At 64.5% G+C, this 53,712-nt stretch carries 62 protein-coding genes and 3 pseudogenes (1 of these 65 cut by a window edge); 35 read left to right on the top strand and 30 right to left on the bottom strand.

All coding sequences use genetic code 11. The features are described from left to right. The 3 genes and pseudogenes from EJ069_RS29200 to EJ069_RS29190 form a co-directional block, all read left to right on the top strand. A protein-coding gene (locus EJ069_RS29200) for a class I fructose-bisphosphate aldolase (RefSeq protein ID WP_126064084.1) crosses the window boundary here: on the top strand, positions 1–181 show its end. It extends 845 nt beyond the left edge of the window; the window shows 181 of its 1,026 coding nt (coding positions 846–1,026); the start codon falls outside the window, past its left edge; its stop codon occupies positions 179–181. Between the two features lie 153 nt (positions 182–334). Next, positions 335–1,075, top strand: coding sequence for a thioredoxin family protein (locus EJ069_RS29195; RefSeq protein ID WP_126064083.1), 741 nt, complete (start codon positions 335–337; stop codon positions 1,073–1,075). Positions 1,076–1,140: 65 nt separating this feature from the next. Continuing rightward, positions 1,141–1,864: pseudogene (locus EJ069_RS29190) on the top strand (SGNH/GDSL hydrolase family protein). Between the two features lie 15 nt (positions 1,865–1,879). Here the strand turns inward: EJ069_RS29190 and EJ069_RS33845 are convergent. Beyond that, positions 1,880–2,014: a hypothetical protein gene (locus EJ069_RS33845; protein WP_126064082.1), complete on the bottom strand. Its 135-nt coding sequence runs from the start codon at positions 2,012–2,014 to the stop codon at positions 1,880–1,882. 203 nt (positions 2,015–2,217) lie between these two features. Between EJ069_RS33845 and EJ069_RS29180 the strand changes: the two genes are divergently transcribed. The 3 genes from EJ069_RS29180 to EJ069_RS29175 all read left to right on the top strand — a co-directional run bounded on the left by EJ069_RS29180 (position 2,218) and on the right by EJ069_RS29175 (position 3,467). Continuing rightward, positions 2,218–2,382, top strand: coding sequence for a hypothetical protein (locus EJ069_RS29180; protein ID WP_126064081.1), 165 nt, complete (start codon positions 2,218–2,220; stop codon positions 2,380–2,382). A gap of 206 nt (positions 2,383–2,588) precedes the next feature. Next, positions 2,589–2,729 (top strand): hypothetical protein, encoded by a 141-nt coding sequence (locus EJ069_RS32935; RefSeq protein WP_189476580.1) that lies wholly within the window; start codon positions 2,589–2,591, stop codon positions 2,727–2,729. A gap of 18 nt (positions 2,730–2,747) precedes the next feature. Next, positions 2,748–3,467 (top strand): YafY family protein, encoded by a 720-nt coding sequence (locus EJ069_RS29175; RefSeq protein ID WP_042641559.1) that lies wholly within the window; start codon positions 2,748–2,750, stop codon positions 3,465–3,467. Positions 3,468–3,633: 166 nt separating this feature from the next. Here the strand turns inward: EJ069_RS29175 and EJ069_RS29170 are convergent, their stop codons facing one another. From EJ069_RS29170 to EJ069_RS29160, 3 genes are all read right to left on the bottom strand, one after another. Continuing rightward, positions 3,634–4,326 (bottom strand): DUF1013 domain-containing protein, encoded by a 693-nt coding sequence (locus EJ069_RS29170; protein WP_095816752.1) that lies wholly within the window; start codon positions 4,324–4,326, stop codon positions 3,634–3,636. A 253-nt stretch (positions 4,327–4,579) separates the two neighbouring features. Beyond that, positions 4,580–4,720 (bottom strand): DUF1127 domain-containing protein, encoded by a 141-nt coding sequence (locus EJ069_RS29165; protein WP_071074868.1) that lies wholly within the window; start codon positions 4,718–4,720, stop codon positions 4,580–4,582. 355 nt (positions 4,721–5,075) lie between these two features. Beyond that, complete coding sequence (locus EJ069_RS29160; protein WP_126064080.1) at positions 5,076–6,083, bottom strand: NAD(P)H-quinone oxidoreductase; 1,008 nt, start codon at positions 6,081–6,083, stop codon at positions 5,076–5,078. A gap of 110 nt (positions 6,084–6,193) precedes the next feature. Here EJ069_RS29160 and EJ069_RS29155 point away from each other — a divergent pair, with 110 nt between their 5' ends. From EJ069_RS29155 to EJ069_RS29145, 3 genes and pseudogenes are all read left to right on the top strand, one after another. Next, entirely contained in the window at positions 6,194–6,388 is a 195-nt protein-coding gene (locus tag EJ069_RS29155) for a DUF1192 domain-containing protein (RefSeq protein ID WP_042641554.1), read from the top strand. 24 nt (positions 6,389–6,412) lie between these two features. Then, positions 6,413–7,717, top strand: a pseudogene (locus EJ069_RS29150) (MFS transporter); the annotation flags it as partial. 32 nt (positions 7,718–7,749) lie between these two features. Further along, positions 7,750–8,025 carry a metalloregulator ArsR/SmtB family transcription factor gene (locus EJ069_RS29145; RefSeq protein WP_040998815.1) on the top strand — a complete coding sequence of 92 codons (276 nt, stop codon included), beginning with the start codon at positions 7,750–7,752 and terminating at the stop codon, positions 8,023–8,025. Positions 8,026–8,105: 80 nt separating this feature from the next. Here the strand turns inward: EJ069_RS29145 and EJ069_RS29140 are convergent, their stop codons facing one another. Further along, entirely contained in the window at positions 8,106–9,035 is a 930-nt protein-coding gene (locus tag EJ069_RS29140; RefSeq protein WP_189476019.1) for an AraC family transcriptional regulator, read from the bottom strand. A 112-nt stretch (positions 9,036–9,147) separates the two neighbouring features. Here EJ069_RS29140 and EJ069_RS29135 point away from each other — a divergent pair, with 112 nt between their 5' ends. The 3 genes from EJ069_RS29135 (at position 9,148) to EJ069_RS29125 (ending at position 11,427) form a co-directional block, all read left to right on the top strand. After that, positions 9,148–10,128, top strand: coding sequence for an SDR family NAD(P)-dependent oxidoreductase (locus EJ069_RS29135; RefSeq protein WP_126064077.1), 981 nt, complete (start codon positions 9,148–9,150; stop codon positions 10,126–10,128). Positions 10,129–10,269: 141 nt separating this feature from the next. Continuing rightward, complete coding sequence (locus EJ069_RS29130; protein WP_126064076.1) at positions 10,270–11,118, top strand: helix-turn-helix domain-containing protein; 849 nt, start codon at positions 10,270–10,272, stop codon at positions 11,116–11,118. A gap of 12 nt (positions 11,119–11,130) precedes the next feature. Further along, on the top strand, positions 11,131–11,427 hold the full coding sequence (locus EJ069_RS29125; protein ID WP_126064075.1) for a putative quinol monooxygenase: 297 nt from the start codon (positions 11,131–11,133) through the stop codon (positions 11,425–11,427). A 106-nt stretch (positions 11,428–11,533) separates the two neighbouring features. Here the strand turns inward: EJ069_RS29125 and EJ069_RS29120 are convergent, their stop codons facing one another. The 4 genes from EJ069_RS29120 to EJ069_RS29105 all read right to left on the bottom strand — a co-directional run bounded on the left by EJ069_RS29120 (position 11,534) and on the right by EJ069_RS29105 (position 13,928). Further along, entirely contained in the window at positions 11,534–11,998 is a 465-nt protein-coding gene (locus tag EJ069_RS29120; RefSeq protein WP_126064074.1) for an SRPBCC family protein, read from the bottom strand. Positions 11,999–12,008: 10 nt separating this feature from the next. Further along, on the bottom strand, positions 12,009–12,344 hold the full coding sequence (locus tag EJ069_RS29115) for a metalloregulator ArsR/SmtB family transcription factor (protein ID WP_126064073.1): 336 nt from the start codon (positions 12,342–12,344) through the stop codon (positions 12,009–12,011). Between the two features lie 6 nt (positions 12,345–12,350). Further along, the gene (locus tag EJ069_RS29110) at positions 12,351–13,007 is read right to left on the bottom strand and encodes a glutathione S-transferase family protein (RefSeq protein WP_126064072.1); all 657 of its coding nucleotides are present in this window, start codon (positions 13,005–13,007) and stop codon (positions 12,351–12,353) included. Between the two features lie 93 nt (positions 13,008–13,100). Then, a complete protein-coding gene (locus EJ069_RS29105; protein WP_126064071.1) occupies positions 13,101–13,928 on the bottom strand; it encodes an alpha/beta hydrolase in 828 nt (275 codons plus the stop codon). A gap of 88 nt (positions 13,929–14,016) precedes the next feature. Between EJ069_RS29105 and EJ069_RS29100 the strand changes: the two genes are divergently transcribed. Then, entirely contained in the window at positions 14,017–14,550 is a 534-nt protein-coding gene (locus tag EJ069_RS29100; RefSeq protein ID WP_126064070.1) for a helix-turn-helix domain-containing protein, read from the top strand. A 164-nt stretch (positions 14,551–14,714) separates the two neighbouring features. Here the strand turns inward: EJ069_RS29100 and EJ069_RS29095 are convergent, their stop codons facing one another. After that, positions 14,715–15,335, bottom strand: coding sequence for a hypothetical protein (locus tag EJ069_RS29095; RefSeq protein ID WP_126064069.1), 621 nt, complete (start codon positions 15,333–15,335; stop codon positions 14,715–14,717). A 144-nt stretch (positions 15,336–15,479) separates the two neighbouring features. Continuing rightward, positions 15,480–15,605, bottom strand: coding sequence for a type B 50S ribosomal protein L36 (gene ykgO / locus EJ069_RS29090; protein WP_040974291.1), 126 nt, complete (start codon positions 15,603–15,605; stop codon positions 15,480–15,482). A gap of 241 nt (positions 15,606–15,846) precedes the next feature. Between ykgO and EJ069_RS29085 the strand changes: the two genes are divergently transcribed. Then, positions 15,847–16,272, top strand: coding sequence for a lysozyme inhibitor LprI family protein (locus EJ069_RS29085; protein ID WP_126064068.1), 426 nt, complete (start codon positions 15,847–15,849; stop codon positions 16,270–16,272). 4 nt (positions 16,273–16,276) lie between these two features. Here EJ069_RS29085 and EJ069_RS29080 read toward each other — a convergent pair whose 3' ends face one another. The 8 genes from EJ069_RS29080 to EJ069_RS29045 form a co-directional block, all read right to left on the bottom strand. After that, entirely contained in the window at positions 16,277–17,353 is a 1,077-nt protein-coding gene (locus EJ069_RS29080; protein ID WP_126064067.1) for a 5-(carboxyamino)imidazole ribonucleotide synthase, read from the bottom strand. After that, entirely contained in the window at positions 17,350–17,847 is a 498-nt protein-coding gene (gene purE / locus EJ069_RS29075) for a 5-(carboxyamino)imidazole ribonucleotide mutase (protein WP_126064066.1), read from the bottom strand. The genes EJ069_RS29080 and purE overlap by 4 nt, the downstream gene beginning before the upstream one ends. A 77-nt stretch (positions 17,848–17,924) precedes the next feature. Then, positions 17,925–19,130, bottom strand: a complete 1,206-nt coding sequence (locus EJ069_RS29070; protein ID WP_126064065.1) for an aminotransferase class V-fold PLP-dependent enzyme — start codon at positions 19,128–19,130, stop codon at positions 17,925–17,927. A gap of 17 nt (positions 19,131–19,147) precedes the next feature. After that, positions 19,148–19,609, bottom strand: a complete 462-nt coding sequence (locus EJ069_RS29065; RefSeq protein ID WP_042641524.1) for a RidA family protein — start codon at positions 19,607–19,609, stop codon at positions 19,148–19,150. Positions 19,610–19,646: 37 nt separating this feature from the next. After that, complete coding sequence (locus tag EJ069_RS29060) at positions 19,647–20,441, bottom strand: amino acid ABC transporter ATP-binding protein (protein ID WP_042641522.1); 795 nt, start codon at positions 20,439–20,441, stop codon at positions 19,647–19,649. 2 nt (positions 20,442–20,443) lie between these two features. Continuing rightward, positions 20,444–21,094, bottom strand: a complete 651-nt coding sequence (locus tag EJ069_RS29055) for an amino acid ABC transporter permease (RefSeq protein ID WP_042641519.1) — start codon at positions 21,092–21,094, stop codon at positions 20,444–20,446. Between the two features lies 1 nt (position 21,095). Continuing rightward, complete coding sequence (locus EJ069_RS29050; protein WP_126064064.1) at positions 21,096–21,761, bottom strand: amino acid ABC transporter permease; 666 nt, start codon at positions 21,759–21,761, stop codon at positions 21,096–21,098. A gap of 175 nt (positions 21,762–21,936) precedes the next feature. After that, positions 21,937–22,767 carry a transporter substrate-binding domain-containing protein gene (locus EJ069_RS29045; RefSeq protein ID WP_210211351.1) on the bottom strand — a complete coding sequence of 277 codons (831 nt, stop codon included), beginning with the start codon at positions 22,765–22,767 and terminating at the stop codon, positions 21,937–21,939. Between the two features lie 164 nt (positions 22,768–22,931). Between EJ069_RS29045 and EJ069_RS29040 the strand changes: the two genes are divergently transcribed. Continuing rightward, a complete protein-coding gene (locus EJ069_RS29040; RefSeq protein WP_245456353.1) occupies positions 22,932–23,732 on the top strand; it encodes an IclR family transcriptional regulator in 801 nt (266 codons plus the stop codon). Between the two features lie 166 nt (positions 23,733–23,898). Here the strand turns inward: EJ069_RS29040 and EJ069_RS29035 are convergent, their stop codons facing one another. Beyond that, positions 23,899–24,102 carry a DUF465 domain-containing protein gene (locus tag EJ069_RS29035; RefSeq protein WP_040985243.1) on the bottom strand — a complete coding sequence of 68 codons (204 nt, stop codon included), beginning with the start codon at positions 24,100–24,102 and terminating at the stop codon, positions 23,899–23,901. A 248-nt stretch (positions 24,103–24,350) separates the two neighbouring features. Between EJ069_RS29035 and EJ069_RS29030 the strand changes: the two genes are divergently transcribed. From EJ069_RS29030 to EJ069_RS29015, 4 genes are all read left to right on the top strand, one after another. Beyond that, positions 24,351–24,530: a YdcH family protein gene (locus EJ069_RS29030; RefSeq protein ID WP_126064062.1), complete on the top strand. Its 180-nt coding sequence runs from the start codon at positions 24,351–24,353 to the stop codon at positions 24,528–24,530. A gap of 244 nt (positions 24,531–24,774) precedes the next feature. Beyond that, entirely contained in the window at positions 24,775–26,025 is a 1,251-nt protein-coding gene (gene ispG / locus EJ069_RS29025; RefSeq protein WP_126064061.1) for a flavodoxin-dependent (E)-4-hydroxy-3-methylbut-2-enyl-diphosphate synthase, read from the top strand. A gap of 4 nt (positions 26,026–26,029) precedes the next feature. Beyond that, positions 26,030–26,890 carry a lytic transglycosylase domain-containing protein gene (locus EJ069_RS29020; RefSeq protein ID WP_126064060.1) on the top strand — a complete coding sequence of 287 codons (861 nt, stop codon included), beginning with the start codon at positions 26,030–26,032 and terminating at the stop codon, positions 26,888–26,890. A gap of 19 nt (positions 26,891–26,909) precedes the next feature. Continuing rightward, a complete protein-coding gene (locus EJ069_RS29015) occupies positions 26,910–27,413 on the top strand; it encodes an AAA family ATPase (RefSeq protein WP_245456352.1) in 504 nt (167 codons plus the stop codon). A gap of 315 nt (positions 27,414–27,728) precedes the next feature. Here EJ069_RS29015 and EJ069_RS29005 read toward each other — a convergent pair whose 3' ends face one another. Both EJ069_RS29005 and EJ069_RS33960 read right to left on the bottom strand, forming a co-directional pair. Then, complete coding sequence (locus EJ069_RS29005; RefSeq protein WP_126064059.1) at positions 27,729–30,062, bottom strand: response regulator; 2,334 nt, start codon at positions 30,060–30,062, stop codon at positions 27,729–27,731. 220 nt (positions 30,063–30,282) lie between these two features. Next, positions 30,283–30,624 (bottom strand): HXXEE domain-containing protein, encoded by a 342-nt coding sequence (locus tag EJ069_RS33960; protein WP_348639348.1) that lies wholly within the window; start codon positions 30,622–30,624, stop codon positions 30,283–30,285. 437 nt (positions 30,625–31,061) lie between these two features. Here EJ069_RS33960 and EJ069_RS28995 point away from each other — a divergent pair, with 437 nt between their 5' ends. Next, a complete protein-coding gene (locus tag EJ069_RS28995) occupies positions 31,062–32,036 on the top strand; it encodes an alpha/beta hydrolase (protein ID WP_126064058.1) in 975 nt (324 codons plus the stop codon). 75 nt (positions 32,037–32,111) lie between these two features. On the opposite strand, the gene EJ069_RS28990 is transcribed toward EJ069_RS28995, so the two are convergent. The 3 genes from EJ069_RS28990 to EJ069_RS28980 are packed head-to-tail and all read right to left on the bottom strand — an operon-like array spanning position 32,112 to position 33,998. Beyond that, positions 32,112–32,330, bottom strand: a complete 219-nt coding sequence (locus EJ069_RS28990; RefSeq protein WP_126064057.1) for a 4-oxalocrotonate tautomerase family protein — start codon at positions 32,328–32,330, stop codon at positions 32,112–32,114. Positions 32,331–32,355: 25 nt separating this feature from the next. Continuing rightward, a complete protein-coding gene (locus EJ069_RS28985; protein ID WP_126064056.1) occupies positions 32,356–33,249 on the bottom strand; it encodes an SDR family oxidoreductase in 894 nt (297 codons plus the stop codon). A gap of 14 nt (positions 33,250–33,263) precedes the next feature. Further along, the gene (locus EJ069_RS28980; protein ID WP_189476016.1) at positions 33,264–33,998 is read right to left on the bottom strand and encodes an SDR family oxidoreductase; all 735 of its coding nucleotides are present in this window, start codon (positions 33,996–33,998) and stop codon (positions 33,264–33,266) included. A 109-nt stretch (positions 33,999–34,107) separates the two neighbouring features. Here EJ069_RS28980 and EJ069_RS28975 point away from each other — a divergent pair, with 109 nt between their 5' ends. The 8 genes and pseudogenes from EJ069_RS28975 (at position 34,108) to EJ069_RS28940 (ending at position 43,156) form a co-directional block, all read left to right on the top strand. After that, the gene (locus EJ069_RS28975) at positions 34,108–35,001 is read left to right on the top strand and encodes a LysR family transcriptional regulator (RefSeq protein WP_126064055.1); all 894 of its coding nucleotides are present in this window, start codon (positions 34,108–34,110) and stop codon (positions 34,999–35,001) included. Between the two features lie 255 nt (positions 35,002–35,256). Continuing rightward, on the top strand, positions 35,257–36,396 hold the full coding sequence (locus EJ069_RS28970; protein WP_126064054.1) for a transporter substrate-binding domain-containing protein: 1,140 nt from the start codon (positions 35,257–35,259) through the stop codon (positions 36,394–36,396). Further along, positions 36,393–36,977, top strand: a complete 585-nt coding sequence (locus tag EJ069_RS28965) for an ANTAR domain-containing protein (protein ID WP_126064053.1) — start codon at positions 36,393–36,395, stop codon at positions 36,975–36,977. The genes EJ069_RS28970 and EJ069_RS28965 overlap by 4 nt, the downstream gene beginning before the upstream one ends. Before the next feature lie 9 nt (positions 36,978–36,986). Further along, complete coding sequence (locus EJ069_RS28960; RefSeq protein ID WP_126064052.1) at positions 36,987–37,835, top strand: ABC transporter permease; 849 nt, start codon at positions 36,987–36,989, stop codon at positions 37,833–37,835. A 2-nt stretch (positions 37,836–37,837) separates the two neighbouring features. Beyond that, a complete protein-coding gene (locus EJ069_RS28955) occupies positions 37,838–38,758 on the top strand; it encodes an ABC transporter permease (protein ID WP_126064051.1) in 921 nt (306 codons plus the stop codon). 29 nt (positions 38,759–38,787) lie between these two features. Further along, positions 38,788–40,416, top strand: coding sequence for an ABC transporter substrate-binding protein (locus tag EJ069_RS28950; RefSeq protein WP_126064050.1), 1,629 nt, complete (start codon positions 38,788–38,790; stop codon positions 40,414–40,416). A 108-nt stretch (positions 40,417–40,524) separates the two neighbouring features. Beyond that, positions 40,525–41,469, top strand: coding sequence for an acetamidase/formamidase family protein (locus tag EJ069_RS28945; protein ID WP_126064049.1), 945 nt, complete (start codon positions 40,525–40,527; stop codon positions 41,467–41,469). Beyond that, positions 41,469–43,156 (top strand): annotated as a pseudogene (locus EJ069_RS28940) (ABC transporter ATP-binding protein). The gene EJ069_RS28945 and the pseudogene EJ069_RS28940 overlap by 1 nt, the downstream one beginning before the upstream one ends. A 24-nt stretch (positions 43,157–43,180) precedes the next feature. Here EJ069_RS28940 and EJ069_RS28935 read toward each other — a convergent pair. Both EJ069_RS28935 and EJ069_RS28930 read right to left on the bottom strand, forming a co-directional pair. Beyond that, positions 43,181–44,215 carry an aldo/keto reductase gene (locus tag EJ069_RS28935; RefSeq protein WP_126064048.1) on the bottom strand — a complete coding sequence of 345 codons (1,035 nt, stop codon included), beginning with the start codon at positions 44,213–44,215 and terminating at the stop codon, positions 43,181–43,183. Between the two features lie 79 nt (positions 44,216–44,294). Continuing rightward, positions 44,295–45,053: an SDR family NAD(P)-dependent oxidoreductase gene (locus EJ069_RS28930; RefSeq protein ID WP_126064047.1), complete on the bottom strand. Its 759-nt coding sequence runs from the start codon at positions 45,051–45,053 to the stop codon at positions 44,295–44,297. Positions 45,054–45,173: 120 nt separating this feature from the next. Here EJ069_RS28930 and EJ069_RS28925 point away from each other — a divergent pair, with 120 nt between their 5' ends. After that, complete coding sequence (locus EJ069_RS28925) at positions 45,174–45,776, top strand: TetR/AcrR family transcriptional regulator (RefSeq protein WP_126064046.1); 603 nt, start codon at positions 45,174–45,176, stop codon at positions 45,774–45,776. A gap of 7 nt (positions 45,777–45,783) precedes the next feature. Here EJ069_RS28925 and EJ069_RS28920 read toward each other — a convergent pair whose 3' ends face one another. Beyond that, entirely contained in the window at positions 45,784–46,701 is a 918-nt protein-coding gene (locus tag EJ069_RS28920; protein ID WP_126064045.1) for a polyprenyl synthetase family protein, read from the bottom strand. A 128-nt stretch (positions 46,702–46,829) separates the two neighbouring features. Between EJ069_RS28920 and EJ069_RS28915 the strand changes: the two genes are divergently transcribed. The 4 genes from EJ069_RS28915 (at position 46,830) to EJ069_RS28900 (ending at position 49,851) form a co-directional block, all read left to right on the top strand. Then, entirely contained in the window at positions 46,830–47,537 is a 708-nt protein-coding gene (locus EJ069_RS28915) for a transglycosylase domain-containing protein (protein WP_176480066.1), read from the top strand. 254 nt (positions 47,538–47,791) lie between these two features. Next, positions 47,792–47,974 (top strand): 50S ribosomal protein L32, encoded by a 183-nt coding sequence (gene rpmF / locus EJ069_RS28910; protein ID WP_006203806.1) that lies wholly within the window; start codon positions 47,792–47,794, stop codon positions 47,972–47,974. 230 nt (positions 47,975–48,204) lie between these two features. Next, on the top strand, positions 48,205–48,606 hold the full coding sequence (locus tag EJ069_RS28905) for a hypothetical protein (RefSeq protein ID WP_095804621.1): 402 nt from the start codon (positions 48,205–48,207) through the stop codon (positions 48,604–48,606). 183 nt (positions 48,607–48,789) lie between these two features. Further along, a complete protein-coding gene (locus tag EJ069_RS28900; RefSeq protein ID WP_126064043.1) occupies positions 48,790–49,851 on the top strand; it encodes an alpha/beta hydrolase in 1,062 nt (353 codons plus the stop codon). Between the two features lie 286 nt (positions 49,852–50,137). Here the strand turns inward: EJ069_RS28900 and pyk are convergent, their stop codons facing one another. Together pyk and EJ069_RS28885 are read right to left on the bottom strand one after the other, a co-directional pair. Further along, a complete protein-coding gene (gene pyk / locus EJ069_RS28890) occupies positions 50,138–51,565 on the bottom strand; it encodes a pyruvate kinase (RefSeq protein ID WP_126064042.1) in 1,428 nt (475 codons plus the stop codon). Next, on the bottom strand, positions 51,562–52,119 hold the full coding sequence (locus EJ069_RS28885; RefSeq protein ID WP_189476013.1) for a DUF1036 domain-containing protein: 558 nt from the start codon (positions 52,117–52,119) through the stop codon (positions 51,562–51,564). Before EJ069_RS28885 ends, pyk begins: the two co-directional genes overlap by 4 nt. Positions 52,120–52,289: 170 nt before the next feature. Between EJ069_RS28885 and EJ069_RS28880 the strand changes: the two genes are divergently transcribed. Both EJ069_RS28880 and EJ069_RS28875 read left to right on the top strand, forming a co-directional pair. Continuing rightward, complete coding sequence (locus EJ069_RS28880; protein ID WP_126064040.1) at positions 52,290–53,087, top strand: N-formylglutamate amidohydrolase; 798 nt, start codon at positions 52,290–52,292, stop codon at positions 53,085–53,087. A gap of 29 nt (positions 53,088–53,116) precedes the next feature. Further along, entirely contained in the window at positions 53,117–53,425 is a 309-nt protein-coding gene (locus EJ069_RS28875; RefSeq protein ID WP_040985259.1) for a DUF1244 domain-containing protein, read from the top strand. Positions 53,426–53,712: the final 287 nt, after the last annotated feature.

The following is a 53,712-nucleotide window of genomic DNA, read 5'->3' as shown; positions in this document are numbered from 1 at the left end:
CCCGCATCCGTGGAAACTGACCTTCTCCTATGGGCGCGCGCTGCAGGCCGCGCCGCAGAAGGCATGGAGCGGCAAGGCCTCGAACGTCGCCGCCGGCCAGGCCGCCTTCACCCACCGGGCCCATATGAACCATCTGGCGGCGCTCGGGAAATGGCAGCCGGCCCTTGAGAAAGCCGCCTGAAGCCATCCCTTCCAATTCCAACAGAAGCCCGGGCCCACGACCCGGGCTTTGTTTTTTGCGGGCCGCATTCCTACCTGAGCAGCGAAACAACGGCGACTATGTCGGATTGAGCCGATGTCGAACGTCCTTGGCAGGAGAGGACAGGAGATGGTCATGCAACGCAATGCCGTGGTTTCACGCGAGGACTGGTTCGAAGCGCATCGAAAGCATCTTGAACGCGAGAAGGAACTGACAAGGTTCCGCGATCTTATTGCCGCCGAGCGGCGGCAGCTGCCCTGGTTCAAGCTGCGCAAGGATTATGTCTTCGAGAGCGAAGCGGGACCGAAGCGTCTTGGCGATCTGTTCGCCGGCAAGAGCCAGCTCATTGTCTATCATTTCATGATGACGCCGGGTTGCGATCACCGTTGCCAGGGCTGCTCGTTCCTCGCTGACCATATCGACGGCGCCAACCAGCATCTCAAGCACCACGACCTATCCCTGGTCGTCGTCTCGCGCGCGCCGCTGGCCGAGATCCTGCCTTACAAACGGCGCATGGGCTGGAAGTTCGACTGGGTGTCGTCCTATGCGTCGGACTTCAACTTCGACTTGCAGGTCTCCTTCACCGACAAGCAGATCGAGGCCGGCGACACCACCTACAATTTTGAGAAACGACCGCTACGGTCGAAAGACCTGCCCGGCACCAGCGTCTTCTACCGCGATGGCAATGGCGACATCTTCCTCACCTTCCTGTCGCGCGCCCGCGGCGGCGACGCGCTGATCGGCGCCTATCATTATCTCGACATGACGCCGAAAGGCCGCGGCGAGACCGGCCCCTATCACAACCTGATGGACTGGGTGCGCCTCCACGACGAATACCAGGACAAGGACGAGGACCGGCCGGACTGCTGCGCGTGACGCCGCTCGTTCACCTCGGCGCAAACATGCGCTAATGGCTTGCGGGTCACGCCAATGGAACCGCCATGCAGCGCCTGCTTGCCCTCCTCACCTGGCTCGCTTTCCCGGTCTATGTCTGGCAGGGCCTCGGCGTGCGCCGCCGGACTTCGCGCATGCTGCCCGCGCGAGGTCCGGTCCTGCACGAAATACCAGGCAAGGCGCCGCCGGTCGCGCTGCTGGTCCTGGGTGATTCCTCGGCCGCATCGGTCGGCGTCGAGCAATCCGAACACGGGCTTGCGGCGCAGTGCGGGTCTGATCGCCGAGCGGACAGGCCGAGCCGCGCGCTGGCGCGCCGCCGGCTTCAATTCGGCGACATCCGGCCAGATCCGCGACCATGTTCTGCCCAATCTGTCGGCCGACCCATGGACGCATATCGTGCTCGCCATCGGTACCAACGACACCAAGAACTTCCATTCCGTGCCGCGCTTCAAGAAGGAGTTCGGCGGCCTGCTCTACGCGTTGCGCGCCAAATGGCCGGAAGCGCGCGTGGTTTGGTCGCCGGTGCTGGAGTTCACCCGCGCGCCGGCAATGCCGCCTTTGCTGGGCCGGATCCTCGAGATCCGCGCCACGGAAATGAACCGCATGGGCGTGCGCCTCTGCAACGAACGCGGCGCCGTGCCCGCCTCGCGCCTGCCGATCACCAACCCCGAGGCCGGCTTCGCGTCCGACGGTTTCCACGCCTCCGAGGCAGGTTATCGCGCCTGGGCCGAGCATCTGCTGGATTTCGTGCTGGGCGACGAGGCGGCTTGAACGAGTCGGCCGCGTTTAAGCCCAATGACCCAAGACAGCGGCAAGCGAGATGGCCGCCATCGCAAGCAGCGCCAGCCCCGGCCAGCCCAGCGGCTTGATGACCTGGATCAGCATGATGCCGCAGATGACTAGGGCGAGCAGTTTCGTCATGCCGCCTTTGACCAGCAACGGTGGCGGCTGTCAAAGCTGTTCTTGCGGCATTTCGGGCCGAGCACTCCTGACAGGGATCGGCTTCATTCAGGCCCTGCGAGGCGCACCGTGCCGCCTTCTTCCGCACCCTGCCAACCTCCTGACAGACTGCTGTCAGGAGGGGTGTGAGATACTCTTCTCATCGAAAAGAGAGGAGTGAGGTCATGAACGGTTTAACCATCCTGCGCAGCGTGCAGCACTATGTCGGCCGGATCCGCACCGTGCGCAACGAGATCCGCACCCAGCGTTTCCTGAACACCTTGCCGGCGGACATCCGCAAGGACATTGGCTGGCCGGACCTTTACACGGGCCGCGTGCGCGAAAACTGAAATTTTGCCGCCGCGACTTGGATTGTGGCGACACCGCGCCCAGATGTATTGGCGGCCAGTGATGTTGAGTACAGGGAAGAAGCCCTTGTTTGCCGGTAGCTTGCCGCAGCCTCCTGACAGTATGTTGTCAGGAGGAATGGGGTATTTGAGGCGGCTTCGATCCTGACAACAACGAACATGATCCGACGATCCGGAGTAATCCGCGTATGGTGAAAAGCTGGAACGACAGGCTGAACACGCCAGGCATCAACGGCATCAAACCGTCGCCGCGCACGGTCGGCGATGTCGTCGAAGGCCAGTCGGTGCTGGTGCCGACCGCGCGCAAGCGCGAAGGGCTGAAGCCATAAACCCCGGGGGAGAAACCGATGCGCCGCGCCGACAGGCTTTTCCAGATCGTGCAGCATTTGCGGGGTGGCCGGCTGGTCACCGCGCAGAAGCTCGGCACCTGGCTCGAGGTTTCCGAGCGCACCATTTACCGCGACATAGCCGACCTGCAGTCGACCGGCGTGCCGATCGACGGCGAAGCGGGCGTCGGCTACATGATGAGGGAAGGTTTCGACCTTCCGCCGCTGATGTTCACGCGTGACGAGATCGTGGCGCTGGTTGCCGGCGCCCGCATGGTTCGCGCCTTTGGCGGCGCGGCGATGGCGAGGGCCGCCGACGAGGCGCTGGTCAAGATCGGCGCGGTGCTTCCCGACACCGAGAAGGACCGCATCGCCCGCACCGAGATCCACACGCCGATGTGGGTGGTGAGCGACGCCGCGCGCGAGGCGATCGACCTGATCGAGCGCGCCGTCGAGAAACGCCAGGTGCTGACCATCGACTATTCCGACGAGGCCGGGCGCGGCACCGCGCGCGACATCAGGCCGCTCGGCCTCTGGTTCTGGGGCAAGGTCTGGACCCTGGTCGCCTGGTGCGAGATGCGCGACGATTTCCGCGCCTTCCGCATCGACCGCATCGCCTCTGTCGTCATTGCCGGCCGCACCTTCAAGCCGGAGCGCGGCAAGCAGCTCGCCGATTTCTACCGCGCCGTCGAGCGCTCGGAGGATTACGGCATGGCGCCCGACCGCGCCGCGCGGACGTGACTTGCGCCTTTCTCCTTCTCCCCTTGTGGGAGAAGGTGGATCGGCGCGTAGCGCCGAGACGGATGAGGGGTGTTCCAGCGGAGTGAGACGCTGGCTTTCCCTGGAGCACCCCTCATCCGTCGCTTTCGGCGACACCTTCTCCCACAAGGGGAGAAGGTAAGAGCGCTCACTCCTCGCCTTCGTCCTTGTCCTTCGACTTCAACGCCGAGAGCTTGGCGAACACGGCGTTGGCGTCGAGCTCCTGGTCCTCGTCCTTCGGCTTCTCCGGCGCCGGCACCAGCCGTTCGGTGAGGGCGGCGGGCAGCAGCGTGTCGCCGACGGGCTGCGGCTGCTCGCGGCCGCGCGAGGCGCGGTTGACCTCGAGGTCAAGGTCGATCTGCGAGGTGAGGCCGAGCGTCACCGGATCCATTGGCTGCAGATTGGCCGAGTTCCAGTGCTTGCGCTCGCGGATCTGCTCGATGGTCGACTTGGTGGTGCCTACGAGACGGGCAATCTGCGCATCCTTGAGCTCGGGATGGTTGCGCACCAGCCACAGGATGGCGTTCGGCCGATCCTGGCGCTTCGACAGCGGCGTGTAGCGCGGGCCCTTGCGCTTCGATTCCGGCACCCGCACCTTCGGCTCCGACAGCTTCAGCCGGTAGTTGACGTCCTTCTCGCCGCGCGCGATCTCGTCGCGCGTCAACTGGCCGGTGATGATCGGGTCCATGCCCTTGATGCCCTGCGCCGACTCGCCGTCCGCGATCGCCTTGACCTCGAGCGGATGCAACCCGCAGAACTGCGCGATCTGCTCGAAGGAGAGCGCGGTGTTGTCGACCAGCCAGACGGCGGTCGCCTTGGGCATCAGCAGCGTATTGGCCATGTCAAAAATCCTTCTCGTTCGCCCGCGTTCCCGCGCGGGCGGTGGTTTTAGAGCCACCAAAATGGGAAATTCGCGGCCTGTATAAACGCTCCCTCGAATTTTCGCAATGTTTTTGGAAAAGGGCTGATTCACAGCCCTGAAAAGACAAACCCGCTGGACGAGGTCCAGCGGGCTTGGAACCGGAAACGAAGCAAGCGTCTCGACGGCTCTGGCTTGCCTGTCCAGCCCGGCCTTGCGGCCAGGCGGTTACTGATTACACCGCCTGACGGGCGATGCGCTCGATGTCGGCACGGTTGATGCCGAGGTCGCTGAGCTGGCGGGCATTGAGCTTGTTCAGCTCGCGCACGGTCTCGTTGTACATGCGCCACTTACGGAAAGCACGGATCGGGTTCATTTCAGTTTCTCCAGTCGTTTGATGAAATCGTTTGATGCCGCGTAAATAGGCATGCCTGCCCAAGAAATGAACGGACGCTTTTGCATGGCCGCAATGCGTTTTGTGCATTGCACCATTAACGATGCGTTCAGCTTGGAACAGGAGACAAGCGCGGACCCAGGACGGGTGGAGATTCAGGTCAGGCCGAGACGAAAATGGCAGGTTCCGAGAACCGGAGCGGAGCGTACTTCCGCATGTCCCGGAAAGTGGTCCTCCGGTTTTCCGATAAGGACATGCGGCAGCTGGAACTACGTGAGCACCGGAAGCGCAGGAAGCCGCCGTTCGCAGGCCGGCCTCACCTGAATATCGGCCTATCCTACCCGACGTCGAGGACGATCTTGCCGATATGCTCGCCTTCTTCCATCCGCTCATGCGCCCGCCAGGCTTCGGTCAGGGGCAAGATCATGTCCATGACCGGGGCCACCTTGCGCGTGCCGAGCAGCGGCCACACCTGCGCCTCCAGCGCGGCGGCGATCGCCGCCTTGAACTCGACGGTGCGCGGACGAAGCGTCGAGCCAGTATGGGTCAGGCGCTTGACCATCAGCGTCGCGAAATTGGTGCTTGCGACAGCGCCGGCCTGCACGGCGATCTGGACGATCCGCCCCTCGACGGCCGCGGCCTCGTAGTTGCGCGCGACATAGTCGCCCCCGACCATGTCGAGGATGACGTCGGCGCCCTTGTCGTCGGTCGCATCCTTGACCGCGGCGACGAAATCCTCCTCGCGATAATTGATCGCCCGGTCGGCGCCGAGCTTGAGGCAGGCGTCGCATTTGTCCTTGCTGCCGGCGGTGGTGAAAACAGTGGCGCCGAAGGCCGAAGCAAGTTGGATGGCGGTGGTGCCGATGCCGGAGGAGCCGCCATGGACAAGCAGCGTCTCGCCCTTCTTCAGCCCGCCGCGCTCGAACACATTGTGCCAGACGGTGAAGTAATTTTCCGGCACGGCGGCGGCTTCCGAATAGGTGAAGCCGGCCGGGATCGGCAGCACGCTGCCGGCATGGACCTTGACATATTCGGCATAGCCGCCGCCCGGCGTGAGCGCGCAGACCCGGTCGCCGATGCGCCAGCGCGATATCTCATCGCCGAGCGCCGCGATTTCACCGGCCACCTCGAGGCCGGGCAGGTCCGAGGCGCCGGGCGGCGGCGGATAGGCTCCCTTGCGCTGCTGCACGTCCGGTCGGTTGACGCCGGCCGCATGCACGCGGATCAGCACTTCGCCGGGGCCGGGGACAGGCACGTCGCGGGTTTCCGGCTTGAGCACCCGGGGGCCGCCGGGCTGCGAGATCGCGATGGCTGTCATCTTTGCCGGAATCTTCTGACTTGCCATGGCTCGCGGTCTCCTTATCTCGATCTGTTGTCGGCCGTTTGCATCAATACCCCTGCCCTATGTATGCTCAATGCCAAATCAGGCAAATGGCCAAAACGGGAGGAGCGACGATGGCGATCTTCGACGACGAACCCAGGAAAAAGCAGCGCCCGCACGAGATCGGCCAGGACCTGTCGCTGCTCTCCGTCGATGAATTGTCGGAGCGCATCGCCCTGCTGCGCGACGAGATCGCCAGGCTTGAGGCAGAGCGGGCCGCCAAGGGCGCCACCAAATCCGCCGCCGACGCGTTGTTCCGACGCGGATAATTTTGCCGGCGCGAGCGACCGCCGCCGAAAAGCCCCAATACGTCTGTCTTCAGACCCCTGCGCCCGAAACCGGACCAAGCGATGTTTGCAACCTACAGACCGATCCTTTCGCTGCTGCGCGGCACGGCGTTCCTGCTCGCCGCATCCGGCCTGCACGGGCTGCTCCTGCCGCTGCGCGGCCAGGTGGAGGGCTTTTCGACCGCATCGCTCGGCCTGATGGGCACGGCCTGGGCCGGCGGCTTCGTCACCGGCTGTTTCTTTGCGCCGCGCCTTGTGCGCCGCGCCGGCCATGTCAGGGCCTTCGGCGCCTTCGCCGCTTCCGGTGCGATCATCGCGCTGCTCACCGGCCTCATCATCGACGAGTATTTCTGGATCCTCCTGCGCGCCTTCACCGGCTTCACCATGGCCGGCGCCTTCATGGTGATCGAGAGCTGGCTGAACGAGAAAGCCACCAACGAAAACCGCGGCACCGTCTTCGGTCTCTACATGATGGTCACCTATGCCTCGATCATGGGCGGCCAGATGATCGTCGCCGGCGGCGATGTGCGCTCGGCTTCGCTGTTCATGATCACCGGCATCCTGTTTTGCCTGTCGCTCATTCCGACGGCGGTTTCTACCCAATCGACCCCGAAACCGCTGCAGGACGTCAAGCTCGACGTCAAAAGCCTCTACGCCAATTCCCCGGTGTCGGCGGTGGCCTGCCTTCTCATCGGCATCGCCAATGGCGCCTGGGGCACGCTCGGCGCCGTCTATGGCGCGCGCATCGGCATCTCCACCGCCGAGATCGCGCTGATGATGAGCCTTGTCGTCGTTTCCGGCGCCGCCATGCAGCTTCCGGCCGGGCGCCTCTCCGATACAACCGACCGCCGTTTCGTGCTGGCGGGTGCTGCCTTCGGCGCGGCCCTGGTCGCGGTGCTGATCTTCCTGTTCGCGCCGCGATCGGGCGTCTTCGTCATCGTGCTGACCGCTGCCTACGGCGCTTTCGCTTATACGCTCTATTCGATCGCCGTCGCGCATGCCAACGACCATGCCCGTGCCGAAGACTTCGTCAAAGTTTCAGGCGGCCTGTTGCTGCTCTATGGCTTCGGCACGATGATCGGGCCGCTGCTGGCGGCTGCCCTGATGGGTTCGGTGCGTCCGGAAGGGCTGTTTCTTGCAACCGCGCTCGCCCATCTCAGCCTCGCCGGCTACACGCTGCTGCGTATCCGCGCCCGCGCGCCGGTGCCGATCGAGAACCGCGATGCGTTCAAGACGCAGCCCGCGGACCGTGCCGTCACGCCCGAGGCAACCCGGCTCGATCCGCGCAGAAAGATTGAAACCAATAGTTGAGATTCCGAAAACTTTGCCCCACAAATAAAGGCATGATGTTTTCTGACGCCTTTGTGGCGATAGCCGACCCCAATCGGCGCTATCTCTTGGAAGAACTCCGGCGCGGCCCGAAGACGGTGAACGAATTGGCCGCCGGATTGCCCGTCTCGCGCCCGGCTGTTTCACAGCATCTGAAGGTTCTGCTCGATGCCGGCCTGGTCAATGCCAAGGCCGAAGGCACCAGGCGCGTCTATACTGTCAGCAGCGCCGGCTTCCTCAGGCTGAACATCTGGCTCGACCAGTTCTGGGAAACAGCGCCGGGGGAGTAGGCCCGCTCATCAATGCATGTCGCTCAGAAATGCGCAGCGTTTCTGAGACGACGGCATGCGTCAAAGTCGATTCCGTCACGCTAAGCTTTGTCCGAGCGTTCCGTAAAAACGTCGCGTCCGGTTTTTCGTTGCGCCGTGCCGGGAGAGATATTGTTCAATCGCCGGAAGGCCGTGCTGAAGGCACTTTCCGATTCATAGCCGACGGATTGGGCAATCTCGCCGACCCGCTTCTGCGTCGTTTTCAGTCCGTTGAATGCCTGCAGCATGCGCCACGATCGCAGATATCCAAGCGGCGGAATGCCGACCACATCGCGAAAACGTCGTGCGAAATGCGACCGCGACATTCCCGCCGCATGAGAAAGCGCCGACAAGGTCCACTTTCGTTCCGGCGCGGCATGGATGGCCGAAAGCGCGCGCGAAATCCGGGCGTCGGCCAATCCCCTCAGCCAGCCGGGTGCCGGGCGATTCGACGACAGGAGATGAGAACGCACGATCTCGACCAGCATGATCTGGGCCAGCCGTTCGCGGATAAGCCGACCGCCGGGGCGATCGCAACGGGCCTCATCGACAAACTGTTCCAGGGCCCGGCGGAAAACCGGGGCTGAGGGTTCATCGCCGCGAACGTGGACAACCACCGGAAAGCCCTCGAACAGGTGCTCGGCTTGCTCGCTACGGAAGGCGAAGCGGCCGCCCACAAGGGAAAATGCGCCGCCTGCGTTGACCCTTGCCGGGTACTGATCCGCCGAGAACACTTCCTGCGCGGAAAGGGGAGGCAGGGAAAGATCGGTGCCGAGCGTGAAACCTCGGCATCTGGTCAACAGGAAGCAATCTCCCTCGGCAACGAAAATCGGCGCCGGTTCGCCCTCGACCCGCAGCCAGCATGTTCCCTTGGTGACGACGTTGAACTTGATGCCGTTTGGCGCCTCGAATGCGATGCACCACTCGCCGGCGGCATCCAGTCCTGCGCTTACGGACGCCTCCGGCGTAACCTGGCCAATGATGTCCGACAAGACGTCCATGACGCGCGATGAGACTTTCGCCAAAGCATTTGGCACGCCCACGAATGGTGCGCCGGCATCGCACTGAATATTAAAACCGCTCCGGAAATAAAAGAGGGTTCACATGGAACAGCCATCGGTAGCGTCAGGCTTCGGCGCAAGCAGTACAGCCGGAGAGGTTCTGCGCGGCATCGACCTGCGGGGAAAGCTGGCGGTCGTCACGGGCGGTTATTCGGGCCTCGGACATGAGATGACGCATGCGCTCGCCGGAGCGGGTGCCCGCGTGATTGTGCCCGCGCGGCGGCCAATGGAGGCGCGCGCAACGCTCGCAAACATGGCCGGGGTATCCGTCGTGGAGATGGATCTTGCCGATCTCGACAGCGTAAGGACCTTCGCGCGCGACCTGGTGGAAGAAGGCAACGCCGTCGATATCGTCATCGCCAATGCCGGTGTTATGGCCTGCCCGGAAACGCGCCTTGCCAACGGCTGGGAGCTGCAGTTCGCCGTCAACCATCTTGGCCATTTCCTGCTCGTGGCGCGACTTTGGCCTTTGCTCGTCAAAGCTTCCAGCGCCCGCGTGGTTGTCATGAGTTCGGGGGCGCATGCCATTACCAACATCCGTTGGGACGATCCCCACTTCGACAAGGGCTACGATCGCTGGCAGGCCTACGGCCAGTCCAAGACCGCGAACATCCTGTTTGCTGTGGGGCTGGACGCTATAGGCAAGGAACACGGCATCCGTGCGTTCGCGGTTCATCCCGGCAACATCCTCACACCCCTGCAGCGTCACCTGACGAGGGCCGAGATGGTCGAGGCGGGCTGGGTCGACGAGAACGGCAGGTTGGTGGACCCGTCGTTCAAGACATCTGAACAAGGTGCCGCAACGGCTGTATGGGCTGCGACGTCGCCGCACTTGAGCGGTCTGGGCGGACTCTATTGCGAGGATTGCGGGATCGCGCCTGTCGCCACGTCACTAGCCGAACCCGGCGTGCAGTCCTACGCGCTCGACCCGGGCAGCGCTTTTAGACTATGGCGCCTTTCGGCGAAGCTGACGGGGGACGACCCGGCTGACATTGGTGTCGAACAGGCGCGGCCCTCTCGATGAAACCGGTGGCGACCCAGCAACCGCGAACAGAATCGCCGGCCCAGGCGATCTCAATGACGTAAGAGCAGGCGGCCATGCTCGGTGGCGATGCCTATGCGACTGCCGCATCGACGAAAACCATCCGCCATAGATGTCTGAAAGATGCGCGTCTTTCAATTCCTGCCGATCGACGGTCTGGCTCCCTATGTCGACCGGATTTGGGGATGGGAAAGTGTCAGCGCCGAGCGGGTCGAATTGCCTGTGCTGCTTCCCGGAACCGGGGCGGAACTGTATTTCCACTACCGTACGCCGTTCAGGCGATCGGTGGGTGGTGGCGCGCCGGAAACCTGTTCCGTCGCCCACTTGTTCTACATTCGCCATCGGCCGTTGGCACTGTTGCCATCAGACGACGTTGGTTTCGTCGCGGTGCGCTTCCGGGCCGGCATGGTACATCGATTTGTCGACATGCCAGGCAGGGAGATGATGGACCGTGCCCTTTCCGCGCAGGACCTGTGGGATGCGGCGGGCCAGGAGTTGGCCTGGCGTGTAGCCGGCGCGGAGGGGCTGTCCGCCCGGCTCCGGCTGATCCAGCGCTTCCTTGCGGAACGCCTGTCCCGCGCGACGCCGGACATCGTCTTCGAACACGCAATGGGCATGCTGTATGGCGATCCTGCCAACCTTGCGATCGACCGATTGACGGACCGCCTCGGGCTCGGGCGCCGTCAGTTGGAACGCCGTTTCGCAAGCATTGCCGGGCAGACACCAGTCGAGATTCGTAGTCTGGGACGCTTCCAGAAGACGGTGCGCGCCCTAATGCTGGATGAAAGCGCAAGCACCACGGACGCGGCGCTCGCATACGGTTACTACGATCAGGCTCACTTTATCCGCCACTTCCGCGAGCTGGTTGCGGAGTCTCCGCAGCGCTACCTCAGAGAGGCTCGGGCCAGGACGCATTTTTACAATACTTCCCGATGGGCGGGAGCGATGGTGATGGCTCCCTCACATCTCTAGGAGATTGTCATCATGCATCTTTTGCTGGCGGAATTGAGTGCCCGCCCGGCCTGCGCCGGCGAAGTCGAGGAGATTCTGCGCAAACTGGTGGATATCGCAGGCGGCGAAGAAGGCAATGTGCGCTACGCCGTGCATCGACGGAAGGACGACAGCAATGCCTTTGTGGTTTACGAGCTCTATCGAGACGCGGCGGCGTGTGACGCGCACCTCGCATCTCCGCCGGTGAGGCAGGCGTTGGAGCGCTTCGAGACGCTGCTGAGTGCGCCGCCGCGGCTCGTTTTTTGTGATTTGGTCGCCGCGGCCAGGTAAGACTGCTTAGCTGGACCGGCTTCACCATGCAGCGACGATACGCCAAGCATTTGACCGGTGGAGGGCGGCTCGCCGTTTCCGTGAAATGGTGAAACGCTCTACTGCCTCACGTCGCCGGTTCCAGTGCCGCCTCAAGCGCGTCCAGCAATTCGCCGGTGCCGTGCTCGCGCGTGGCTGGCGAGTCAATGCGGTCGAAGAATGCCCCCTGCTCCGTCAGGATAAGCCGCGTTCCCCTGCCTTCCGCGATAAGCTCGATCGTCGCAAGCGATACCGAGACCCGCGTTTCGCCGAACAAGAGCTCATAGCTGTAGACGATGCGCCGGTTCGGCACGATGTCCTGATAGACCGCGTTGTAGAAATGCATCTGCCCGTCGCTGGGACAGCCTGCATTCACCTCCTTGCCGCCGACACGGAAGTCCATCTCGTGCCGGCTCGGCATCGGATTGTCGGGATCGAAGAACCAGCGCTTTTTCGCCTCGGCGTCGCTCAGGGCGAAATAGACCTTCTCGGGCGTCACCGGATAGACGCGCTCGATGACGAAGGTGGAATGGACGACAGATCGTTCGGTCATGATGGGACCTTCAGCTCTCATCTTTCGTTTCAGCGAGGAAATCGCCGAGCCGGTCGAGTCGGCGCTCCCAGGCAAGCCGCCGCTCGTTGATCCAGTGCTCGGCGGCCCGAAGCGCCTTCGGCTCGATCTGGCAGGTCCGCACCCGGCCAAGCTTTTCGGTCCGCACCAGGCCGCTCGCCTCGAGCACGTTGAGATGCTGGACAACGGCCGACAATGACATCGCCAGCGGTTCCGCCAGTTGGCTGACCGACGCCGGCCCGCGCGACAGACGATCCACCATCTGGCGCCGTGCCGGATCGGCGAGCGCTTGGAACATCAAATCGAGCTGAGCCGGGTCGTGCAGCATTTTCGGTCAGCCGTTGTTGTACGGAAAGAACTTGAAGTAGGGTCCCGCTTCCTCGATCACGCGGGCGAAGGACGGACGCGCGAGCAAGCGGTCGTGATAACGCTTCACCGCCGGGAATTTCTTGCCGAACGGCTCGACCTTGTTGGCGTAGAACAGCGCCGGCGAGGCGGCGCAGTCTGCCATGGTGAAGCTTTCGCCCACTGACCAGGTCCTGCCCGCCATCTCCTCTTCGATAATGGCGTAGGAATTGCGCAATTGCGCGCGAGCTTCCTCGACGCCGAACGGATCGGTCTTGTCCTTTGGCCGCAAGCGGTCGCCGACGACCTTCTGCATCGGATGCTGCACGTAGAAATCGTAGAAGCGGTCTGCCTGGCGGACCTGCAAAGCGAGATCGACATCGGCCGGAACGAGCTCGATCGGCCCCGGATAATGCGCGGCGAGATATTCGACGACGATGGTGGATTCCAGCACCGTGCGGTCCCGTGTATCGTCGCGCAGCGCCGGCATCTTGCCGGTCGGCGACACCTTCAGGAAAGCCGCGCGGGAAGCCTCGTCGCCCAGGTCGACGATCACCGGCTGGAAGGGCGTGCCGTTTTCATAGAGCGCGATCAGCGGTTTCCAGCAGAACGAGGCCAGCGGATGGAAATGCAGCGTCAGGGACATTCTCGCTCTCTTCGCGTTCGGTCGCTGAATAATACTGAAGTGTTCACTTAACTATTGTCGCAAGCCCGTCGAGTCAAGCCGGAGCCGCCACGCCTAGTGATGTGCGGCGATAGCGTCGATGATCTGCGGCCAGTCGTTGCGGTGCAGCTCGTGACCGCCGCCTTCGACCTTGACCAGCCTTGCGCCTGGAACGGCCTTAGCGAGCGCCTCGCCATGGTCGACCGGAAAGAGCGGATCGGCGGTGCCGTGGATGACGAGCAGCGGTGCCGTCAGGTCTCGCACCGTCCGTTTCGGGCCGCCGCCCTTGAGCAGGAAATGGTTGGTCGCGCTGGCGAGGCCGCCGGAGCGGTCATAGTCCGCCTCGATCATCGCGCGCGTGCGTTCCTCGTCGAACGGATGGCGCGCGCTGGCGATCGCGCGGGCATCCTTGACCATGAAGTCGAGCACCTGCTCCCGGTTCGACCAGTCGACATTGGCGCCTTGCGCCGAATGCTCCTTGTAGGCTTCGGTCGCCCCCGGCAGGCCGGACGTGTCGACGCCGAGCGGCGAAGATGAGATCACGGTGAGCGCGCTGACGCTTTCAGGATATTTCAGCGCCACGTTCTGCGCGAGCATACCGCCCATCGACATGCCGGCGACATGCGCCTTGCCGACGCCGTAGTCGTCGAGCACGCGGATGGCATCGTCCACCATGTCCTCGAAATTGTAGGGCGGCGCGCCTGGCAGATATTTGGTCGACAGTCCAGTGTCGCGGTTGTCGTAGCGGATGACGAAGCGGCCGCGCCTGGCGAGTTGCCGGCAGAAGGCTTCCGGCCACCACAGCATCGAGGCCATGGCGCCCATGATCAGAAGGATCGGCGGATCTTTCGGACTGCCGAAGCTTTCCGAAACGATGTCGGGGCGCTGCGCCGCGTGGGTCATCTGCTCCTCCACTCCGATTGCATTTTGCAATCAGTTGCACGATAGTGAAACCGATATCATAATGCAACTGGTTTTTCTGGAGACTGCCATGAACATCGACCGCCGGTCCGGTTGCCCGATCAATCTGTCGCTCGAGGTCTTCGGCGACCGTTGGAGCCTGATCATCCTGCGCGACATGATCTTTGGCGGCCGGCGCCATTTTCGCGAGCTGCTCAATGGCTCACTGGAGGGCATCGCCTCCAACATCCTGGCCGACCGGCTGAAGCGGCTGATGGCGCTCGGCCTGCTGACCAAGGCCGACGACCCCAGCCACAAGCAGAAGGCGATCTACAGCCTGACCGAGATGGCGATCACGCTGGTGCCGATCATGGCGCAGCTCGGCGCCTGGGGACGCGTCTGGCTGCCGGTCAGCGAAGAATTGTCGATCCGCGCCGAGCTGCTCGAAAAGGGCGGTCCGCCGCTATGGGAGCAATTCATGGACGAGTTGCGCCACGAGCATCTCGGCGCGCCCTCGAGGACGCCGCCCGGCGCGCCCACCGTGCGCCAGCAGCTGCGGGCCGCTTATGAGGCCGTCGTCGAGCGCAAGGCCGAGGAACTTCGCCACATCAAGACAGAGGCTTGAGGCCCGTTGCGCGGATCCCATTAGAACAATTCCAGGAAAAGTGTTCGCGGTTTTTCGTCCGGAATTGCGTCAAAACAAAGAGATAGAGCGGTTCGCCATTTCCGTGAAACGGTGAACCGCTCTAGCGCGACGCGCTTTAAGATGAAGAAACGCACGTAAGCGCGTCAGATGCCCTCGCCGGCGAGCTCTTCCGAAAGCGTCGAAACCTGGTTCTGGGCGCTGCGCATCATCGGATAGATCGCCAGCACCTTTTGCCAGGCCTCCAGCGCCGACTGCTTGTGGCCGGTCTCGGTCATGATCTGGGCGAGGCCCGAGAGCGCACCGAAATGGCGCGGCTCGAGCTGCAGGGTGCGGTCGATGTCGGCCATCGACTTCCCGTAATTCTTCATCAGGAAATGCACGGTGGCGCGGCGGTTCCAGCCTTCGGCATAGTCGGGCTGCAAGGTCACCACCTGGTCGAGGAAATCGAGCGCGACGTCGAATTTCTGGTCTTCCGTGGCCTTTTGCGCCCATTGCATCATCAGGTCGATCGAGGCGCTGCCCGACTGGTTCCACTCGCTCCAGATGCGGCCCGCGATGCGCTCGGCCGCCTTCTCGTTGCGCTCGCGCTTCAACTCGGTGAAGAGCTGGTCGAGGCGGCCCTGCCTGGTTGGAGCGGCCGGCGGCGGTGTCGCGGTGGGCGGCGCGGCATCCGGAGGCAGCGCGCCCGGCACCGTTTCTGCTCCTGCAGGCAAAGCTGCGCCGGAAAGCAAAAAGGCGGCGAAAAATGCAAAACGAATCCGCATCGCCGGAATCTAATCCCGGACGGCGGATCGTCAAAGTGATTTTAGCGTGAAAGGGCCGGCAAACCGGCACCCGACATCAGCGCGGCGTGGTCTGTTCGCATGCCACTTCCTTTCGGGTGGCATGCATCAGGCCGCGCGCAAGCCTCAGCCCTGGCGCGCCTTGTAGCGCGGAGCGGTCTTGTTGATGATGTAGATGCGTCCCTTGCGGCGAACCAGCCGGTTGTCGCGGTGACGCGCCTTGAGCGCCTTGAGCGAATTCTTGATCTTCATGGTCTTGCCTGTTCGGTCAGGGCCCGTCCCGGGCCGAATTTTAAAGGCGCGCCCGAAAAAAAGCGCGCCTTTGAACTTGGCGTGGCTCATAAACGAGGAGTGTCGTCCATGTCAACCACGTGACGATGCTCGAATGCCACAAGTGGGCCAGCATATCAAATATTCGCCATCCGGCAGCATGGCATTGCGCGACTCGAGGTCGACTGGAATGGTGTCCGCACCCAAGCGACTGGAGATTCCCATGCGCCGTCTGTTTCTGCCCGCCTGTCTTGTTCTCCTGGCGACCGCCCCGGCAGCCTTTGCCGAGGACTGCGACCGCAGCGACGACAGCCAGTCGATGCTGAACATCTGCGCCGATGCCGATTACCAGGCGGCCGATGCCAGGCTCAACGCCGCCTATAAGAACATCGTCAGCAGCAACGATCAGGCCTCGAACAAGCTGCTGCAGACGGCGCAGCGCGCCTGGATCGCCTTTCGTGACGCCGAATGCGCCTATTCGACCGCCGACAGCGAGGGCGGCTCCATCCATCCGATGGAGGTGTCGCAGTGCCTGACCAAGCTCACCAACGAGCGCATCAAGCAGCTCGCTTCCGACGCCAACTGCAAGCTGAGCGATCCGAGTTGCGCCGGCTCCGACGCCGGCGGCGACGATCAGGAGATGCAATAGGTCGTTATTTGGGCCCGATGAGTCGCGTGAAATGGCCCATCTTGCGGCCGGGGCGTGACTCGGCCTTGCCGTAAAGATGCAGCATCAGGTTGGGTTCGGCGAGCAGCGCCGGCACTTTCAGCATGTCGTCGCCGATCAGGTTTTCCATCACGCAATCAGCATGCCGCTCGGGCGAGCCCAGCGGCAGGCCGGCGACGGCGCGTATATGCTGCTCGAACTGCGAGATGACGCAGGCGGCCTCCGTCCAGTGGCCGGAATTGTGCACGCGCGGCGCCAGCTCGTTGGCCAGCAGCGAGCCGTCGGCAAGCACGAAGAACTCGACGCCGATGACGCCGACATAGTCGAGCGCGGAAAGGATTTTTGCGGCCGCATCCTTGGCGGCCGTTGCCGTTTGCGGACCGATGGCGGCCGGCAAGGTCGAGCTGCGCAATATGCCTTCGCGATGGACGTTTTCGGCCGGATCGTAAGCGGCGATCGTTCCGTCGAGGCCGCGCGCGGCGATCACCGAAATCTCGCGCTCGAAAGCGACGAGCGATTCCAGGATCAGCGGCACATTGCCCATCGCCTCGCAGGTGCCGGCAAAGCCGCCCGTTTCCATGTTGCGGAAGACACGCTGACCCTTGCCGTCATAACCCATGCGGCGGGTTTTCAGCACCCCGCTGCCGTTGAATGTCCTCAGGGCTTCGGTCAACTGGTCGTCATTATCGACCGGGCAGAACTCCGCCGTCGGGATGCCGATGCTGTTGAGGAAGCTTTTCTCGGTGACGCGATCCTGTGCGACTTCGAGCGCGCGGGCCGGCGGGTAGACGGGGACCGTTGCCGCCAGCGTTCGCGCCGCGGCGACCGGAACATTCTCGAATTCATAGGTGACGACGGCGCTGGCGGCGGCGAGCTCGGCGAGCGCTTTCGGATCGTCGTAGGCGGCGACGATCTGCCGGTTGGCGACCTGGGCCGCCGGACAGTCGGCCTGCGGCTCCAGGACGACGATGCGGTAGCCGAGGCGGGCGGCAGCCATCGCCAGCATGCGGCCGAGCTGGCCGCCGCCGATGATGCCGATGGTCGATCCGGGCGCCAGGCTCACGGCGCGTCCGTCGGTTCGGCGGCGACCTTGGCGGTCTGCGCCGCGCGCCAGGCATCGAGCCGGGCGGCAAGCTTGTCGTCGTTGAGCGCCAGCACCGCCGCGGCAAGCAGCGCGGCATTGGCCGCCCCCGCCTTGCCGATGGCCAGCGTGCCAACCGGGATGCCGGCCGGCATCTGCACGATGGAGAGCAGCGAATCCTGGCCGGACAGCGCCTTGGATTCGACCGGGACGCCGAAGACGGGCAGCGGCGTCATCGCCGCCGTCATGCCCGGCAGGTGCGCGGCGCCGCCGGCGCCGGCGATGATCACCTTGTAACCGGCGGCCTTGGCCCCCTTGGCGAACTCATAGAGGCGGTCGGGCGTGCGGTGCGCGGAGACGATCAGCCTTTTGTGCGGAATGCCCAGCGCATCCAGGGTTTCGGCCGCCTGGCGCATCGTCGCCCAGTCGGACTGGCTGCCCATGATGATGGCGACGTCGGCACGCTGATCGGTCAAGGTTTCGCTCCCGGCGGCAAAGGCGCGCCTTAGCGGAATTCGCCGATAGCCGCAAGGATTGTCACGCCGGCGGCAAGCTAGTCTGGCCAGCGCAACGATCCGGTCGAATCCTTGCGCGCCACTTTCATCGCGTCAGCCGGCCGGTCCTTCGCCGTCAGCACGGCGCGCAGTTGCTCGGCCACGATCTCCGCCTCGCCAGGATGCAGATTGCAAGGGTCGAGGAAGAAATGGCCTCGCTCGACCTCGTGGTTGCGCACGATGATCGGCGGCGAGCCAGCGGCGAGCGCGGAGGCAAGTCCGGCAGCGGTGAAGCGGCTCTCTGGGCGCACGAAGACCTGCAGGCGATCGAGAGGGTTGTTGGTCGGGTCGGGAATGATCTGCGCATTGATACCCGAAATGCCCTGCAGCGCGTCCTTCCACAGATTGAGCGCCGCCTCCTCACGCCGGCGGATGCCGGCATGGTCGCGCTTTTCCCAGGCCTCGAGCGCCGCCATGGTGCCGGCGATGCTTTCCTTGCCGACCTTCATGGCGCGCGCCACGCCGCGGTTCTGCAGATAGGCGGCGCGGACCAGGTCCTTGCGGCCGGTGACGATGCCGCTGGTTGGCCCTGAAAGGAATTTGTGGCCGCTGTAGACGACGATATCGGCGCCGCGCGCCAGGAAGCTGCGAAGGTCGTATTCCGAGGCGGCGTCGACGATCACCGGGACCCCCTTGGCGTGGCAGATCTCGCAAAACTCCTCCAGCGAAAGCATGCCGTATTGCACGGTGTGGTGGGCGACGACGTAGAGAGCCGCCGCCGTGCGCTCGTTGATTGCCTCGCGCACATGGTAGTCCTGGGTGACGCTGACGGTGCCCCCCGGAATGACCTTGGCGCCGGCGACCCGGATCGACTGGTCGATCGGCGCGCCGTAATTGACGATATGGCCGAGCTGGATGACGACTTCAGACTTCAGCCCTTCGGTGTCGTCCGGCAGCCGCTCGATCGCCAGAAGATTGGTGCCGGTCATCGCGCCGGCGACCGCCATGGTGATGCCTGAGGCGCAGCAGGCGGTGATGAAGCCGGTCTCGCCGCCGGTGAGTCGGGCGACGATGGCGCTCGCTGAGCGCTGCAGATCGTCCATCTCCACCCATTGTGAGGCCATCTCGGCCATGGCGCTGATCGCCTCCGGTACGATGATCGAAGCACCCAATGCCGTCATGGTGCCGGAGACGTTGATGATGGGTCTCAGCCCCAGGCGCTCGCGGATTGTGGTGTTGGAACCGGCGTCGGAATAGGTTTTCATGAGGGCGAACTCCTAAATCAGGCGGTGATCTCGACGACCGCTTCGATCTCGACGGTGATGTTGCCAGGCAACGAGCCGACGCCGATAGCCGAGCGGGCATGGCCGCCGATCTTGTCGAAGACATCGGCGAAAAGGTCCGAGCAGCCGTTGACCACTTTGGGGTGGTCGCTGAAAGTCGGGGTTGCGTTGACGAAGCCGAGCAGTTTTACCACGCGCACGATACGGCCGAGGTCGCCCGCCGCCGCATGCATGACGGCAAGCAGGTTGAGGCCCGTAAGGCGTGCATGCTCATAGGCCTGCTCGACGGTGACGTTGTCGCCGACCTTGCCGGTGCACAGCGTGCCGTCAGCGCGCAGCGGCCCCTGGCCCGAAAGGAAGATCAGCCGGCCGCTCTCGGCATGGGTTACGAAATTGGCGATAGGTGTCGGCGGCTCGGGCAGGGTCAGGCCGAGTTCAGCGAGCCGTTCGTAAGGCGACATGGACGGGTACTCCTTGGATGGCGAAAGCCATCCGCTTTCAGAAATGCGACGCACGAAAACGCGCCAGGAAGGTGCGTAGCCGCTCATTGGTGGTCTCCGCGGCAAGGACCTCCTTCGGCGGCCCGACGGCCGAGACGCCGCCATCGGCCATGAAGACGATACGGCTGGAGGCGTCGCGGGCGAAGGCCATTTCATGCGTCACCATCACCATGGTCATGCCGTCCTCGGCGAGGCTTTTCACCACGGCCAGCACCTCGCCGACGAGTTCGGGGTCGAGCGCCGAGGTGATCTCGTCGAGCAGCAGGATCTTCGGCTCCATGGCGACGGCGCGGGCAATCCCGACCCGCTGCTGCTGGCCGCCTGAAAGCTCCGCCGGCAGGCTGTCGGCCTTGTGAGCGAGGCCGACGCGGCCGAGCCAATGCTCGGCGATCGAGCGGGCTTCGGCATTGCTCTTGCCGCGCACCTTGGTGAGGCCGAGCATGATGTTGCCGGCCGCGGTCAGATGCGGGAAGAGGTTGAAACTCTGAAACACCATGCCGGTTTCGGCGCGCATGGCGGCCAAATCGCGTTCGCTGCGGCGCTGCCGCGTCCCGGAATCACGGTATCCGACTTCCTTGCCGTCGATGCGGATCGAGCCCGAGTCATAGCTCTCGAGGAAGTTCACGCAGCGCAGCAGCGTGGTCTTGCCGCTGCCGGAAGGGCCGATGATGGTGACCACCTCGCCCTTGGTGACCTGCAGGCTGACCGAGCGCAGCACCGCGACCGGGCCGAAGGATTTAGAGACCTCGGCGATCTCGAGAAGCGCTGGGCTGTTGCTGGAGCTGGTGGCCATGGTTAGTCCCGGATGAAGGCGAATCGCCGTTCCAGCCTGCGGCTGGCGTAGGAAAGCGCGTAGTTGACGGCGAAATAGATCAGGGCGCCGAGGATGTAGAGCGGCATCGCCTCATAGGTGCGGCCGATGACCTGGTTGATGGCCTGCATCAGATCTGTGATGCCGAGCAGCGAGACCAGGGCGCTGCCCTTGACGGCGTCGGTGACGCCGTTGATCCAGGGCGGCAGGAAGCGGCGGAAGGCCTGCGGGAAGATGACCGAGGTGAGGCGCTGCCGGAAGGTCAGGCCGATCGCCATCGCCGCCTCTGACTGGCCCTTCGGTATCGAGGCCACGGCGCCGCGCACATATTCGACGACCTGCGCCGTCTTGAACAGCGTGAGCGCCAGCACCGCCGCCCAGAAGGACTGCAGATGCAGTCCGACCGCGGGCAGGCCGTAATAAACGAAGAACATCAGCACCAGGATCGGGATGCCGCGGATGGTGTCCGAGAAAATGCGCACCGACCAACGCACCGGCGCCGGCCCATAGACGAGGCCGACACCCAGCAGGACGCCCGCAATCAAGGACAGGACCACGACCAGCAGCGAGACCCACAGGGTCAAGGCGAAGCCCTCGGCGAGGAACGGCAGGGCGTAGAGGATCTGGCTCAGCATCTCAGCGCGCCGCCCTGAAACGGCGTTCGACCAGCCTGAGCGCGAACAGCAGCGCATAGCCGGTCACCAGATACATCGCCGTTGTCACCAGATAGACCTCGACGATGCGGAAGGTGTTGAAGTTGATCCACTGGGCGCCATAGGTCAGCTCGGGCACGGAGATGACCGAAGCGATCGAGGTGTCCTTGAACAGCGAGATGAAGGTGTTGGACAGCGCCGGCAGCGTGATGCGCAGCATCGTCGGCAGGCGCACATGGATCAGGCGCTGCCATGGCGTGAGGCCGATCGCCTTGCCGGCGTCGAGCTGGCCTCGAGGCACGGCTTCTAGGCCGGAGCGGAACACCTCGACCAGATAGGCGCCGCTATAGACCGACAGCGTCACGACGAAAGAGGTGGGCGCGCTGTAAGCGAGGTCTATGACGGTCGGCACACCGTAGAAGACGAGGTAGACGAGCAGGATCAATGGCACGTTTCGGATGAATTCGACATAGGCCGCGATGATCGTGCGCACGACGCGCCCGGCCGAGACGTACCAGACCGCCAGCACCAGCCCGATGACGATGCCGATGGCGATCGAGATCACGGCGAGCTCGAGGCTGAGCAGCAGGCCGCCCCAAAGCTTGTCGAAATGCCGCCAGATCAGGTTGAAATTGAGCGTGTAGCCCATGCATCCGTCTCAATGGCTCGCAGTAACAAACAATCTCTTGTTTTGGCGCAATTTCGAACGGAAAACCGCTTCACACTTTTTAGGAAATTGCTCAAGGATTCGTCACCCGCATGGCCCGTGTCGAGGAGGCGGAAGAGCGCCGTCGCGCTCCTCCGCCGGCTTGGCGTAGGCTTGGTCAGATGACCGGGAAGCCTGGATGGCGCGGCGGCGGCTCCTGGCCGAAATATTCCTTGAAGGCAGCGTCATAGAGCGCTGTCTCGTGGCCGAACATGGCGATCGTGAAGGTCTGGTTGACGAAGGTCAGCCAATCGAGGTCGCCTTGCCGGACGGCAGCGCCGTAAAGCATCGAATACCAGCTCTTGCCGGCGTCGAAATATTTGTCCGGGTTGCGCGAGGCGAGCCAGCGCACAGTCGACAAATCGACGGCCGCGGCGTCGGCTCGCTTGGATTCCAGCGCTTGCAGCACGTTCGCCTGGGTGTCGATCTGCAGCACCTGAGCCTGCGGCAAGGCAAAATGCACCGAGCTTTCGGCATCGACATTCTGGAGGATCGAGATGCGGGTGTTGGCGCCATTCGCCAGGAGCTTGTCGAAGGTCTTGTTTTCGGAGCCGGGCAGCGTCAGCAGCGCTACGCCCTCCACATAGTAGGGCCGCGAGAAATGGATCAGCTGCGAGCGCTGCGCGGTCATGGTCATGAACTGGATGGTGATGTCGACCTTGTTGGTCGTCACGTTGGGGATGCGCTGCGCCGGGTCCTGGGTGACGAACTCGACCTTGGTCGGGTCGTCGAAGAGGCCCTTGGCGAGGATGCGGCCCATGGTGATGTCCATGCCGACCAATTCACCGGCGTCGTTCTCGAAATGCCATGGCGCATTGGTGCTGCCGGTGCCGACGATCAGCTTGCCACGATCAAGCGCGGTGCGCAGCACGCTGTCGGATGCGGCTTGCGCGGCTGCCTTCTCGGCGCTGACGGCGGTAAGCGCGCCGGCGGTGGCCAGCCCCGCCATTCCAAGTTTCAGAAAATCACGTCTGCCGGATGTGTCGTTCACGGCGACCTCCTTTGATGGTGTGTTCCCCAATGCAGCAGAAATACACGCCGCAATCAGCGATTGTCTCTTACAAGAGACGTGTGTATCCTGTACAAGACAGATACTAGCACCAGGAATCGACAATGCAAGAGAGTGAAATGCAGACCGGGTGGCCGAGCGAAGGCACGGGCGAGGAGCGGCCAGCCGGCTCGCGCGAGAAAGGTCTCAACAGGGTCCTGAACATCCTGGAGTTCCTGCACGCCAACCAGCGAGCGATCGGCATCGGCGAGCTGGCAAAGGGGCTCAACGCGCCGCGCTCGACCACCTACACGCTGGTGCGCGAACTGGTCGAAGCCGGTCTCCTGGAAATGGCCGGCGACGGCAATCGCGTCTATTTCGGCAAGAAGCTCTATCTCTACGGGATGGCCTATATGCGCGGCAACGACCTGCTGAGGCGCGGCCGCCAGGAGGTCGATACGCTGTCGCGCGAGACCGGGGAGACGTCCGAGCTTTGCATGCTGCAGAGCGGTCGCTACACCATCATCCATTCAAGCCCGGGCACGAGGCCGTTCCGCATCAGCTCGGCCACCGGCCTGCAGATTCCGCTGCCATGGACTGCTTCGGGCCGGTTGCTGCTGGCCGGTCTTGATCGCAGCCGGATCGAGGCGATGGTCACGGAAGACGACCTCGTGCTGCCGGACGGCCGCAAGATAGAGATCGATGACTTCATCGATGACATCGCTCGGGCGCGCGTCACCGGCTATTGCGTCACTTCAGGCCTTGTCGACGCCTATACCAAATGCTTGGCGGCGCCCGTGTTCTCGGCGCCCGGCAAGGTCGAGGCGACGATGTGCCTTGTGGTGCCGATCGACACGTCGGAGGCGCGGACAGGCGAATTGGTCGCGTTGCTCCGCGAGCGCGCCGCCCGGCTTTCGATCTCGTAACGGCGTTGAGCCGGTTATCGATCCAAGGCGTGTTGAGATTCAGGTCAGGCTGAGTCGAAAATGGTGGTTTCCGAGAACCGGAGCGGAGCGTACTTGAGGTACGCGAGCACCGGAAGCGCAGGAGGCCGCCATTTGCAGGCCGGCCTCACCTGAATATCGACACGCCTTAGGCGATGATGTCGGGAATAATGCGGTCTTCCAGCGCCGACAGCCGGTCTTTCAGCATCAGCTTCTTCTTTTTCATGCGCTGAATCTGAAGCGGGTCGCAGCCGGTGGCGATCATCGCGTTGATGGCGGCGTCGAAATCGGCGTGTTCTTGTTTGAGCCGGGAATATTCGAGGCGTATTTCAGCCTGTTCCTGTTCGGACATTATCTACCGTCTGCGTATGCATCGCCCAATCGGGCTGTTTGGGCGGGACCGGCTGGGTTTGTGACTTTTCGTCTGAGACCGGCGCGCAGCCCTTATCACATTTCACTTTGTCGTGGAATGCTACCACGTGTCATTCGACATCGAGATCGGTTGGTGGCAAACTGTCACGGTGCCGTCACAGTCTCAACCTGCGGTGGACGTGCCTGCGACGGCTGCAATCGAGGAAACCATGAAAGGGAGAACCAATCATGTCTCTTGCATCCCATCTTGATGAGTTGCAGCGGAAACACGGTGATATCGAGCGCGAGATTACCGACGCGATGAACCATCCTTCGGTGGACGACCTCGAAATCGTGAATCTCAAGCGACGCAAGCTGGCAATCAAGGACGAGATTGAAAAGCTGAAGGCTAGCCCCACGACACACTGAAGCTCCTCCAGGCACCATCACCGCAACCCGCCGCGGTGAAACGTCCGGTGGCAGGAAATGCCACCGGCATGGTGTTTTTTAACTGAAATCGACGGAACGTTCGGTCGCGGATCTCGCGATCGGCAGAGCTGGCGTTTTTCGCCTGGCGGCTGCCGATTTGCCAACCTCGCCTGGCGCTTGCCATTGACAAGCCATCTTTGCTCCGTCACCTCATGCCCGGAACTTTCAGATGAAGGCGACCGGCATGACCGGATATTTTTCTTCTCCCTTCCCGCGGCGCAGGTCGGTCGGCGTTTCGGTCGGCGGCGTGATGGTCGGCGGCGGCGCGCCCGTCGTCGTGCAGTCGATGACCAACACCGACACCGCCGATGTCGACCAGACTGTCGCCCAGGTCGCGGCGCTGCATCGTGCCGGGTCGGAAATCGTGCGCATCACCGTCGACCGCGACGAGAGCGCCGCGGCGGTTCCGCGCATCCATGAGCGGCTGCTCAGGCTCGGCATCGACGTGCCGCTGGTCGGCGACTTCCACTATATCGGCCACAAGCTCTTGGCCGATCATCCGGCCTGCGCCGAGACGCTGGCGAAATACCGCATCAATCCCGGCAATGTCGGCTTCAAGGACAAGAGGGACCGCCAGTTCGCGGCGATCGTCGAAATGGCGATCAGATATGACAAGCCGGTGCGCATCGGCGTCAACTGGGGTTCGCTCGACCAGGAGCTGCTGACCCGGCTGATGGACCAGAACCAGGCCCAGGGCTCGCCGCTCACCGCGCAGGAAGTCACGCGCGAGGCGATCGTCCAGTCGGCCATCCTGTCGGCCGAGATGGCGGAAGAGATCGGGCTTGGCCGCGACAAGATCATCCTGTCGGCCAAGGTCAGCGGCGTGCAGGATTTGATCGCCGTCTATACCGAGCTCGCCACACGCTCCGACCATGCGCTGCATCTGGGTCTCACCGAGGCCGGCATGGGAACCAAGGGCATCGTCGCCTCTTCGGCCGCGATGGGCATCCTTCTGCAGCAGGGCATCGGCGACACGATCCGCATCTCGCTGACGCCGGAGCCGAATGGCGACCGCACGCGTGAGGTGCAGGTGTCGCAGGAACTGCTGCAGACCATGGGCTTCCGGCAGTTCGTGCCGATCGTCGCCGCCTGCCCAGGCTGCGGGCGCACGACGTCCACCGTGTTCCAGGAACTCGCCCAGAGCATCCAGGCCGATATCCGCAAGAACATGCCGGTGTGGCGCGAGAAATATCCGGGCGTCGAGAACCTCAAGGTCGCGGTGATGGGCTGCATCGTCAACGGTCCCGGCGAATCCAAGCATGCCGACATCGGCATATCCTTGCCTGGCACCGGCGAGACGCCGACGGCGCCGGTCTTCATCGACGGCAAGAAGGCGGCGACGCTGCGCGGTCCGTCCATTGCGCAGGATTTCGAGAAGATGGTCGGCGACTATATCGAGCAGCGCTGCGGACACGGCAAAGCCGCGGCCGAGTAGGCCGATGCACCGTTTCCTCGCGGTGACCCTGGCCTTGCTGTGCAGCTTGAGTTGGGTGGCAGGCGCGTCCGCCGACCCGCCGCAGTCGAAATCGGCCGGCAAACGGCTGATCAACCGTGTCTGCGATCTGATCGAAGCCCAAGCCCAACAGAACGGGCTGCCCAAGGATTTCTTCGCCCGGCTGATCTGGAAGGAAAGCCGCTTCGACCCGAACGCGGTGAGCCCGGTCGGCGCCGAAGGCATCGCGCAATTCATGCCGGGAACCGCCAAGATGCGCGGCCTGGCCAATTCCTTCGACATCGAGCAGGCCATCCCGGCTTCAGCGAAATACCTCGCCGAGATGAAGGCGGGCTACGGCAATCTCGGCCTCGCGGCCGCGGCCTACAATGCCGGCGAGAACCGCGTGTCGCGCTGGCTGGATTCCGGCGGCTTCCTGCCGATGGAAACCGAAAGCTATGTCTTCGACATCATGGGCGAACCCGTCGACAAGTTTTCCGACAAATCCTATGCCGGCACCGTCGAGCCGCTCGACCCGAAGATGAGCTTCGCGGTCGCCTGCCGCCGGCTGCCGGTGATCATGTCGCGGACCGTCGCCATGGCCTCGATCAACGTCAAGCCGTGGGGCGTGCAGGTGGCGGGCAATTTCCGCCGCTCCGCGGCGATCGGCCAATGGCTGAGGGTCAAGAGCCGGTTCCCGGCGCTGCTCGCCAGCCATGATCCGGTGGTGAGCCGGGTGCGCACGCCGATCGGGCGGCGCGGCATCTACGCGGTCAGGATCGGCGCGGACTCGCGCGGCGAGGCCAACGGCATCTGCGACAAGCTGCAAAGCGTCGGCGGCGCCTGCGTGGTGATGCGCAACCGGTGACGCAAGGCCAGGAGGGGAGATGACAGCCAAGATCGTCCTGCTGAACGGCGTCGGCAGCGCCGGCAAAAGCTCGATCGCCAAGGCTTTGCAGGAAATGACCGCCGCGCCGTTTCTGCATGTTAAGATGGACGCCTTCCTGGAAATGCTCCCCGAGGCATTGCAGGAGAACATGCCGGGCTTTGCCTACAAGACCACTTACGAGGACGGTAAGCCATCCGTCGCCATCGAGGCCGGGCCGGTCGGCAGGCGGGCCATGCAAGGGATGCGGCACGCCATCGCGGCGATGGCGCGCCAGGGCAACAACCTCATCGTCGACGATGTGATGATTGAAGGCGAGATGGCGCAGTATCTGGAATTGCTGTCCAGCTTCGCGGTCTTCAGCGTCGGCGTGTTCGCGCCGCTCGATGTGCTCGAAGCCCGCGAAAGCGCGCGCGCCGACCGACTGCCTGGACTTGCGCGCTGGCAGTTCGAGCGCGTGCACAGGGGATACGCTACGATATCGAGGTCGACACGAGCATACTGACCGCGCAAGAATGCGCCCTTCGCATCCGACAGAAGTTCAGATTGTAGCGGCTGGCACTATCGCGATTGACGAGACTGCTGGAGCCAGAACGCTGGCGGGACAGCGCCTCCCTCTGGCCTGCCGGCCATCTCCCCCACTTGGGGGGAGATTAGCCGTCATCGCGGCCTTCGCTAATTTTCAATGTTGCAGGACTGAGCGAGGCGCGGAAACTGCCAATCTCCCCACCCGTGGGGGAGATGGCCGGCAGGCCAGAGGGGGGCACGAAGGAACGCTGTGCTCGGTCGCTGGCCAGTAGATCTTACCCGATGGAGGCAATCAAGCCGTCTTGGCCGTCACCGTCTCGCTGAGCCAGGTGCCGATCTTGGCGCCGAGGCGGTCGGGCGACACCGGCTTCGGCAGATAGTCGTCCATGCCGGCCTCGATGCATTTCTCGCGGTCGCCCTTCAGCGCGTGCGCGGTGACGCCGATGATCGGCGTGCGCTCGCCGTTCTGCGCTTCGATGGCGCGGATGGCGCGGGTCGCCTCATAGCCGTTCATTTCCGGCATGGAGACGTCCATCAGCACCAGGCGGGGGCGCAGCGCGCGGTACATTTCGACAGCCGTGCGGCCATTGCCGGCGATGCGGTAGCTGAGACCGAAGCCGTTGAGGATCTGCCCGAAGACCAGCTGGTTCACGTCATTGTCCTCGGCGATCAGGATATCGATCGGGCCGCTCGGCGCTGCGGTCGATTCCGGCGCCGCTGGCACGGGCGCCGCCGGGCCGCGGATGACAGTGAAGGACGGCGGCGCCGGCTGCGCCGCGACCGGCTCGCGCACGAAATGCGCCTTGGCGCCCTGCATGCGCGCCTTCTGGATGGCGGAGATCACCGTGCCCAGCAACACCGCCGAACGCGCCGGCTTGGTGAGATGCGCGACGATGCCGAAATCGATGACCATCCTGCCGAAATCGACCTGGTCGACCGAGGTGAGCAGCACGACCGGGATGGACGAAAGCCGGCTGTCCGAGGCGATCGCCTTGGCGACATCGGCTCCGTTCATGCCGGGCATCTGGTAGTCGAGGATGATGCAGTCGACAGAGGCGCCGAGCTGGCAGGCGCGGTCGAGGAAGGCAAGGCCGACAGCGCCGCTTTCGGCGGCCGCGCAGTCGAAGCTCCAGCTTCTGAGCTGCTCCAGCAGGATCTCCCGGTTGACCGGATTGTCATCGATGACCAGCACCCGGGCACCGGTGACATCGACCGGCACCAGCTTGTCGGCCGCCTCCTGGTTGTGCGCCGGCAGCGGCACGGCGAACCAGAAGACGGAGCCGCGGCCGATCTCGCTTTCGACGCCGATCTTGCCGCCCATCAAGTCGACAAGCCGGGCGCCGATCGCAAGGCCAAGCCCGGTGCCTTCGTGGCGGCGGGTCGAGGAGCCGTCGACCTGGGCGAATTTCTCGAACACGCTTTGCAGCTTTTCGGCCGGGATGCCGATGCCGGTGTCCTCGACGCGGACCTTGAGCTGGACGACACCGTCGACGACATCGCCGCCGACATCGACCAGCACATGGCCCTTCTCGGTGAATTTCACGGCGTTGCCGAGCAAATTGGTGACGATCTGGCGGAAGCGCCCGGCATCGCCGACGACAAAGGTCGGCAGGCGCGGGTCGACGCGCACGATGAGCTCGAGGTTCTTTTCGGCCACGCGCGCCGACACCAGCGTTGCCACATCCTCGACCGCTTCCGCCAGGCGGAAGGGAGCGGGGTCGAGGGTGAGCTGGCCGGCATTGATCTTCGAAAAATCGAGGATGTCGTTGATGATGGTGAGCAGCGCGTTGCCGGATTTGACGATGACATCGGTGAAGGTCTTCTGGCGCGGCGTAAGCTCCGTCTTGGCCAGCAGCTCGGCCATGCCGAGCACGCCGTTCATCGGCGTGCGGATTTCATGGCTCATATTGGCCAGGAATTCCGACTTGGCGCGATCGGCCGCCTCGGCCTTGAACAGCGACGCGGCGCTCTCGGCGAAGGCGCGGCGGATGGCGGTCTCCATCGGCCGGAAGATCAGAACCGCGGCGATGGCCAGCACGGCAAACAGCAGTCCGCTTGCCCACAGCAGCAGCCGGTCGTTGGCAGCGTCGGCGAGGCGACGCTCCTCGTCGAGCGCGGTGCGCACCTTGACCAGCATCGGCTGGGCGAACAGGTCGTTCTGGTTGCGGATCTCGCGGTAGCTCCATTCATCGACCTTCTGCGCCGTCGACATCAGGTTGAAGTTGCGCACCATGTCACGTGCCGACCAGAACAGGTCGTCGTTCACCGAAGCGGTATCCAGCGCGTTGGTGGTGTTCCTGGACAGGCGCGGCCTGATCGCAGCCAACTGCGCGTTGAGGATTTCGATCTCGCTGGTCAGTCGCTCGGAGTGGCCGCGCGCGGCGGCGGCCAGCGCATCGCGCGTCTCGCTACGCCAGGCGGTGCCGGTCGTCTCGGCGAAATTGGTGGCGTTGCGCAGGTCGCGGGCAAAGATGACGAAATTGCCGCTGAGGGCATCGACTTCGTGGCGGTACGAATTCACACGGTTGAGCGCGAACATCACGGCGGCCGAGGCCAGCGCGAAGACAAGCAGCCCCGAAATGTAGCGGATCCGAATCGACCGGAGGAAGGAAGAATATTCCGGCATGCGCCACCCCAACACATACGCACAATTTTAATGGCCGGGATTACGCTTGATTTACATTAAGATTTCGTTGGTGGGGGGCTGGTCCGATGCCGGCAGCAGCTTTGCGCGGTGGCCCGTTCCGGCCTGCAACGACCGGGCTTCGGCCCGAGCGACGTCTTCTCGCTGCCGCAACCGTGTCGAAGAGGCTACGAGCTGGCGACGAGAGAGCGGTATCGCGCGGTCACCACCACGATATCGCCAGGTGAAGCAGGATCGCGAGAGCTGCGCCGATCAAGTGCGGGAGAAGACCTGCCGTCCGGCCGATCGTCCAAATCGTAGCGACGCTCAGCGGCAAAAACAAAAGGACGCTGGTGATGAGACCGGGATTGTATTTGCGCAGTCGCGCCGACGTGACGAGATGCGCGAGCGCGTTGACGATCAGGACATAGGGGGGCAACCAGGCCCCAAGCCGGTCCCCATAGGAACGCCGCGTAAAGGGCCAGCAGGTTGATGCCCCAGACAAAGGGCAGGTTGGTGACGAGAACCGAAGCGACGGTAAGGGCGTCGCGGCCGCCGAAAACATGCTCGTTGGCGAATTTGCGGAATCGGTCTCCGGTGTGCTCCTCGACCTGATGGACCATGTAGACCGGGCTGTGCAGGAAGATCAGGAACACCGGCAGCGGAAGCGCCACGATTGGCGCGGCCGCTATGAGCGATGCTGCCATGAACCCTGCACCAATGACCCAATAATCGGCCAGCCAGGCTTGCAGTTTAAGCATTGATTCCCGCCCTCCTCAGTCAGTGCGCCTGCATGAATGGACGCACATCGCCAGAACTATTCAAGTGCGTGGACCCCTTGGCGCTCCGTGACCATGTCGGACATTGACTGCCGCGAGCGCCCCTGAGACAGTCAATGGAAGATGCGCGTCTCCGAAATTTGGCACTCCATCGGCTCGGCCATCCCGTTGCGCCGTCGAGCCTTCCCTTGATCAGAGGTGGAAACGCGCACGAGAGGTGGCCGTGAGCGAACCTACACAGCGAATAGTTGCGACCAACGGCATCCGCCTCAACATTGCGGAGCACGGAGACGGGCCCCCGGTGCTGTTGTGCCACGGCTTTCCCGAATCCTGGTATTCCTGGCGCCATCAGTTGAGCGCGCTTGCGGCGGCGGGTTTTCACGCCGTCGCCCCCGACATGCGGGGCTATGGCAAGAGCGATCGGCCGGAGGCGATCGACCAATACACGCTCTTTCATCTGGTCGGCGACATGGTGGGCCTTCTCGACGCCCTTGAAGCTCCCAGCTCCGTCATCGTCGGCCACGACTGGGGCGCGGTCGTCGCCTGGCATGCGGCGCTGCTGCGACCGGACCGCTTCCATGCCGTCATCGGCCTCAGTGTGCCGTTCCGGCCGCGCGCCAATGCGCGCCCGACCAGCCTCATGCCGCGAACGGCGGAGTCTCAGTTCTACCAGCTCTATTTCCAGCAACCCGGCATTGCCGAGGCGGAGCTGGAACGGGACCCGCGGGCCACGGTGCGCGCCATGCTTTACGCGGTGTCGGGAGACGCTTCGGACGGCGGCGCCGGAATTGCCATGGTCCCGCGCGGCGGAAGCCTCCTGCAAGCAGCCGAGGTTCCCGCAAGCCTGCCGCACTGGCTCAGCGAAAGCGACATAGATTTCTACGCCGGCGAGTTCCAGCGCGCCGGCTTCGCCGGAGGCCTCAATTGGTACCGCAACATCGACCGGAACTGGGAACTTATGGCGCCCTTTGCGGGCGCGCGGATCAAGGTTCCCGCGCTCTACATGGCAGGCAATCGCGACCTGGTGGTCGCCTTCCCCGGCATGGATCAACTGTTGGCCAATCTCAGGAACTTCATCCCGCAAATCCGCGATACGCTGATGCTGCCCGGCTGCGGGCATTGGACCCAGCAGGAGCGCCCGGACGAGGTCAACGCCGCGATGATCGAATTCCTGCGGAGCTTGCCGAACCGGGGCTGATCCAAGCGAAGCGAGTATCGGCTCCGACACGAAGGGTTGGGCGCGCCGCTCGGCAAGCGACTCGCCCGGTTCAAGTCAGGCACTATCCTTAGCCCGGTACGCGTCGGGAATGACGAAGACCTCGTCGGCTCGGCCATAGCCCCCATCGGGAACCTCCTCGATCAGCACCATGGTGTGGGGACGCACACCTTCGCCGAAATAGTCGACGAACATCTGCGTGGTCTTGTGGACCAGCTCCTCCTTCTGCGCTTTCGTGAGGGCGGCCTCGGGCATCTTGAAGTTGGCAAAGGGCATTTCCAGGTTCCTTTCGGGTTGGGTTTCAGAGCTTTGGATGAAGGAGGTCGGCAAGGCCGATGCGCTCCAGAAGCTGTGCGCGGACGCGATCGGCGACGCCGTTGACGATGGCCGCACCGTCGTCGGACGGATCGATATGGACGCGGAACGGCCGGCGGCCATGCGGCATCGCCACGAGATCCACGATGGCCTCTGCGACCTTCGAAGGATCGGCGTCCGCGGGCTCCAGGCCGGCAAGACCCTTGAGCGCCTGCTCATCCGCGCCGGCGTAAGGTCCCGACCAATAGGCGGCGGCGCGCCCGGTGTCGGCGGGCTTGCCGGAATGAGCGAAATGCTCCGTGCCCTTGGTGAAGGCGCCCGGCACCACGATGCTCGTCTCGATGCCGAAACGGGCAAGCTCCAGCGCGTAGCTCTGCGCCAGCGCATCCATGCCCGCCTTGGCGGCGAAATACGGCGCGAGGAATGGCGGCGTGCCGCCGCGCGTGCTGCTCGATCCGACCCATATCATCAAGGCCCGGCCAAGCGAGCGCATGGCGGGAAGGACTGCCCGGTTGACGCGCTGGGTCCCCAGCACATTGACGTCGTAGAGCTGCGCCAGTTGCTCCGGTGTGAAGGCCTCGGTCGGTCCGAACACCATATGGCCGGCATTGTGGATGACGACATCGATCCTGCCGGCTTCCGCGAGGACGGTTTCCACGGCCGCTTCGATCGACGGTTCCGACAACACGTCCAGCGCGATGGCGCGGATCTCCAGGTTCTCCTCGCGGGCCAGTCTTTCGACCTCGGCCGCGGCGGCGCCTCCACGCGCCTGCGGATCGCGCATCGAGGCATAGACCCGGTGGCCGGCCCTGGCGAGCGCCTTCGCGGTCATGGCGCCGAAGCCGCTCGATGCGCCGGTGATGAGAATTGTCTGCTGCATGGTAGCCTCTGACTTTAGATCGCGCCGCCATTGGCGCGGATGACCTGGCCGTTGACCCATTGGCTGTCCGGGCCGGCAAGGAAGGCGACGAGCCCGGCGATGTCGTCGGGCTGGCCGAGGCGGCCGAGCGGGATGAGCCTGGTGATCGCCTCGATCTGCGCGGCGCTCTTGCCGTCGGTGAAGAGTTCGGTGTCGACCGGGCCGGGCGCGACGGCGTTGACGGTGATGCGGCGCGGACCGAGCTCCTTGGCAAGGATATGCGTCATCGCTTCGACGCCGGCCTTGGTCGCGGCATAGACTCCGTAGGCCGGTTGGTAGAAGCCCACGACACTTGAAGAAAAGTTGATGATGCGGCCACCATCGTTCAAGCGTCCTGCAGCTTCGCGCATGCCGCGGAACGTGCCGCCGAGATTGATGGCGAGCTGGCGTTCGAATGCAGCGTCGTCGGTGTCCGCGATCGGCGACAGCCGCATCATGCCGGCATTGTTGACGAGGATGTCGGCCTTGCCAAATGCCTTTTCGGCCGCGTCGAACAAGGCGGCCATGCCGGTCGGTTCGCCGATGTCGGCCTGGACCGCGAGAGCGGTGCCGCCGGTAGCCTCGATGGCCGACACCACCTCGCCGGCCGCGTCCTTGCCGCGCGCATAATTGACGATGACGGCGATGCCGTCCCGGGCGAGCCGCTTGGCGATCGCGGCGCCGATGCCTCTCGATGCGCCTGTCACGATCGCTGTTCTTGTCTTCTGCATGATCGGTCTCCGTTCGTTTGTTTGTTGTGGAGCCGATATAGATCGTCCTGTCTTCCGGATAATCGGCCGGCTATTGACAGCAGTATTCGAGCTGAGTGAACAATCAGCCATGGATCGATTGGACAGGATGCGGCTGTTCGTCCGCGTGGTGGAGCGGCGCAATTTCACCGCGGCCGCAGCCGATCTCGGCCTGCCGCGCTCGACCGCGACCGAAGCGATCCAGCAACTGGAGGAGCATCTGGGGGCAAGGCTGCTGGACCGCACAACGCGCCATGTCGCCCCGACGCTCGACGGGCAGGCTTATTACGAGCGCTGCCTGTCGATCCTTGGCGAGGTGGAGGATGCCGAGGCCGGGTTCCGCAGCGCCGAGCCACGCGGCCTGTTGCGCATCGATGCGCATCCGCTGCTCACGCAGCGCTTCCTGCTTCCGCAACTGCCGGCCTTCCTCGAACGCTATCCCGGCATCGACCTGCATATCGGCCAGGGCGACCGGCTGGTCGACCTGGTGCGCGAAGGCGTCGACTGCGTCATTCGCGCCGGCGAACCGCAGGACAGCGGCATGATCATGCGGCGGCTGGCGATGATCGCCGAGATCACCTGCGCCAGTCCCGCTTACTTGAAGCGCCACGGAACGCCGGCATCGCCCGAGGAGCTGGAGGGCCACCAGGCCGTCTGCTTCGTTTCCTCCCGGACCGGCGAGGTGCTGCCGCTGGAATTCACGGTGGGCGCCGGCCTGCGCCAGATAACGTTGCCGGGCCGGGTGCGCGTCAACAATTCCGACACCGCGGCCGATCTGGCGCGCCTGGGCTTCGGGCTTCTGCAGGCGCCACGCTACCGGCTCGAAAAAGACCTGGCTGACGGGACGCTGGTGGAGGTTCTCAAGGATTTCCCGCCGACGCCGACGCCGTTGTTCGCGCTCTATCCGCAGAACCGCCAGCTCGCGCCGCGGCTGCGCGTCTTCCTGGAATGGGCGTCCCGCATCTTTGCCGAGGCAAGACTGTAAACATCGGCGGCGTCACCGCTGAAAACCGTGGCGGCTTTGAGCGAGCCGGTCGCTTATGGGCAAACCACCAAGCCATTGTACCCATTCGCGCGCAGGACCGTTGACAAGCCTGCGTCCACTCGTGTTCTATTTCGCAAGCGCACAATTTCCCGCGTAACACATCGCGTCCGGCATTGCCGGGCAAGGGCAGCATGGCCTCGCCGCGTCTCATGAAAGCATGGGGTGCGTGTGGGGCCTTTATTTTTTGAGGTCCGGGTGAAGACGTTCAGGGTCGGCATCCTCTATTCGACCACCGGTCCCTACGGGGCGATCGGCCGCGACTGCCGCGCCGGCGCCGAATTTGCCATCGAGGAGCTGGAGAAGGCTGGCGGCGCCGTGCGCATCGAGCCGGTCTTCGGCGATCCGGGCGGCCAGCCGGAGCGTTACCTCGACCTTATCCGCGCCATGCTGCGCGACGACCAATGCCGCAATGTGATCGGCACGATCACCTCCCTGTCGCGCAAGGACGTCATCCCGCTGGTGGAGAAATATGACGGGCTGCTCTGGTACATCTGCCCCTACGAAGGCTTCGAGGCCAACGAGAACGTCATCTACACCGGCGCCTGTCCCAACCAGCATCTGATACCGCTGTTCGACTACATGCTGCCCCGCTACGGCAAGCGCGTCTATCTCGCCGGCGCCAATTATGTCTGGGGCTGGGAGATGAACCGGCTGGCGCGCGAGCTTCTCACGCGCGCCGGCGGCGAGGTGCTCGGCGAGCGCTATTTGCCGATCGAGGAGACCGATGTCGGCCTGCTGATCGCCGATCTGGAGCGCCACCGGCCCGACTTCATCTTGAACAACATGATTGGCCCGTCGAGCTACGCCTTCCTGGCCGCTGTGCGCCGGTTGGCGGATCGCGATCCTGCCTTCGCGCCGGAACGCTGCCCGGTGCTGAGCTGCGACCTGACGGAATGCGAGCTCGGCGAGATCGAGCCGGGCACAGCCGTCGGTCAGCTCTCGACAGCCTCTTACTTCGAAAGCCTGGCGTCGCTCGAAAACCGGATTTTCAAGCAGCGCGTCGCCGCCCGTTTCGGCACCGGACGCCGCGTCTCCAGCTTCTTCGCCGGCGCTTATGCGGCGGTGAAGCTCTGCGCCGAGGCGATCACCGAGGCCAATCGCGACGACCCCGCCAGCGTGCGCGGCTTCCTGCACGCCAGGCCGCGACAGACTGTGCTCGGACCCCTCGCAATCGACCCGCGCACCAACCATGCGGCCCTGCCTTTCCATCTCGGTCGCATCAACGAACAGCCCGGCTTCGACGTCATCGCCTCGCATGGCGCGATCGTCGCCGATCCCTATCTTGTCGGCACGCTGGCCAGCCAGCCCGTCCCGCATCTGAGGGTCGTGCAATGACGCGGACGCCGAATTTCGTCTCCTGGCGCGCCGCGATCCTGCATCGCGCCGACGACAACGTCGAGCGCCTGAAGCGTCAGCTCGAACGCCTCGGCGTGACCGTCCTGGTGCAGTGGAAACCGCTCGATCTCACCGAAACGCCGGCTGACATCGTCCTGGTCGACGCCGACCAGGGGTGGGACGATCTCTTGCCATGGGACGGGGACGAGGCGCCCGTTCCGGTGGTCGCGCTGCTCGGTTCCGAAGCGCCGGGCCGCATCGCCTGGGCGCTGGGCAAGGGCGCCGGCGCGCTCATCGCCAAGCCGGTCACCGCCTCCTCGGTTTATCCGGCGCTGGTGCTTGCCACGCACGCCCACCATGAGCGAACCGCCGTCAAGGCGCGCATCGCCGGCCTGGAGGAGCGTCTGCGGCTGAGACCGATTGTCTACGACGCGATGCGCTCGATCATGGCCGCGCAAGGCGGCGATGAGACCGGCGCTTATCGCACGCTCTGCCGCCTCGCCATGCAGCGCCGGCTTACCGTCGAGCACGTCGCCGCTTCCATAGTTGCCGGGCACGAGCCCGTGCCGCGCGCGATGTAGGCCGCTGGCATGCGGGTTCTGCGCGAACTGACAAGACGGCCTTCCGCCCTTTTCGGGCTGATCGTGGTCGTGCTCGTCCTGCTGGCGGCGATCTTCGCGCCATGGATCGCGCATTTCTCGCCGGACGACCAGCTTGCCGACGGCCTGTCGCTCGAAGGCGCGCCGCTGCCTCCGGGCGGCGACCATCTGTTCGGCACCGACACGCTCGGCCGCGACCTCTTCGCCCGCGTGCTGTTCGGCGCCCGCACGTCGCTCATCATCGGTCTCGTCGCCAACGGCGTCGCCGTCGCGATCGGACTTCTCGTCGGGCTGCTCGCCGGCTATCTGCGCGGCGCCGCCGGCAATTTGTTGATGCGCTTCACTGACCTGATGATGGCCTTTCCGGCGCTGCTGCTCGCCATCGCGCTCGCGGCGCTGCTGAGACCCAGCCTGTGGATCGTCGCCATGGTGATCGCCCTGGTGAACTGGGTGCAGGTCGCCCGCATCGTCTACACCGAAACGCGCGGCCTGGTGGAACGCGACTTCATCGTCGCCGAGCGTTCGCTGGGCGCCGGCAATGGCCGCATCATCCTTCTGCACATCCTTCCCCACCTGATGCCGACCGCGATCGTCTGGGGCACGCTCGGCATCGCCACCACGGTGCTGCTCGAGGCAACGCTGTCCTTCCTCGGCATTGGCGTGCAGCCGCCGCAGCCTTCCTGGGGCAACATCATCTTCGAGAGCCAGAGCTATTTCCAGGATGCGCCCTGGCTGGTGTTCATTCCCGGCGCGATCATCCTCGCCACGGCGCTGTCCTTCAATCTGATCGGCGACGCCCTGCGCGACATCCTCGACCCAACCCAGCGCGGGAGGCTGTGACGATGGCCTTCTTCCTCGCCCGCCGTCTCGTCCAGGCCGTGCTGATCCTGCTCGGCGTGGCCGCCATCACCTTCCTTCTGCTCTATTTCCTGCCGGCGGACCCCGCCGTGCTGATCGCCGGGCGCTCCGCGACGCCGCAGATGGTGGCCGCCATCCGGCATGAGCTTGGCCTCGACCAGCCTCTGGTCATGCAGTTCCTGCATTATGTCGGCAACCTGCTGCATGGCGATCTCGGCCGCTCCTATACGCAGAAGACCGAGGTGCTGCCGCTGATCCTGGCGCGGCTGCCGGCGACGCTCATCCTCATGGCCGCCGGCATCGTCGTCGAGGTCGCGCTCGGCCTGACCTTCGGCATCATCGCGGCGGTCCGGCGCGGCGGCTTCGTCGACCGCTCGGTGATGATGCTGTCCTTCGTCGGCGTCTCGTCGCCGCAATTCGTCGTGGCGCTGCTGCTTCTCTATGTCTTTGCCGCCACGCTCGGCTGGTTCCCGATGTCCGGCTTCGGCACGGCGCGGCATGTCGTGCTGCCGGCGCTCACGCTCGGCGTGCTCGGCGCCGGCTGGTATGCGCGCATGGTGCGTTCCGCCATGATCGAGGTGCTGCGCCAGGACTATGTGCGCACCGCCCATGCCAAGGGTCTCAGCGGCCGCCGCGTGGTGCTCGGCCACGCGCTGCCCAACGCGCTGTTGCCGATCATCGCCATGGTCGGCATCGACATCGGCCAGTTCATGAGCGGCGTAGTCGTGGTCGAGGCCGTCTATGGCTGGCCCGGCATCGGCCAGCTCGCCTGGCAGGCCATCCAGCAGGTCGATGTGCCGATCATCATGGGCGTCACATTGGTCTCGGCCCTGGCCATCGTGCTCGGCAATTTGCTCGCCGACTTCGTCGCCCCGTTCGTCGATCCCCGCATCCGCAGCCAATAACCAACAAGACCAACAGAGGAGTGAACTCAATGAACAAATTCGTCAAACAGATTGGCCTGGCGGCACTGCTCGCCACCTCGGCCCTGATGCCGGCCAGGCTCGCCTTAGCCGACACGCCGACCAATGGCGGCGACATCATCGTCACCTACAAGGACGACATCGCCACGCTTGATCCAGCCATCGGCTATGACTGGCAGAACTGGTCGATGATCAACGCCCTGTTCTCGCGCCTGGTCGACTACAAGCCGGGCACGACGGAACTGGGGCCGTCGCTCGCCGACAGCTACGACGTCTCCGACGACGGCAAGGTCTATACGTTCAAGCTGCATCCCGGCGTCAAGTTCACCAACGGCCGCGCGGTGACGGCGGCGGACGTCAAATGGTCGATCGAGCGCGCCGTCAACCCGAAGACGCAAGGCCCGGGCGCCGGCTTCTTCCACTCGATCGTTGGCGCCGACAAGATGACCGCCGGCACCGCCGAGACGATGGAGGGCGTCACGGCGATAGACGACCATACGGTAAAGTTCACGCTGTCTCAGCCCGACGCCACCTTCCTCAACGTGCTGGCGCTCAACTTCGCTTCCGTCGTGCCGAAAGAGGCGGTGGAAGCCGCCGGCGGCGATTTCGGCAAGCATCCGGTCGGCTCCGGCGCCTTCACGCTGAAGGAATGGACGATCGGCCAGCGCCTCGTCTTCCAGAAGAACCCCGATTATTTCATCAAGGACCGGCCGCATGTCGACTCTTTCACGATCGAGATCGGCCAGGAACCGCTGGTGGCGCTTTTGCGCCTGCAGAAGGGCGAGGTCGACATTGCCGGCGACGGCATCCCGCCGGCGAAATATCTGGAGATGAAGAAGTCGCCCGAGTTCGAGGGCATGATCGTCGACCGCCAGCAGCTCGAGACGAGCTATGTCACCTTGAACACGCAGGTAAAACCCTTCGACAATGCCAAGGTGCGGCAGGCCGTCAACATGGCCATCAACAAGGACCGCATCGTGCGCATCATCAACGGTCGCGCCACGCCGGCAAGCCAGGTGCTGCCGCCGCTGATGCCGGGCTACGACCAGAACTACAAGGGCTATGCCTACGATCCCGAAAAGGCCAAGGCGCTGCTTGCCGAGGCCGGATTGAAGGACGGCTTCTCGACCCAGATCTACACCTCCAACACCGATCCGCAGCCACGCATCACACAGGCGATCCAGCAGGATCTGGCGGCGATCGGCGTCAAGGCCGAGATCAAGGCGGTGGCCAATCCGAACGTGATTGCCGCCGGCGGCACGCAGGGCCAGGCGCCCATGGTCTGGTCCGGCGGGCTTGGCTGGATCGCCGACTTCCCGGATCCGTCCGACTTCTACGGACCGATCCTCGGCTGCGGCAGCGCGGTTGCCGGCGGTTGGAACTGGTCGTGGTACTGCAACAAGGACATCGACGCCCGCGCCCAGGCGGCGGACGCCATGCCGGTGCCGGCCAAGGCCGAGGAGCGCAACAAGGCCTGGGCGCAGATCTTCACCGACATCCAGACGAATGACGCGCCCTGGATTCCGGTCTTCAACGAACGCCGCGTGGTGGCCAAGGCCAAGCGCATGGGTGGCCCGGATGAGATCTATATCGATCCGACCCGCGTCATCAATTACGAAGCGATCTATGTGAACAAATAGATCGTCTCATTTGCCGGTGGCGGGCGTGCATCCCGCCGCCGGCCGCCTTTCAATGATGCCGCCGAAACGGGAGGGCGGCTTGCCAAAAACAAACGAGAAGCAACAACCATGTGCGTGAAGTGCGACTACACCATACATCGCGCCAGCCATCATTTCGGCTGGAACCGCGATTTCCAACCGGCGCTGACCGCCGGGCCGGGTTCGACGATCCATTTCGAATGCCTCGATTCCTCCGGCGGACAGTTCGACGCGAACTCCACGGTGGCGGATGTTTCGACCATGGATTTCGGCAAGGTAAATCCGGTGACCGGACCGGTCTATGTCGAGGGCGCGATGCCGGGCGATGCGCTGAAGATCACGCTGCGCCATTTCGAACCGTCGGGCCTCGGCTGGACCGCCAACATTCCGGGCTTCGGCCTGCTCGCCGACCAGTTCAAGGAGCCGGCGCTGCATATCTGGAAGTATGATGCCGCCTCGATGGCGCCGGCGCTCTATGGCCCGGGCGGGCGCGTACCGCTGAAACCCTTCGCCGGTACGATCGGCTTAGCCCCCGCCGAACCCGGGCTGCATTCTGTCGTGCCGCCGCGCCGTGTCGGCGGCAATCTCGACATCCGCGACCTTGCGGCCGGAACCACGCTCTATCTCCCGGTCGAGGTCGAAGGCGCGCTGTTCTCGATCGGCGACACCCACGCCGCTCAAGGGGATGGCGAGGTTTGCGGCACGGCCATCGAGAGCCACATGGACGTCGAGGCGACGATCGAGCTGGTCAAGGACGCGCGGCTGGAAAGCCCGCGCTTCACCACGCCGGGACCGGTGACCCGCCATCTCGACGAGGCGGGCTACGAGGTCACCACCGGCGTCGGACCGGACCTGATGACCGCGGCGCGCGAAAGCGTGATGCGCATGGTCGACCTGCTTGCCGCCGACCATGGGCTGAAGCCGGTCGACGCCTACATGCTCTGCTCGGTCTGCGGTGACTTGCGCATCAGCGAGATCGTCGACATGCCGAACTGGGTCGTCTCGTTCTATTTTCCGAGGATCGTCTTCAATTGATGACGGATGGTTCCGGACGAGGAAGAGATGCTGTCCTGACCGTCGAGAACCTGTCGGTGGACGCGCTGACGCCTGAAGGCGCAAGGCGCGTCATCGACGGCATCAGCTTTGCGCTGGCGCCGGGCGAGACGCTCTGCCTTGCCGGCGAGTCCGGCTCGGGCAAATCGGTGACGGCGCTTTCGATCATGCGCCTGTTGCCGCGCGCCTCGCTGCGCATCGCCAGCGGCGACATCAGGCTCGAACGCCAGTCGCTTCCGCGCCTGCCGGAGCGCGCCATGCGCGACGTGCGCGGCGGCGAGATCGCGATGATCTTCCAGGAGCCGATGACGTCGCTCAACCCTGTACACTCGATCGGCGCGCAATTGACCGAGGCGATCCGCATCCACCAGGGCGCGGAAGGTTCAAGCGTCGAGCAGCGCGCTCGCGACATGCTGGATGTCGTGCATATCAGCGACCCGGCGCGGCGCATGAAGCAATACCCGCACGAGCTCTCCGGCGGCATGCGCCAGCGCGTCATGATCGCGATGGCGCTGTCCTGCCGGCCGAAAGTGCTTCTGGCCGACGAGCCGACGACGGCGCTCGACGTGACGGTGCAGGCGCAGATCCTGAAACTGATGCGCGAACTGAAGCGGGAGTTCGGCACCGCCATCATCCTCATCACCCATGACATGGGCGTCGTCGCCGAGATGGCCGACCGGGTGGCCGTCATGCGCGACGGACGGATCGTCGAGGCCGGGTCCGCGCTCGACATCTTCGAGCGGCCGCAAGCCGACTACACGCGCGAACTGCTCGCCGCCGTGCCGCGTCTCGGCGCCTTCGCGGGAACCGACGCGCCGCCCCGGATCACGGCCACCCCCGGACGCCGACGCCGAACGGCGAAGCGCCCGTGCTTTCGGTGAAGAACCTCGTCGTCGATTACGGTGCCTCCGCCAGCCTGTTCCGCCGCCGCGCTTCAGAGGCGCCGGCGGTGCAGGAAGTCTCCTTCGAGATAAGGCCCGGGCGCACGCTCGGCCTCGTCGGCGAAAGCGGCTCCGGCAAGTCCACCACCGGCAAGGCCGTGCTCGGCCTTGTCCCGTTCGCCGGCTCGGTGATCATCGGCGGAACGTCCATTCACGGCCTCTCGGCGAGCGCGATGCGGCCGGTGCGCCGCGCCGCGCAGATGATCTTCCAGGACCCCTACGCGTCGCTCGACCCGCGCATGACGGTGGGCGCCGCCATCGTCGAGCCGCTCGTCATCCACGGCATCGGCAGCAGGGACGATCGGCGCGAACGCGTGGCCTCCCTTCTTGCGCGCGTCGGGCTCGAAGCCGATCACGCCTCGCGCTATCCGCATGAATTTTCCGGCGGCCAGCGCCAGCGCATCTGCATCGCACGCGCCCTGGCGCTGGAACCGAAGCTGATCGTTGCCGACGAAAGTGTTGCTGCGCTGGACGTGTCGGTGCGCGCTCGCGTGCTCGACCTGATGCTTGAGCTGCAGGAGACGCTGGGCTTGGCCTATCTCTTCATCTCGCACGACATGGCGGTGGTCGAGCGCATGAGCCACGACGTCGCCGTCATGCGCGCCGGCCGCATCGTCGAAGCCGGCCCGCGCCGCGCGGTGCTGTCGTCGCCGCGCGAGGACTACACACGCGAATTGATCGCGGCCGTCCCCATTCCCGATCCGCGCGTCGTAAACGTGCAGAACTGACGTCGTCCCGACGCGTCGCTGCGCTCATACCGCCGCCCGTTCCGTGGGTGGACGGCGGCGGAGGCTTGCGGTGGTCAGAGCCGGCGGATTGTAGGCGGCCTCGTTCAGGCCGACATCGGTGCCGGGCGGAACGATCCGGTCGATGCGATCGAGGACGTCGTCGGCCAGGCGGATGTCGGCGCCGGCAAGCAGGTCGTCGAGATGCTGCATGGTGCGCGGGCCGAGGATCGCCGATGTCACCCCGGGATGCGCCATGACGAACGCCATCGCCATGTGGGTGAGGGACATGCCGGCTTCGGCCGCCAGCGGAATCAGCTGCTCGACCACATCGAGGCTCCGCTCGTCAGACATCTGTCTCGGCATGAATTTCGCCCGTATGCCGCCCTCGGGCAGCGGCTGTCCCTTGCGGTAGCGGCCGGTAAGCAGGCCCTTGGACAGCGGGCTCCAGACCAGCACGCCCATGCCGTAGCGCTGACAGGTCGGCAGCATGTCGCGTTCGATGCCGCGGTCGAGGATCGAATAGGGCGGCTGCTCGGTGCGGAAGCGCGCGAGGGCGCGCCGCTCCGCGACCCACTGCGCCTCGACGATTTCGGAAACCGGGAAGGTCGAGGAGCCGATGGCGCGCACCTTTCCCGCCTGCATCAGGTCGGTGAGCACCGAAAGCGTCTCTTCGACGTCGGTGTCCGGCGAAGGACGATGGATCTGGTAGAGGTCGATATAGTCCGTCTGCAGGCGCTTGAGCGAATCCTCCACCGCACGGGTGATCCAGCGCCGCGAATTGCCCTGCATGTTGGGATCATCGCCCATCGGGCCGTGGACCTTGGTGGCAAGCACGATGCTGTCGCGGCGCCCTTTCAGGGCCTTGCCGACGATCTGCTCGGATTCGCCAGCGCTGTAGCGATCGGCGGTGTCGACGAAGTTGATGCCGAAATCCAGCGCCTTGTGGATGATGCGGATCGCATCGTCATGATCGGCATTGGCTATGCCGCCGAACATCATCGCGCCCAGGCAATAGGGGCTGACCTTGATGCCGGTTCGTCCGAGCGTACGGTACTGCATGGCTATTCTCCTTGAATTCGACGCGCCGCCCAGGCGGTCTGCGGCAGAAGCTGCGCTGCCGGCGATGTTCGATCTGCCCTCACCAGGGGATCGTCACATTTTCCCACCTTGTGAACGTCCCCGAGGGACCGTCCGGACCGAGCAGGGCGACGCGGACCACTTCGCGCGAGCCGTCCTCGACCGACTCCGTTCCGCCGTAATTGTTGAGGTTGGTGCGGGTGTAGGCCGGCGAGACCAGATTGACCTTGATGCCTGTCGACTCGAGCTCAATCATCATCGCCAGCGTTATGGCGTTGAGCGCGGTCTTGGAGGCCGGATAGACCGGGCCGAACAACGCGCGATAGCCGAAGGCAGGATCAGCGTTGGAGGTCAGCGAACCGACGCCGCTCGACACGTTGACGATGCGGGCATCCGTCGATCGGCGCAGCAGCGGCAGCATCGCCTGGTAAACGGCAAGCACGCCGAACACATTGGTCTCCCACACGGCGCGTACTTCATCGAGGGAGACGTTGCTCGGGCGGGTCGATCTGGCATGGTCCTCGACCGTCGCGTCCGGTCGGCGTCCGGTGTTCGAAATCGCGGCATTCTGCACGAGCAGGTCAAGCCGGCCGAATTCGTCGCCGATACGCGCCGCCGCGGCGGTGATCGAGTCCTGATCCGTCACGTCGAGCTGCAGCGCAATGGCCCTCGGTCCGATCTCGCTCGCCGCCGCCTCGCCGCGCTCGAGATTGCGCGATCCGACAAGGACGGTGACCCCGTTTGCCGCGAGTTCCTTCGCGACCTGCAGGCCGACCCCCTGATTGGCTCCAGTGACCAGCGCGATGCGATTGTGCGGCATGATCGTCTCCTGTTGTTCGATTGATTGTCACAGCCGCCGCTTTGAACTATCTTGGCGGATGCGGAACAATGTTCCGAATTCAAAATACGGAACATTGTTCCGTTTTGCAAGAGGCATTCGGTGAGCGGGAAACAGCGCACCCAGGGTGACGTCGCGGAAGGGGTCGACCGACGCGTACGCGTCGACGTCCAGCGCAATCTCGACGCGCTGCTCCAGGCGGCCAAGACGGTGTTCGCGACCTCAGGCGTCGATGCGCCGGTGCGCGAGATCGCCGAGAAAGCGGGTGTCGGGGTCGGTACGGTCTATCGGCACTTCCCGCGGCGCTCCGATCTCGTGGCCGCGGTGTTTCGTCGTGAAATCGATGCCTGCGCCGCCGCCGCGCCTTCCTTCGCGGCCAGCTATGAGCCTGGCGACGCTTTGTTGAAGTGGATTGAGCGCTATGTGGCCTTTATCGCGACCAAGCGCGGCTTGGCCGAAGCGCTGCATTCGGGAGATCCCGTCTTCGAGCCGCTGCCGCTATACTTCCAGCAGAATCTGGAGCCCGCGCTCGGCCAACTGCTCCGTGCTGCGGCGACCGCGGGGGAAATCCGGGGCGATGTCGATGCAGGGGACCTGCTGAACGCCATCGCGAGGCTGAGCGGCGCCGATCAGGCGCAGCGCATGGTCGCCTTACTGGTCGACGGCCTCCGCTATGGCAAGAAAGCATCTTCAGGCGTCCGATAGCCTGTCGTCAGCTGTTGCGCGTGGCGACAAAAGTCGCGGCCTCCTTGAGCAGCTCCGCTGCGTCGCCATACGGCTCGAGCAGCCGATGCGCCTGGTCGATCAGGCCGTGCAGCTGGCCCCGCGCCCAGTCGGGTCCGTGCAGCGACGCAAGCGTCGCCTTGCCGGCGGCTGCGTCCTTGTTCGTCGCCTTGCCCATCTGCTTGGCGTCGGCGGTCAGGTCGAGCAGGTCGTCGGCGAGCTGGAAGGCAAGGCCGATCGCGGAGCCGAATTCGGCCAACCTCTCGCGGTCGGCCGCCGGCGCGCCGGCGACGATCGCGCCGGCCTCGCAGGCGAAGCGGATCAGCGCGCCGGTCTTCATCGCTTGCAACGTGATGATGCCCGCCTCGTCCGGCCGGTTGCGCTCGGCTTCCAGATCGAGCATCTGGCCGCCGACCATGCCGCCGGCGCCAGCCGCGCGCGAGAGCGCCAGCACGAGCGCCACCTGACGATCGGCAGGCAAGGCCGTCGCCTCGTCGGCGATGATGTCGAAAGCCAAGGTCAGCAGCGCGTCGCCGGCGAGGATGGCTGTCGCTTCGTCGAAGGCCTTGTGCACCGTCGGCTGGCCGCGCCGCAAATCGTCGTCGTCCATCGCCGGCAGGTCGTCATGGATCAGCGAATAGCAATGCACGCATTCCAGCGCCGCGGCGACGCGCAACGCCGCGTCATTGTCGGCCGAAAACAGCGCGGCACTTTCCATGACCAGGAAAGGCCGCAGCCGCTTGCCGCCGTTGAGCACGCCATGCCGCATCGCCGCCGTCAGGCGCTCGGGCCGCACGATCTCACCGGTGAGCGGACGCGCGCCGAGAATCCGGCGCAACTCGGTCTCGACGGCGGCGGCGCGCAGGAAAAGCGCGGTTTCGAAGGCGATCTGGTCGTCTTTGCTCATGGCCGGGACCGGTAGCCGACACTCAGACATTGCGCAAGCAGGCGCGCGCCTTTATGCCGGAGGGGGCGAGGCACGGGTGGGACGGCTTGACGGAACCGATCGTCGAACATGGAAGCGAAGGGCTGGACATGGCGCGGTCGCGGCGCCTGAGCCGCGCCAGTCTGAGGCGCATCGGCCGGCGCTGCCTGGTCGTCGCGCTCGTGCTGGCGGCCATTCCGGTCGTGCTCACCTTCCTCTATTTGCCGTCCTTCGTGCATCCGGTCTCGACCCTGATGCTGAAGGACCTCGCAACCTTCTCCGGCTACGACCGGCGCTGGGTGTCGATCGATGACGTGGCTCCGGTGCTGGCGCATTCGGTGATCATGTCGGAGGACGGGCAGTTCTGCTTCCATCGCGGCGTCGATCTGGGCGAATTGCGCGGCGTGGTCGATGACGCTCTGGCCGGCGAGGCGACGCGCGGCGCCTCCACCATCACCATGCAGACGGTGAAGAACCTTTTCCTGTGGTCGCGGCCGCTTGGCAGCGTGCGCAAGGTCGTCGAGCTGCCGTTGGCCGTCTATTTCGATGCGGTGATGTCGAAGCGGCGGATCATGGAGATCTATCTCAACATCGCCGAATGGGGCCCGGGCATCTACGGCATCGAGGCCGCCGCGCGGCATCATTTCGGCGTTTCGGCCAAGCAGCTGTCGCGCAGGCAGGCCGCCCTGCTCGCCGTCAGCCTGCCAAACCCGATCGCGCGCAATCCGGCCAAGCCGGGGCCGGGATTGCGCCGGCTGGCCTCGCTGATAGAAAGGCGCGCCAGTCGATCCGGCGCCTATGTCGGGTGCCTGGATTAGGGCGTGATCCCGAAAAGTGGGGACCGGTTTTCGGAAAAGATCACGCTCCAACGAAGACTTGGACCAGGACGGCGTTTCGACGAAACGGCATCCTGATCCAAGCGAAGCGGCGCCGGCTCAAAAAAATTCGCGGCCAGCGCTGGCCAAAACGGCGCAAGGCGTGTATAGGCACCCGACTTTCTCAGATTATGGCCTCGATGCGGCCCTTTCGCGAGGGTTGCCGGGGCATTTTGACCATGTAGTGGAGCATATCCATGGCCGTTCCAAAAAGAAAAACCTCTCCGTCGAAGCGCGGCATGCGCCGCTCGGCCGACGCCCTCAAGGCCCCGACCTATGTCGAGGACAAGAATTCCGGCGAAATGCGCCGCCCGCACCACATCGACCTGAAGACCGGCATGTATCGCGGCCGCCAGGTTCTGGAGCCGAAGGAAAGCTGAGAAGCTTCCAAGGATTTCTGACGCTTCGAAAGACCGGCCTCTGGCCGGTCTTTTTGTTTTGGCGCCGGCGGCGTCCGGAATTAATCGCTCGCGCTGCCGATGGCGGCGCAACCGGCTGACATCGTTATTTCATTAGGTCTTACAGCGTGTTCGTCGCCGCGGCGAAAAGCCTTGACGGCGCGCTTGCCGCGGATTTTACAAAAGGAGGTGCCCTCATTGGAGTCGCCCAGATGTTCGGTGCCATCCCGCTGCTGATCGTGCCTTTCGTCCTCTACAATCTCGGCCTGCTCGGATTGTTCGGCGGCGGCGACGACCCGTGGATGACCGAGATGTTCTCCTTCCGCATGATGTCGGGCGGCGTCTTCTCCATGACGCTCGGCGACCTGATGGTGCTGATCGGGCTGATCTTTCTCTTCGTCGAGATCTCGAAATCGGTGCGCACGACCAATGCCTCGATCCTGGATCACCTGCTCTCGACGCTGGTCTTCATCGCCTTCCTGGTCGAATTCCTGCTGGTGAAGGGGGCGGCGCACTCCGTCTTCTTCACGCTGATGATCATCGCTCTGTTCGACGTGCTGGCCGGCTTCTCCGTGTCGATGCGATCGGCAAGCCGCGACATCAATCTGAACTAACCCCGCAGGGGAGTTTTGACGGGCCGCTTCCGTTGCCGGATGGCATGCGTTGACGATTGGCGGAGACCTCCGGCTCGCGCGCACCACGGCAGCGTGACAGATTCCGGCTGCCAACGCGGCCTCAACCTGTCAAGATCGCCTGACCGCTGAACCAGATCGTCACCTGCCCTCGTATCTCACCGCATGAACCTCATCGGCGCCGCGCTCCTCTTCCTCATCGCGCTCCTCTTTGCCCTGGCCGGCATCACCCGCGCCGGCGTCTGGCTGATCGAGCGACGCAGCCCGCCGACCGGCGAGTTCGCCGAGATCAACGGCGCGCGCATCCATTATGCCCATATCCCGGCGCCCGCCGGGGCCGACCTGCCGCCGGTCGTCTTCGTCCATGGCGCCAGCGCCAACCTCAAGGACCAGATGCTGCCGCTGCAGCCGCTGCTCGAGGGCTGCGCCGAGATGCTGTTCCTCGACCGCCCGGGCCTCGGCTGGTCGCGGCGCGGCAACAACGAAACTCTGGCCGCGCAGGCCGATACGATCGCGGCGCTGATGGACCGCCTCGGCATTGCAAAGGCCATTGTCGTTGCGCATTCCTTCGGCGGCTCGATCACCACGGCCTTCGCTCGCCAGCATCCTGAAAAGACGCTGGGCCTGGTCTTCCTCGCGCCCGCCACGCATCCATGGCCGGGCGGCGCGACCGCCTGGTATTACAAGCTAACCGCCACGCCGCTGATCGGCTGGCTGTTTTCCGAAACACTCGCTTACCCGGCCGGCATGCTGCGGATCGGAAATGCGACAGCTTGCGTCTTCTCACCCAACACCCTGCCGGACTTCTACCTCCAGAACGCCTCGATCCCGCTGGTGCTCAGGCCATCCGCCTTCCGTGCCAACGCCCGCGATGTTGCCCAGCTCCACGACTATGTCCGCGCCGCCTCGCCCGCTTACCGGGAGATCAAGGCGCCGACCGTCGTCATCTCGGGCGACCGCGACAAGGTGGTCTACGCGACGATCCACTCCGTCGGCCTCGAGCGCGACATTCCCGGCGCCGAACTGGTTTGGGTCCGCAATCTCGGCCATAAGCCGGACTGGATCGCACCCGATCTCGTGGTCGGCGCGGTCCAGAAGGTCGCGGGCGAAGATGTCGATCTGCAAGCGATGGCCAAGGCCGTGGTGGGCCGGATCGCCGGCGACGCCTACAATGACGGCAAATGCCCCGACATCAAGGTGCCCGACGCCGAGCTCGCACCGGGCTGATGAGCTTCTATTGCAGTCGCCAATGACCTCACGTCGGCGCTGCCCCTCATCGCCGTGCCGGGCACTTCTCCCCGTATAGTGACGGGGAGAAGGACGCCGCCATCGACGATTTCGCCAATCGCCAAAACTAGCAGGAAGGACGCCAAGTTTGCGGCCAGCCATCTTCTCCCCGTCACTATACGGGGAGAAGGTGCCGGCAGGCGGATGAGGGGCGGCGCTGACATTGAAAGCTTTTCAGGCAGCGATCTCGATGTAGCCCTTGGGCAAATCACTCGGCAATTGGCCGCTAATGCGTCTCAGACCCGATATACGCAATCCGCAGCATATTGGTCGATCCGGGTGTCCTGAGCGGCACGCCGGCCGTGATGATGACGCGGTCGCCAGGCTTGCCGAAACCTTCTTCCAGCGCGATCCGGCAGGCCCGGTCGACCATGTCGTCGAGGTCGGTAGCATCCTCCGAAACCACGCAATGCGTGCCCCACAGCAGCGACAGGCGGCGCGCCGTGCTGAGGATCGGCGACAGCGCCACGATCGGCACCTGCGGGCGCTCGCGCGCGGCGCGCAGCCCGGTCGTGCCGGACGCGGTGTAGGAAATGATCGCCGACAGTTTGAGCGTCTCGGCGATCTCGCGAGCGGCCAGCGAAATGGCGTCGGCCCCGGTCGCCTCGGGTTCCGAACGCTGCGCGTTGATGATGCCGGCATAGGTCGGGTCGGTTTCGACCTTGGTGGCGATGCGGTTCATCATGCCGACAGCTTCGACCGGATAGGCGCCGGCCGCGGATTCGGCCGAAAGCATGATCGCGTCGGCGCCTTCGAACACGGCGATCGACACGTCGGAGACCTCGGCGCGGGTCGGCACCGGCGCGGTGATCATCGATTCCAGCATCTGCGTGGCGATCACCACCGGCTTGCCGGCGCGCCGCGCCGCGCGCGTGATCTGCTTCTGGATCCCTGGCACGGCTTCGATCGGCATCTCGACGCCGAGATCGCCGCGGGCAACCATCAGCGCGTCGGAGAGCTCGATGATTTCGGGAAGCCTGGCCACCGCCTGCGGCTTCTCGATCTTGGCCATGATCAGCGCCCGCCCGCGCGCGATCTTCCGCGCCTCGGCCAGGTCCTCCGGCCGCTGCACGAAGGACAGCGCCACCCAGTCGACGCCAGTGGCAAGCACAGCGTCGAGATCGGCGCGGTCCTTGTCGGTCAGCGCGCCGACCGGCAGGTCGGTGTCGGGTAGGCTGACGCCCTTCTTGTCGGATATGCCCGAGCCGGCAACGACGGTGCAGGTGATCGACTTGCCGTCGGCCCTCAGAGCCTTCAGCTCCAGCTTGCCGTCGTCGATCAAAAGTCTGTGACCGGCCTCGACCGAGCTCAGGATTTCGGGATGCGGCAGGAAGACACGGCTGGAATTGCCGGGCTCGGGATTGTCGTCGAGCGTGAAGGTCTGCCCCGGTGTCAGCGCTTCCTTGCCGTTGGCGAACTTGCCGACCCTGAGCTTCGGCCCCTGCAAATCGGCGAGGATGCCGATCGGCCGGCCGACGGCGGCCTCGACGGCGCGGATGCGGCCGACCAGCGTGCGCATCAGCTCGTGGTCGGTATGGCTCATATTGATGCGGAAGACATCGGCGCCCGCTTCGAAGAGCTTCCTCAGCATTTCCTCGGAGGAGGAAGCCGGACCGATGGTGGCGAGGATCTTGACCTTGCGGTTGCGTCTCATTGACTGTTTGTTCCCGGAGCGGGGGCCGCTGCTGGCGCGCCTCCCGTTGCGGGCTCGTCGGTCAGCTGGACCATCCAGCTGGCCTGCTCGCCCGTGTCATATTCCTGAAATCCGGCGCGTTGGAAGCCCCGGGCGACGCAATCATTCACGCCGGCGATCTTGAACTCTTTTTCGGCGACGCACATGTTGATCGGGCCGTCCCAGCGCCCGCCACGCTCGGCGTCTTCTGCATAAAGATAATAAAACCTTGATGACAGCGGACCCTCGATCAGCGTCTTGCAGGTCGATCCTTCGATGTGCCACCAGCCCTCGGTGATCCAGCCGGCCTTGGCGCGATAGCCGATGCCGACGCCCACCAGATTTTGCGTTGCGTTGCAAACGCGGAAGTCGCCCCGGGCCGGCGAGGTCGCGGCTATCGCAAAAAAACCCGCGCCGACGATCAGCAACGGCAGGGCCAGGCGCTTGCGCAGCCGGCCGGCAAAACCCATCGCAGATCCCCTTGCGAACCACATTTGCATCTCTCGAAGCCCCTTTTCAGCAAACTCCGGTCGCATGTCAACGCGCCGTTTTGTTCAATTCCAATCGATTTAGAAGGGCCCGTCGCGCAAATTCTCCCCGCGCCGGGGATTTTTTGCGGAAACCTAGGCCAAACAACGGCATTGCGCCGGCGTCCTCTTCGTGGAATGACGATACCACATCGCAGCCGCCATCCCCTTTTCAGCCGATGACCCGATCCACAGTTTTCACGCCGTTCGACATCGTCGAGGGCGACCGCAAGAAAGGCGTCGTGCTTCTGGCCGATCACGCCCGCCGCGACCTGCCGGAGGAATATGGCAGCCTCGGTTTGCCGGCATCCGAATTCGACCGTCACATCGCCTATGACATCGGCGTCGAGACGGTGACGCGCGAGCTCGCGGCCGCGCTCGACGCGCCGGCGGTGCTGGCCGGCTTCTCGCGGCTGTTGATCGACCCCAACCGGGGCGAGGACGACCCGACGATGATCCGTCAGCTCTATGACGGCACCGTGGTGCCGGGCAACTATCCGATGGCTCCGGAAGAACGTGAACGGCGGCTCGACCGTTTCTACAGGCCCTATCACGACGCCGTCGGCGCGATGATCGCCTCCGTGGCGCATGCCTCGGGCAAGGCGCCGTTCATCTTCTCCGTCCATTCCTTCACGCCGGTGATGCAGGGCTTTGTCCGCCCCTGGCATGTCGGCGTGCTGTGGGACCGCGACGACCGCGTGGCGCGGCCGCTGATCGACATGCTGGCGCAGGACAGCTCCCTCGTCGTCGGCGACAACGAGCCCTATGACGGCGCGCTGCGCGGCGACACCATGTTCCGCCATGCCATCGTCAACGGCTACGCGCATGCGCTGATCGAGATTCGCCAGGACCTGATCGCCGACCGCGCCGGGGCGCTTGCCTGGGCTGAGCGGCTGGCGCCGATCGTTGACGCCATCGACCGCCGTGCCGATATACATCAGGTGAAGATGTTCGGCTCGCGCACCGGGCCGGCGTAAGCAGGCCGACAGTCCAGGAGTTTTCCGAGATGACCGAACTCAGCGACGACCAGAAGCGCGACTTCGAGGCCGCGGCTTTCCGCCGGCTGGTGGCGCATCTGCGCGAGCGCGGCGATGTCCAGAACATCGACCTGATGAACCTCGCCGGCTTCTGCCGCAACTGCCTTTCCAACTGGTATCGCGAGGCCGCCGAGGCCGAGGGTGTGGCGCTGTCGAAAGATGCATCGCGCGAGATCATCTACGGCATGCCCTATGCCGAATGGCAGGCGCTCAACCAGACCGAGGCTTCCGCAGCCAAGAAGGCCGAGTTCGAGGCCAAGCGGCCGAAGGATCATTAACGCTGTCGAACGCCTTCGCGACTTCGTCATTCCAGGGCGGAGCAAGGAGCGAAGCGACGCGCGCAGACCCTGGAATCCATGCCGTTACGACTATCGAAGAGTGCAGCGGTCCAGAATATGATCGTAGTGCACCCCGGGGATGGTTTGCGTCGTAGCGGCGCTTCCAGGTCACGGAATGGATCCTCGGGTCAGCGCGCGTCGCTTCGCTCCTTGCTCCGCCCGTGGATGACGAATGGAGGGGCGATTCTACTACATCTCCAAAGCTGCAGTATGCCTAGAACAGAACC

It is taken from the genome of Mesorhizobium sp. M2A.F.Ca.ET.043.05.1.1 (genome assembly GCF_003952445.1).
Classification (GTDB): Bacteria; Pseudomonadota; Alphaproteobacteria; order Rhizobiales; family Rhizobiaceae; genus Mesorhizobium.
Note: the sequence above shows the minus strand (reverse complement) of the source record. Positions and strands in the feature narration are given on the sequence as shown.

Coding starts and splice junctions, on each gene's coding strand:
- ispG (WP_126064061.1), top strand. CDS start 24,775: ATGACCGGATATTTTTCTTCTCCCTTCCCGCGGCGCAGGTCGGTCGGC.
- EJ069_RS29165 (WP_071074868.1), bottom strand. CDS start 4,720: ATGAACCCGATCCGTGCTTTCCGTAAGTGGCGCATGTACAACGAGACC.
- EJ069_RS29160 (WP_126064080.1), bottom strand. CDS start 6,083: ATGGCAAGTCAGAAGATTCCGGCAAAGATGACAGCCATCGCGATCTCG.
- EJ069_RS29110 (WP_126064072.1), bottom strand. CDS start 13,007: ATGTCCCTGACGCTGCATTTCCATCCGCTGGCCTCGTTCTGCTGGAAA.
- EJ069_RS28900 (WP_126064043.1), top strand. CDS start 48,790: ATGAACCTCATCGGCGCCGCGCTCCTCTTCCTCATCGCGCTCCTCTTT.
- EJ069_RS28965 (WP_126064053.1), top strand. CDS start 36,393: ATGACGCGGACGCCGAATTTCGTCTCCTGGCGCGCCGCGATCCTGCAT.
- EJ069_RS28880 (WP_126064040.1), top strand. CDS start 52,290: ATGACCCGATCCACAGTTTTCACGCCGTTCGACATCGTCGAGGGCGAC.
- EJ069_RS28990 (WP_126064057.1), bottom strand. CDS start 32,330: ATGCCCTTTGCCAACTTCAAGATGCCCGAGGCCGCCCTCACGAAAGCG.
- EJ069_RS29145 (WP_040998815.1), top strand. CDS start 7,750: ATGATGTTTTCTGACGCCTTTGTGGCGATAGCCGACCCCAATCGGCGC.
- rpmF (WP_006203806.1), top strand. CDS start 47,792: ATGGCCGTTCCAAAAAGAAAAACCTCTCCGTCGAAGCGCGGCATGCGC.
- EJ069_RS29115 (WP_126064073.1), bottom strand. CDS start 12,344: ATGCTGCACGACCCGGCTCAGCTCGATTTGATGTTCCAAGCGCTCGCC.
- EJ069_RS28980 (WP_189476016.1), bottom strand. CDS start 33,998: ATGCAGAAGACAAGAACAGCGATCGTGACAGGCGCATCGAGAGGCATC.
- EJ069_RS28945 (WP_126064049.1), top strand. CDS start 40,525: ATGTGCGTGAAGTGCGACTACACCATACATCGCGCCAGCCATCATTTC.
- EJ069_RS28975 (WP_126064055.1), top strand. CDS start 34,108: ATGGATCGATTGGACAGGATGCGGCTGTTCGTCCGCGTGGTGGAGCGG.
- EJ069_RS28955 (WP_126064051.1), top strand. CDS start 37,838: ATGGCCTTCTTCCTCGCCCGCCGTCTCGTCCAGGCCGTGCTGATCCTG.
- EJ069_RS29055 (WP_042641519.1), bottom strand. CDS start 21,094: ATGCTGAGCCAGATCCTCTACGCCCTGCCGTTCCTCGCCGAGGGCTTC.
- EJ069_RS29105 (WP_126064071.1), bottom strand. CDS start 13,928: ATGACCCACGCGGCGCAGCGCCCCGACATCGTTTCGGAAAGCTTCGGC.
- EJ069_RS29120 (WP_126064074.1), bottom strand. CDS start 11,998: ATGACCGAACGATCTGTCGTCCATTCCACCTTCGTCATCGAGCGCGTC.
- EJ069_RS29095 (WP_126064069.1), bottom strand. CDS start 15,335: ATGCGGATTCGTTTTGCATTTTTCGCCGCCTTTTTGCTTTCCGGCGCA.
- EJ069_RS29180 (WP_126064081.1), top strand. CDS start 2,218: ATGAACGGTTTAACCATCCTGCGCAGCGTGCAGCACTATGTCGGCCGG.
- EJ069_RS33960 (WP_348639348.1), bottom strand. CDS start 30,624: ATGTTTTCGGCGGCCGCGACGCCCTTACCGTCGCTTCGGTTCTCGTCA.
- pyk (WP_126064042.1), bottom strand. CDS start 51,565: ATGAGACGCAACCGCAAGGTCAAGATCCTCGCCACCATCGGTCCGGCT.
- EJ069_RS29070 (WP_126064065.1), bottom strand. CDS start 19,130: ATGAAAACCTATTCCGACGCCGGTTCCAACACCACAATCCGCGAGCGC.
- EJ069_RS28915 (WP_176480066.1), top strand. CDS start 46,830: ATGGCGCGGTCGCGGCGCCTGAGCCGCGCCAGTCTGAGGCGCATCGGC.
- EJ069_RS28985 (WP_126064056.1), bottom strand. CDS start 33,249: ATGCAGCAGACAATTCTCATCACCGGCGCATCGAGCGGCTTCGGCGCC.
- EJ069_RS28875 (WP_040985259.1), top strand. CDS start 53,117: ATGACCGAACTCAGCGACGACCAGAAGCGCGACTTCGAGGCCGCGGCT.
- EJ069_RS29100 (WP_126064070.1), top strand. CDS start 14,017: ATGAACATCGACCGCCGGTCCGGTTGCCCGATCAATCTGTCGCTCGAG.
- EJ069_RS28930 (WP_126064047.1), bottom strand. CDS start 45,053: ATGCCGCACAATCGCATCGCGCTGGTCACTGGAGCCAATCAGGGGGTC.
- EJ069_RS28885 (WP_189476013.1), bottom strand. CDS start 52,119: ATGCGACCGGAGTTTGCTGAAAAGGGGCTTCGAGAGATGCAAATGTGG.
- EJ069_RS29040 (WP_245456353.1), top strand. CDS start 22,932: ATGCAAGAGAGTGAAATGCAGACCGGGTGGCCGAGCGAAGGCACGGGC.
- EJ069_RS29015 (WP_245456352.1), top strand. CDS start 26,910: ATGACAGCCAAGATCGTCCTGCTGAACGGCGTCGGCAGCGCCGGCAAA.
- EJ069_RS29065 (WP_042641524.1), bottom strand. CDS start 19,609: ATGTCGCCTTACGAACGGCTCGCTGAACTCGGCCTGACCCTGCCCGAG.
- EJ069_RS32935 (WP_189476580.1), top strand. CDS start 2,589: ATGGTGAAAAGCTGGAACGACAGGCTGAACACGCCAGGCATCAACGGC.
- EJ069_RS29130 (WP_126064076.1), top strand. CDS start 10,270: ATGCGCGTCTTTCAATTCCTGCCGATCGACGGTCTGGCTCCCTATGTC.
- EJ069_RS33845 (WP_126064082.1), bottom strand. CDS start 2,014: ATGACGAAACTGCTCGCCCTAGTCATCTGCGGCATCATGCTGATCCAG.
- EJ069_RS28950 (WP_126064050.1), top strand. CDS start 38,788: ATGAACAAATTCGTCAAACAGATTGGCCTGGCGGCACTGCTCGCCACC.
- EJ069_RS29085 (WP_126064068.1), top strand. CDS start 15,847: ATGCGCCGTCTGTTTCTGCCCGCCTGTCTTGTTCTCCTGGCGACCGCC.
- EJ069_RS28935 (WP_126064048.1), bottom strand. CDS start 44,215: ATGCAGTACCGTACGCTCGGACGAACCGGCATCAAGGTCAGCCCCTAT.
- EJ069_RS29155 (WP_042641554.1), top strand. CDS start 6,194: ATGGCGATCTTCGACGACGAACCCAGGAAAAAGCAGCGCCCGCACGAG.
- EJ069_RS29050 (WP_126064064.1), bottom strand. CDS start 21,761: ATGGGCTACACGCTCAATTTCAACCTGATCTGGCGGCATTTCGACAAG.
- EJ069_RS29005 (WP_126064059.1), bottom strand. CDS start 30,062: ATGCCGGAATATTCTTCCTTCCTCCGGTCGATTCGGATCCGCTACATT.
- EJ069_RS29125 (WP_126064075.1), top strand. CDS start 11,131: ATGCATCTTTTGCTGGCGGAATTGAGTGCCCGCCCGGCCTGCGCCGGC.
- EJ069_RS29060 (WP_042641522.1), bottom strand. CDS start 20,441: ATGGCCACCAGCTCCAGCAACAGCCCAGCGCTTCTCGAGATCGCCGAG.
- EJ069_RS29030 (WP_126064062.1), top strand. CDS start 24,351: ATGTCTCTTGCATCCCATCTTGATGAGTTGCAGCGGAAACACGGTGAT.
- ykgO (WP_040974291.1), bottom strand. CDS start 15,605: ATGAAGATCAAGAATTCGCTCAAGGCGCTCAAGGCGCGTCACCGCGAC.
- EJ069_RS29035 (WP_040985243.1), bottom strand. CDS start 24,102: ATGTCCGAACAGGAACAGGCTGAAATACGCCTCGAATATTCCCGGCTC.
- EJ069_RS29045 (WP_210211351.1), bottom strand. CDS start 22,767: ATGGCGGGGCTGGCCACCGCCGGCGCGCTTACCGCCGTCAGCGCCGAG.
- EJ069_RS29195 (WP_126064083.1), top strand. CDS start 335: ATGCAACGCAATGCCGTGGTTTCACGCGAGGACTGGTTCGAAGCGCAT.
- EJ069_RS29135 (WP_126064077.1), top strand. CDS start 9,148: ATGGAACAGCCATCGGTAGCGTCAGGCTTCGGCGCAAGCAGTACAGCC.
- EJ069_RS28960 (WP_126064052.1), top strand. CDS start 36,987: ATGCGGGTTCTGCGCGAACTGACAAGACGGCCTTCCGCCCTTTTCGGG.
- EJ069_RS28905 (WP_095804621.1), top strand. CDS start 48,205: ATGTTCGGTGCCATCCCGCTGCTGATCGTGCCTTTCGTCCTCTACAAT.
- EJ069_RS29175 (WP_042641559.1), top strand. CDS start 2,748: ATGCGCCGCGCCGACAGGCTTTTCCAGATCGTGCAGCATTTGCGGGGT.
- EJ069_RS29170 (WP_095816752.1), bottom strand. CDS start 4,326: ATGGCCAATACGCTGCTGATGCCCAAGGCGACCGCCGTCTGGCTGGTC.
- EJ069_RS29020 (WP_126064060.1), top strand. CDS start 26,030: ATGCACCGTTTCCTCGCGGTGACCCTGGCCTTGCTGTGCAGCTTGAGT.
- EJ069_RS28920 (WP_126064045.1), bottom strand. CDS start 46,701: ATGAGCAAAGACGACCAGATCGCCTTCGAAACCGCGCTTTTCCTGCGC.